This is a genomic window from Yersinia rochesterensis, assembly GCF_003600645.1.
GTDB classification, from domain to species: Bacteria; Pseudomonadota; Gammaproteobacteria; order Enterobacterales; family Enterobacteriaceae; genus Yersinia; species Yersinia rochesterensis.
Genome location: NZ_CP032482.1, coordinates 2361037 through 2418707 on the forward strand (window position 1 = coordinate 2361037; position 57671 = coordinate 2418707).

A 57671-nucleotide genomic window follows, 5' to 3' on the forward strand; every position below is an offset into this window, starting at 1 on the left:
GAAACTCGGTGGCTGGCCGGTACCTGCGGGCGAATCCGAGCAATAGGGTTCCAGCAAAAAATAGAAATTGACCCATTAAAAAAGGTGGCCAGCAAGCCACCTTTTGTTTTTTATACTGACCTGCCAGCATATTACTCTGCTGCGGGTTTTTCTTCTTCAGTACGGTATTTATCTGCCGTTTCTTTCAGCAGTTGTTGCAGTTCGCCACGCTGATACATTTCCATCAGGATGTCACAACCGCCGACCAATTCGCCGTCAACCCAGAGTTGTGGGAAGGTTGGCCAGTTAGCATATTTTGGCAACTCAGCACGGATGTCAGGATTTTGCAAAATATCAACATAAGCAAAACGTTCGCCACACGCGGATAGCGCCTGTACCGCCTGAGCCGAGAAACCGCAGTTTGGCAGCTTAGGCGAGCCTTTCATATAAAGCAGGATTGGGTTTTCTGCTATCTGGCGCTGAATTTTATCAATCGTCGTCATTTCTTGCTTCCTCAAGCCATTTCGTGGCTACAATACTTAGAACCTAACCATTAGGGCTATTTTATTATTGCGTCCTGTCTATTGTAGCGACTGTCACTACTGGAATAAAACGCCATCTTTTGCAGGGGCTTTACTCTGTCAGCAAATGGTTATATTGTCAGCTACAAATATGTGCATTCAGAATAACATTTTTGATCCCATGACTTCATTATTATCTTCATCGTGGGATACCAGAAGTACCGGGCAGCTAACCCGTTGACATATGGTTAATTTAAGGCCATTTACCGGGTGAAAAAGCGACGATTGCGACGCCATTAATGTTTTCTCACAATATCGATTCAAATCCTGTCGCTCTCTGCTTTTTTATATCCTGAGTTTCAGCAATACTGTGACTCTTCATATTCATTTCAGGGCCAAGGTTGGTAGCGTTATTATGCGTTTAATTTTTACGCTGTTTGTGCTGCTGTTTACCCAGCTATTTCTAAACCTTGCGCATGCTTCGCCGCAGGCTCACGTCTCGGCTGAGCAAAAGAAAGGCCAAATCAGTCAGGCCAACTCTGATGACCGTAAAAAACGTAAAGCCGATAAAACAACTAAAAAAGCCAAAGTGACCAGCAATAAAACCGCCAGTAAAAATGTCACAAATAAAACAATCGCCAATAACGATAAAAAGAAAACAGCGGCTACTGCCAGCAAAGCCATTAAGAAGAAAACCCCGGAAGTCAGTAAAACTACCGGAAAAAAATCAAGCAGCAGTAAAACAATTCCGAGTAAAACAATCGCAACTAAAAAACCGCAGATTAAAACCGCAGCCAATAAAAAAGCGGCGGTGAGTAAAACAGAGAAAGTCGCTTATGGCCGCCACCGAAATAAAGCCCAAGGTAAAGCGGATGCCGAATTAGCGGCAAATAATAAGATAAAGCTCAGCCCTGCACATAAAAAGCGCTACCAGCACGCCAAACAGACTGCGATGAGTAAACTGATGAAGCAAGTCGGTAAACCTTATCGCTGGGGCGGTACCTCCCCTAATACAGGTTTTGATTGCAGCGGGCTTATTTATTACGCCTATAAAGATGTCATCAGAATAAAAATGCCGCGTACAGCGAATGAAATGTATCATTTACGCGATGCTGCGCCGGTTAAGCGCGCTGAATTAGAAAGTGGGGATTTAGTCTTCTTTAATATAGCTAATCGTGGTGTTGCTGATCATGTCGGTGTTTATTTAGGCAACGGCAAATTTATTCAGTCGCCGCGTACGGGTGAAGACATTCGTATTAGCATGCTAGATAATGACTACTGGCAAGATCATTATGTTGGCGCTCGCCGCGTCGTAACACCCAAAACTATTCGCTAATCAGAATCTATTCGCTAATAAAAACCATTCACTAATATCGAACCTGGTAGCGCTATCGGGTGCCAATAACCCAATCATCACTCCCCTTAATCGAATAACAGCAGTGAATGGTTTTTACGCAATACCACATCAAACTATATGGTTATCTCTGTCATTTCTGTTGAAAGTTGTTAAGATTAATACCCACAACAAAAATAAAACAATTACGATTTTAACCGCCCCTCACCCTGTTTTAGCGACTGCGAAAGATCGGATTTGAGGAGCAAACACCCTGAGCAACCCCGAAAGGAGAGAGCGATGTCTTTTGAATTACCGGCATTACCTTATGCACAAAATGCACTGGAACCGCACATTTCTGCTGAAACGCTGGAGTACCATTACGGCAAGCACCACAACACTTATGTGGTCAACCTCAATAATCTGATTAAGGATACTGAGTTTGCGGGTAAATCCTTGGAAGAGATTATTAAAACCTCCAGTGGCGGTGTCTTTAATAATGCAGCCCAAGTCTGGAACCACACCTTTTACTGGCACTGTTTATCACCAAATGGTGGTGGCGAACCTACTGGCAAAGTTGCCGATGCCATTAATCAATCCTTTGGTTCTTTCGCTGAATTTAAAGCACAGTTTACTGATGCGGCAGTGAAAAACTTTGGCGCAGGCTGGACGTGGCTGGTCAAAAAAGCGGATGGCACACTGGCGATTGTCAGTACCTCAAATGCGGCAACACCGCTGACGACTGCGGATAAACCACTGCTGACGGTGGATGTATGGGAGCACGCTTATTATATTGATTATCGTAATGCGCGACCAAAATATCTGGAGAACTTCTGGGCTTTAGTGAATTGGTCTTTCGTTGAGAAAAATTTAGCCTGATACCGCGCAAACAGAAAGATACACACGTGGTTATTATCAGTAGAAATAATTAAGGGCGGGTTAACCGCCCTACTAATGGCTTCATACCGGCAAGCGGTTTAATTAATTCATTACCGCCACGAAGCTAAAAACAATAATCATTGCCAGCGCACCAACAGTCGTAATCAGCGACATTTTCAGATTGGTATCCATAAAAACTCCTCAGCCGGTTAATCTTTATACTCGTCATACTTCAAGTATAGTAAGGTAAAGGCACACAATTAGTGCGTTAAATCATTTTCCCACAGTTAAGAAAAAAAATCTTGTGCTCATTACGCACTTTATAACATTGATTAACGCTTTCACTTTTCCTCCAGATCAGCCAAAATTCGCAGTTCATAACTGTATGCCGACTCATAACGTCCAATAAAACCTCTCAGACAGCCTGCTGATTCAACTTACCAGCCTACTATCGTGTTTCTGTCTGAGCGGTGTTCGAGTCATACAGGCAAACGATTAACATAATACTTACCTGCTGTAACAGGTGAGCTTAGGAGTCATTCTTTTTATGGCAACGATTAAAGATGTGGCCAAACACGCGGGTGTGTCCACCACCACCGTTTCGCACGTTATCAATAAAACTCGTTTCGTCGCCGAAAATACCAAAGCCGCTGTGTGGGCGGCCATTAAAGAGCTGCATTATTCGCCCAGTGCTGTGGCCCGCAGCTTGAAAGTTAATCACACTAAATCAATTGGTTTGTTGGCAACATCCAGTGAAGCACCCTATTTTGCTGAGGTGATCGAAGCGGTTGAAAATAGTTGTTATAGCAAAGGTTACACCCTGATTTTATGTAACTCTCATAATAATCTTGATAAACAAAAAGCCTATCTATCCATGCTGGCGCAAAAGCGTGTCGATGGATTATTGGTGATGTGTTCTGAATACCCTGAACAATTGCTGGGGATGTTAGAAGATTATCGCAATATTCCAATGGTGGTGATGGACTGGGGTACCGCCCGTGGCGATTTTACTGACTCGATTATTGATAATGCATTCGAAGGCGGCTATTTAGCTGGCCGTTATCTTATTGAGCGCGGTCATCGTGATATCGGTGCTATTCCCGGTCAGTTATCACGGAATACCGGTGGTGGTCGCCATCAGGGCTTCCTGAAAGCACTGGAAGAGGCCAATATCCCGCTACGTGACGAATGGGTGGTTCAGGGGGATTTTGAGCCAGAATCCGGTTATAAAGCTATGCACCAAATTCTGACGCAAAAACACCGCCCGACCGCCGTATTCTGTGGCGGCGATATTATGGCGATGGGGGCAATATGCGCGGCGGATGAATTGGGCCTGCGGGTGCCACAAGATATTTCGGTGATCGGCTATGATAATGTGCGCAATGCGCGGTATTTCTCACCGGCGCTAACCACTATTCATCAGCCAAAAGAGAGATTAGGTGAAACCGCTTTTGCCATGTTGCTCGACAGAATTGTTAGTAAACGCGAAGACCCACAAACGATTGAAGTACACCCTAAGCTGGTCGAGCGCCGCTCTGTTGCTGATGGCCCCTACCGCGATTACCGCCGTTAATCTTCACCTGCCGGTAGCCCTCATGTTACCGGCAGCTAACGCTGTGCGTTCAGTCCTCAATCACGGCATTATCATCTTTTAGCCATTCATTATTAAGTGTGACACTGTCACCTAAATACGTTAGCATCCATGCTAAAGCTGGCGAATGATTATTCTGCTCCCACGTCAAACAACACGGGCTATCAGGAAGTGGCTCGGCCAAGGTTAATACCACCAGTTTCCCTTGTTCAATCAAGGGCGACACCATATGCGCGGGCACCATTCCGACACATAATCCTGCACACAGGCAATCTATTCCCGTCGCCCAATCGGGTGCCACTAAACGCTGTTGGTTATCCAAGGTCCAGGTGTCTCGTTTCGGCAGATTTCGCGCGGTATCCTCCAAACAGAGTGAGGGATAAGGCCGCAATTGGTCATCAATAAGGGAACCGGTCAAGTGGGCTAAGGGATGATTGACGCTCACCACACAATGCCAGGTCAAAAAACCCATGTCGCGGAAGATAAACCGCCCGCCAACCGGAATGGCGCGAGTCGCCCCAATGGCCATTTCAGCTTGGCCATCCGCCAGTGCATCCCAGACACCATTAAATACCTCATAGCGTACCCGCAGTTCGATATCAGGAAAATGGCGATAAAAATCCAATACTAAGCGGCGACTCCGCTGAGGTTTGACGATTTTATCGATCACGATATTGAGTTGCCCACGCCACCCATTCGCCACTTGCTGGCACTGTCGCCGCGTGCCATTCATTTTTTTGATAACATCTCGAGCTTCTTTGATAAAAACCCTGCCCGCTTCCGTCAATTCTACATCCCGGTGACGCCGTACAAATAACGGCACGGCCAGCCATTCCTCCAACTGGCGCACGGTATAACTTACCGCTGACGGGACGCGGTGCAATTCTTGAGCAGCAGCGCTGAAACTCCCGGTGCGGGCAACTGCATCGACCACATCCAATGAATATTCTGACCACATGATTATGCACTTCCCTTAGACTGAATATTTACTATCAATTTTTTTGATAGCATGGCGCAAATATTACCGTTTCACAACAGAATACCTCGCCGCTAGAATGCCCCCCGCAATGGAATTTCCATGATAAGAGTTTTGCCTGCAAAATTATAATGAGACACAAAAAATGAAAACGACTTCTAGTTTCATGTTCTACCTGGCCGGTTTGAGCATGTTGGGGTACCTGGCCACCGACATGTATTTGCCTGCCTTTGGCGCTATGCAACAAGAGCTGCACACCTCTGCCGGTTCCATCAGTGCCAGCCTCAGTATCTTTCTCGCTGGTTTCGCTATCGCTCAACTTATCTGGGGGCCTGTTTCCGATAAGTTAGGCCGTAAACCTGTGCTATTAGTCGGGTTGGGCTTATTTGCCATCGGCTGTTTGGGGATTTTATGGGTTGAAACAGCGGCACAGTTATTGGTTCTGCGTTTTATTCAGGCGGTGGGAGTCTGTTCTGCAGCCGTGAGCTGGCAAGCATTGGTGGTAGATAGATACCACAGTAGCAAAGTCAATCGGGTGTTTGCGACCATAATGCCTTTAGTGGCGTTATCCCCCGCGTTAGCCCCTTTATTAGGTGCGTGGTTATTAAACCACTTTAGTTGGCGGTCAATTTTTGTCGTTTTATTGGCGATTACATTGCTACTGCTGATCCCGACCGCACTGCTTAAGGAACGGAAAAAAGTGGCCTCGGATGGCGGGCTTAAAAGCAAAAGTGCCATTAGTTTCTGGCAATTGCTGAAATCTCCGGTATTTAGCGGCAACGTAATGATGTTTGCTGCATGCAGCGCCGGTTTTTTCGCCTGGTTAACCGGCTCGCCTTTTATTTTAGGTGATATGGGATATAGCCCGAATGCCATTGGTTTGAGTTATGTTCCACAAACATTAGCCTTTCTGCTAGGGGGTTTTGCTTGTCGCAGTGCATTGAGTCGAATTAAAGGCAACACTCTACTGCCGTGGCTGTTGGCCGGTTATGCCCTCAGTATGATTGCGCTCTACCTGATCGCCACATTGACGACACCAACACTGGTGACCTTACTTATTCCGTTTTGCATAATGGCGCTGGTGAATGGTGCCTGCTACCCTATTATCGTAGCGAATGCATTAATGCCCTTTCCGGCGAATACTGGCAAAGCGGCGGCGCTACAAAACACACTTCAGTTGGGTTTGTGTTTTATTGCCAGCATGGTAGTTTCGCTCTTTATCAGCCAACCTTTACTGGCAACAGTCACGGTGATGCTATCGACGGTCGCTTTAGCCATATTAGGTTATGGCATTCATTGCTACGCGATGAAAAATGAAAAAAGCCATACTAATAATGATGACTATAATTACGCGGAGTCATAATCTCCAATAAAAATAGTCACTAAAGAACATGCAGGCCGGACGCGATTTATTATTGAGAAAGCGCTCCGGCCAGCCTATACTCAATCGAACTGATTAGATTACCATTTAAAAAAAGCATTATCTTAAGCATTTTCTGTGCGCGTGGATTGTGTCACATTTCCTCTTATGGATGAGTTGCCCTAAACCAAAGTGTCATTAGGGTTTCTTCTTAATCTTCCTCTGTCCGTAATGGATACCAGACACCAACTTTATTGGTATGTACCCGCGTATATAAATTTTATCGCGAGTCATAAGTCAGAAGAAAGTGATGGAGAAGCTATGAGTTCATCCTGTATTGAAGACCAAAGTATTCAAGAAAATCCGTGGTTTCGCATTATACAAGAAATGCTGAATCGGGCTGATATTGAAATCAATGGCTCACGCCCTTTCGACATTCAAGTTAATAACCCGAACTTCTTCAAACGGGTATTACAAGAAGGATCTTTGGCATTAGGTGAGAGTTATATGGATGTTTGGTGGGAATGTGACCGTCTGGATATTTTCTTCCAACGCGTTCTCAGATCGGGTCTGGAAAAACAACTTCCACACCATTTCAAAGATACTTTACGCATTGCTGCTGCGCGTATAATCAACTTGCAATCAAAGAAAAGAGCCTGGATTGTCGGTAAAGAACATTACGATCTGGGCAATGACCTGTTTAGCCTCATGCTCGACCCCAATATGCAATATTCTTGCGCTTATTGGAAAGACGCCACAACACTTGAGCAAGCGCAGGAAAACAAATTGCAGATGATTTGTGAGAAACTGCAATTAGCGCCCGGCATGACCTTGCTCGATATTGGTTGTGGTTGGGGCGGGCTTGCTGCTTATGCTGCACGTCATTTCGGGGTGTCCGTCTCCGGCGTGACCATCTCGGCTGAACAGCAAAAATTGGCCCAAAAACGTTGTGAAGGTTTGGATGTCACTATTTTGCTGCAAGATTATCGCGACCTGGATGAACAATTTGACCGCATCGTCTCTGTAGGAATGTTCGAACATGTCGGCCCCAAAAATTATCGCACCTACTTTGAGGTGGTTAACCGAAATCTGAAGCCTGATGGGTTATTTTTACTGCACACCATTGGCGCTAATCGTACTGACTTGAGCGTTGACCCGTGGATTGATAAGTATATTTTCCCTAATGGTTGTCTACCGTCAGTACAACATATAGCCCAAGCCAGCGAACCTTATTTCATCATGGAAGACTGGCATAATTTCGGGGCAGATTACGACCGAACACTGATGGCATGGTATGAACGCTTCCAAGCCGCATGGCCGAATTTAGCGGAGAATTACTCACCGCGATTTGAACGGATGTTTAGCTATTATCTGAATGCTTGTGCGGGTGCATTCCGCGCCAGAGACATTCAATTGTGGCAGGTATTATTCAGTCCAAATGGCGTAGAAGGCGGTATTCGAGTGGCGCGTTAGTCTCTAAAAACGCTGTCAAGGTGGGGGCTCATCAGCCCCCTACTCTTTTAGTATCCTATCCCCGGATAGCTTTATCAGCCGCCGCTGCAGACAGCTGTGCAATATCGCGTTGCGCTAATACCCGCTCAACGGTATCCACCACCGCCTGCGTCTGTGGGTCTATCTCGATATTCACTCTATGCCCCAAACGCTTTTTACCTAATGTGGTGCGCGCCAGTGTCTCTGGGATCAAATGCACACAAAAACGATTGCTTACGACTTCACCGATAGTCAGGCTAATGCCATCAATACCGATAAAACCTTTATGTAATACATATTTCATTAAATCGTCGCTGGGCAGTCGAAACCAGATCTGACGGTTATTTTCTGATGTATATATTTTAGTTATTTCGGCGGTACACATAATATGCCCGGACATAAGATGCCCACCAATTTCATCGCTGAATTTAGCCGCGCGTTCCAAATTAACCACATCACCGACCTTAATATCACCCAAATTGGTGATACGCAGGGTTTCCTTCATTAAATCAAAACTGACCCGATTTCCATTAACTTCGGTCACTGTTAAACAGCAGCCATTATGGGCCACAGAAGCCCCCAAGGCTAACTCAGGCAACATTTCAGTGGGCATTTCAACCACATGAGTACGGAAGTTGGATTTTTCGTCGATGGCTACCACGGGCGCGGTGCCTTGAACAATACCGGTAAACATACGCCATGCCTCTTATCTAGAGAGAAAATTTCTTTGCCGTGATTCTGCCTCAGAAGATAAAGAAAACCAAACCACTTAGACTAAAAATTACTATTGAAGTTATTTCGTTGATATTCAGTTGATATAGCCTAAATAATTCGAGTTGCAGGCAGGCGGCAAGTGAGTGACAAATCGGTCGGGAACCGATTTGAACAGCATTATTTATGCTAGCCCGCAGGGTGAGCCTCAAGGAGGAGGCTCATTCATCCCGATGAGTTTACACAGATAAGTGATTCGGGTTATTCAGCGTAGCCAACGCACATGCAGCTTAAAGTATGACGGGTATATTTAATGACAAGGATTGCTTAAGCACGGTGAGAAGGTACAATCTTTTATACTTTTTATGCTCCAAAGTTTTTCCGCTATTTTATTTATCGCTCATGCGCGATAAATAGTCGTTATTGACATCATAACTAGGTTATACCCAAGTAACTTCGAGATGCAGGTAGGCGGCAACCGAGTAACAAATCTGTCGGGAGCAGGTTTGAACGCTGCTAGCAACGGCCTCGAAGAGGCCTGGCCCATGAAAGGGCCGAGTAATGAGGGCAGCCAACCCCCTTGCATCTTGAAAGTCGACGGGTAGAAAAAGGTGTATGCGTGCAGAAGTATATTGTCGAAGCGCGTAGCTTATTAGCTCTCGCTATTCCTGTTGTTATTGCGCAATTGTCCCAAACAGCCATGGGCGTGGTTGATACTATTATGGCCGGTTCTGTCAGTGCGACCGATATGGCGGCTGTTGCTGTTGGGACTTCTATCTGGTTACCGGCTATTTTATTCGGTCACGGGTTATTATTGGCGCTGACCCCGACGGTCGCCCAACTTAACGGATCAGGGCGGCGCAATCAGATTGCTCATCAGGTCAGACAAGGGTTTTGGTTGGCATCCTGTGTCTCACTATTAATTATGGTGGTCATCTATAACAGCGACCAAATTATTAGACAGATGCATAATATTGACCCGGTGCTGGCCGACAAAGCGGTTGGTTTCCTGCATGCCATTATGTGGGGAGCGCCCGGTTATCTATTTTTCCAAGTGCTGCGAAATCAGTGTGAGGGATTATCCAAAACCAAACCTGGGATGGTGATTGGCTTTATTGGCTTACTGGTCAACATTCCCATTAACTATATTTTTATCTACGGTAAATTTGGTGCCCCGGCGCTCGGCGGGGTGGGTTGCGGGGTAGCAACCGGGACAGTTTACTGGGTGATGTTCTTGATGATGCGCTGGTATGTGACTCGCGCCCGCTCACAGCAAGATATCAAACTAGAGAAAGGTTTTGCCGCCCCTGATTGGAAAGTGATGAAACGCCTCGGTGGCCTTGGATTGCCCGTTGCACTGGCGCTGTTTTTTGAAGTCACATTGTTCGCGGTAGTGGCACTGCTGGTTTCTCCGCTAGGGATTGTCGCCGTTGCAGGGCATCAGATTGCCCTCAACTTTAGCTCACTGATGTTTATGTTACCGATGTCACTGAGTGTCGCCGCGACCATTCGTGTTGGTTTTCGCCTCGGTCAAGGGTTGGTTGATGACGCCAAAGTGGCCGCCTATACCAGTATTGCGGTTGGGTTAATGCTGGCTTGTGTCACCGCAGTGTTTACCGTGGTATTCCGAGAGCATATTGCGCTGCTGTATAACAAAACTCCGGAAGTCGTGGTGATGGCCTCCCACTTAATGTTGCTGGCAGCGCTTTACCAATTATCTGATGCTATTCAAGTGATTGGCAGCGGTGTATTGCGCGGTTACAAAGATACCCGCTCGATCTTCTTTATTACTTTTACCGCGTATTGGCTGGTGGGGTTACCGAGTGGCTATCTGTTAGGGCTGACCGATTATATTGTTCCGGCCATGGGGCCTAGTGGCTTCTGGATTGGGTTTGTTATCGGCCTGACCTTGGCGGCGATCTTAATGGCGCTACGCATCCGTTGGTTACAAAAGCAACCGTCCGCTTTTATTCTGCAAAAAGCGGCACACTAAGCGCTATTATTTTGGAAGCTAATCGTATTGTGGGCGTTAATCACAGCGGCTTATGCCCATGATTAACGCCCCTATAAATCAGAAAAGATGAAGAAAAAAACAGCGTAATGGGTAAAAGCTCAGCAATTACGTGAGTTTGCAGTGAATATTATGTTTTTCCCCTTGCCAGCAGACGGGCAGCTCGTTAATATTCGTCCCCGCTGTCAGCATTGATGGCAGGTAATAAGAGTGAAAATAATATACCCAAGTAATTGGAGCTGTAGCTAGGCAGCAAATGCACGAGTCCCGCAGAGCTGACTCAAGTCAGTGATTCGGGTGAGTAAGTGCAGCTAACAACGCTATGGCTTCAAGATAAGAAGGGTAGTATGTGCGTCCGTAGCTCAGTTGGTTAGAGCACCACCTTGACATGGTGGGGGTCGATGGTTCGAGTCCATTCGGACGCACCACTTTAATTAAATTACCTGAAGTGACCAGAGTATCATGTGCGTCCGTAGCTCAGTTGGTTAGAGCACCACCTTGACATGGTGGGGGTCGATGGTTCGAGTCCATTCGGACGCACCACTTTGGTATTATCTACAAATTTCAAATTGATAGTTTCTCAATGCGTTCTTAGCTCAGTTGGTTAGAGCACCACCTTGACATGGTGGGGGTCGATGGTTCGAGTCCATTAGAACGCACCAATCTGCTGTTTGCTTAATTTCCTGTCTGACTCAATATCCCCTACTCGAATTTCTTAAGTCTGGTTATATTGCTTTCATCAATTTTTCCGCCATCCGCTTGTTAAAATTGTTAAAAACTTTTTTTGTTGCGCAACAAACTAAGTATTATTCTCTCTGTTTGCGCGACTAATGGCCCATTTTTATAAAAAACGACAATGAGTTTCTGTTTTCTATTTCATTTCCCGCGACTTACCGCTTATAATACGAACCGTCGTTTCAGTTGAATGGTTTCAGCATCTTGATCTGCCGATACGCTAAAAAAATACAACTCACATTTACGCCATCGTATACCGATCATGCGTTTAGCCTCGTGCTAAAGTTTTCCATTCTATTTCCGCAACTGTCATCTATTCTTAGTAATGTTTTGCTTCTTGGTAACGTTTCGCTACACCAGACACTAATCAGATCCCACTCCGTTGCTGTATTTAACGGAACATTTGCTTTTTATCCATCACAACTTGTAGAAAAAATCCGTCATGAAAAAGACTAAAATTGTTTGTACCATAGGTCCAAAAACCGAATCCGAAGAAATGCTGACGAACCTGCTGAATGCAGGTATGAACGTTATGCGCTTAAACTTCTCCCACGGTGACTATGAAGAGCATGGTCAACGTATCAAGAATATCCGTGCTGTTATGGCAAAAACTGGCCTGAAAGCCGGTATTCTGCTGGACACCAAAGGCCCTGAAATCCGCACCATGAAACTGGAAGGCGGCAAAGATGCAGCGCTGGTTGCAGGCCAGACTTTCACTTTCACCACAGACCAAAGCGTTATTGGCAACAATAACATCGTTGCTGTGACCTACCCGGGCTTTGCCGCTGACCTAAAAATTGGCAACACCGTACTGGTTGATGATGGTTTGATCGGTATGGAAGTGACTGAAGTCACTGAAAATACTGTAGTTTGTAAAGTGCTGAACAACGGTGACTTGGGCGAAAACAAAGGCGTTAACCTGCCAGGCGTTTCTATCCAACTGCCTGCATTGGCTGAAAAAGATAAAGCTGACCTGATCTTTGGTTGTGAGCAAGGCGTGGACTTCGTTGCCGCTTCCTTTATCCGTAAGCGTTCTGACGTGCTGGAAATCCGCGAACACCTGAAAGCACACGGCGGCGAGCACATCCAGATCATCTCCAAAATTGAAAACCAGGAAGGTCTGAATAACTTCGACGAAATCCTGGAAGCCTCTGACGGTATCATGGTTGCCCGTGGTGACTTGGGTGTTGAGATCCCGGTAGAAGAAGTTATCTTCGCCCAGAAGATGATGATTGAGAAATGTAACCGTGCACGTAAAGTTGTTATCACTGCAACTCAGATGCTCGATTCCATGATCAAAAACCCACGCCCTACTCGTGCAGAAGCCGGCGACGTCGCTAACGCCATTTTGGACGGTACCGACGCCGTGATGCTGTCTGGTGAGAGTGCCAAGGGTAAGTACCCATTAGAGTCTGTCACCATCATGGCAACCATCTGTGAGCGTACAGACCGTATCATGCCAAGCCGCATCGAAACGCTGAACGATAATCGCAAAATGCGTATCACTGAAGCGGTTTGCCGTGGCGCAGTAGAAACTGCAGAAAAACTGGAAGCAAAAGTGATAGTGGTGGCAACTGGCGGCGGTAAATCCGCTAAGTCAGTTCGTAAATACTTCCCAACCGCGACCATTTTAGCCCTGACGACCAATGAAACCACTGCTCGTCAGTTAATTCTGACTAAAGGTGTGATAACTCAATTAGTCGCCGAAATTGCTTCAACAGATGACTTCTACCGCATTGGTAAAGAAGCGGCTCTGGCCAGCGGTCTGGCGCAGAAAGGCGACGTAGTCATTATGGTTTCTGGTGCTTTAGTACCAAGCGGCACCACCAATACCTCTTCCGTACACGTTTTATAATCTCAACGAAAGAGTCAATACTAATTAAAAACGCCGCTTTTCATAGCGGCGTTTTCTTTTTAAACATCTCTAAATAAACTTTCCGAAAAATCCATTTTATCCTAAGCGCCCAAAAGTTTTTTTCTGAGTCGGACTTTTCCGAAAGAATCCGGCTGTTTTCCCTCGTTTTTTTAACTTTTTTTTAAAACAAGATGCTTCTTTGAGCGAACGATCAAAATAAACCCCCCTAATACTAAAAATTTATTCTCTTTCGAAAAAACTTTGTGTAATACTTGTAACGCTACATGGAGATTAACTTAATCTAGAGGGTGTTAATAATGAATCGTACTAAACTTGTACTGGGCGCGGTAATTCTGGCTTCTACTATGCTGGCTGGTTGTTCAAGCAATGCTAAAATCGATCAACTGTCTTCTGACGTTCAAACTCTGAACGCTAAAGTTGACCAACTGAGCAACGACGTGAACGCAATCCGTTCTGACGTTCAAGCAGCTAAAGACGATGCAGCACGTGCTAACCAACGTCTTGACAACCAAGCTCACGCTTACAAGAAGTAATATTACTTCCTGAATGAAAAATGGCGCACATTGTGCGCCATTTTTTTTATCTTGCTAAAACCAGTTTCTGATTGTGACCTTCCCTGCTGACCTCTTCCCTAACGCCCTACTTCATCAACTCGTTTCACAATATGGGTGCACGCTATGCTTTGCCACAGCAAACCGACGGCTGCCATGGCAAAGGTGCGTGTGAGATGAGAACTTAGCTCACAGCTCTTAGTTTGCAGCTGAATAAACCGGGCCTGGTTGAACCAACTTAGGCATCTCTTGCTCCGTAGGTTGCTGCTCTTCGTTCTGTGGTTGTGCCTGTTGCTCGCCCTGAGGCGCTACAGCAACCGGAGCCTGCTCAGTGGCAGTCTCACCTACAGTGACGATGACGGGCATACCAGCACGGCGAACAATCGCTTCCTGAACCACTTGTGCATCAGTCTGGCTGTCGTTGATAAACTTCTGCAGGCTGCTGCTGATAGCAATTGGCATTGTTTGCGGATCATCACTGTCTACACGAGACAACGGCTGATGAACTTCCACATAACGCTTACCATCTGGCTCAACAGAATATTTAACCGGTTCATTGATGATTTGCACGCGAGTACCTTTAGGTACGGATTTGAACAGCGCTTCAATGTCATCCGGACGTAAGCGGATACAGCCGGAGCTGACACGCATACCAATACCAAAGTTCGCGTTGGTGCCGTGGATCAAGTATTCACCTTTCCCCGCAGACAACCGCATAGCAAACAGCCCCATAGGGTTTTCCGGGCCGGCCGGAACCACTGATGGCAAAGTAATACCTTCCGCCAAATAGTTCTTACGGATATTTGCCGTTGGTGTCCAGGTTGGGTTCGGGATCTTTTGGCTGACTGTGGTTGTCATCGTTGGGGTATTACGCCCTAACTGGCCGATACCGATTGGGTACACCACAACTTTGTTTTGACCTTTAGGGTAATAATAAAGGCGCAGTTCAGCCAAGTTGATGACGATACCTTCACGTGGGGTATCTGGCAGCAACATCTGGGTCGGAATAGTGAGCACTGAACCCGGTAATGGCAAATACGGGTCAGCACCTGGGTTTGCTTCCAGCATCCCCAACAAACCGATTTTATAATCGGCAGCAATAGCCTCCAGCGGACGGCCATCATTTGGAACAGTATAAGTAGTATTTTCACCAATCAGACGACTATTGGCTGGCGGCAGAGGATACTCGGTCGCATTGGCAGCAGTGATACTTCCCGCCAGACAAGTTGCGAATAACATACCAATCAAAGTTAATGCACGTTTCATGCTTAGTTCCTACATCACTTCTTAAAATTCGATTTACACGGTTATATCCAATAAATCTCAAATTGCAGGAAAGCGGCAAGCGAGTGACAACTTGGTTGTAAACCATGTTGAACAGCGCCTCAGAGTGAGGCTCATAATCCCGATGAACTTAAACAAGTAAGTGATTCGGGGGAACGAAAAGCCGCCAACGCGCCAGCAGTTTGAAAAATGACGGATATATCTACGTTAATTTTAGCAGCCAATTATAAGGCCACCATATAGTAACAGCCCATATTATAAAGGCAATTTATATCTCTAAAAATCAAGGTGTTACAATGTAATTTATTGTGCTTTTTCTGGCATGGAGGCCGATTTAAGCTGCTGAAATATCACCATTTTAATACTGTGACGCGCGGCGCAAAATGCACACAGCGCGAAGAATAAAGCACAAAATGTTGGCGTAGATCAGCAAACGTTGAGGGCAACAGCCTTAGTGCGAATGGCGCGGATCATGGCTTCAAGACCTTGGGAACGCGAAGGTGTTAAGTGCTGACTGAGGGCTAAATCGGCAAAAAAGGGCCGAACATCTAACTCAATTATCTGCTGTGGAGTCAAACCTTGATACAGGATGAACACCACCGCGACCAAACCTTTGACGATAGCGGCATCACTATCACCGGCAAAAACCACATGCCCAGCTTCAGAGCGAGTCATTGCAATCCACACCTGGCTTTGACAGCCAGAGATAAGATTTTCTGGTTGGCGCTGCTGCTCAGTTAAGGGCGGCAACTGCGCACCTAACTCGATCACATACAGGTATTTTTCTTCCCAATTTAAACAGCGGGAAAAATTACGAATCAATTTATTTTTATCTGGCAAACCAGCCATAACATGCTTCCTAAATAATCCCCCGCGTCCTTGAAGCCGCAGGGATATTAGCTACGTTCACGATTCAGCCCGTCCGTGGGCCTCGCCTCTATGAGGCCGCTGCTGCCTACCGGCAGCGCCAATGACTTTGGGTATAATCGGTTTTAAAGAACACTCAGCCCAGCAATTTTTCGATGCGCTGCAACCCAACCACCAGCCGATCAACTTCCTCACGGGTATTATAAAGCGCCAGCGACGCCCGGCACATGCTTGGCACCTTGTAGAATGCCATCAGCGGCATGGCGCAATGATGCCCGGTACGAATCGCAATACCGTATTGGTCCAGGAAACTGCCGACATCATAAGCATGATGTGGCCCCAGATTGAACGCAATAACCCCAGCCCGGTTTACCGGGCCATACAGTGTCAGGCTGTTAATCTGGCGCAGTTGTTCCCACGCATACTGCATCAGTGATTGCTCATATTGCTGGATATTAGCAAGCCCCAACTGATTCACATAACTGATTGCAGCACCCAGCCCCATAATACCGGCAGTATTGGGAGACCCCGCTTCAAAACGCCATGGCGCATCAGCAAAGGTGGTGCCCTGTGTCAGGCTGACAGTTTTGATCATCGCACCGCCCCCTTCCCATGGCGGCATTTTTTGTAGCCATTCACTTTTGCCGTACAAGATACCAATGCCCGATGGGCCGTACAGTTTATGTCCAGAGAAAACATAAAAATCGCAGCCCAAATCCTGAACATCGACCGGCTGATGTATCACCGCCTGTGCGCCATCCACCAGCACCACCAAACCCGCGGCTTTAGCTTGCGCCACGATCTCTTTAATGGGATTCACTGTCCCCAGCACATTGGAAACTTGAGTGATCGCCAACAGTTTAGTGGTGCCGTCAATCAAACTCGTTAACGCGGTTAATTCAAGTTCACCCGTCGCCATCAGCGGCCAAACACGGATTTCAATGCCAATCTCTTTTGCCAGCATCTGCCACGGTACAATATTGGCGTGATGCTCCATTTCGGTAATGATAATGCTGTCACCGGCTTGCAGAAAATGGCGGCCATAACTGTTCGCCACTAAATTGATAGCTTCCGTCGTGCCTTTGACAAAGACGATTTCTTCCGCAGAAGCGGCATGAATAAAGTCCGCGACCTGTTGACGTACCGCTTCCATTTGCCCAGTCGCTTCGGCACTCAGAGTGTGAATGCCCCGATGAACCGCCGCATAATCTGCACGATAGAAGTTAAGTTCCCGGTCAATAACCACTTGTGGTTTCTGTGCGCTGGCGGCGCTGTCCAGATATGCCAACGGCTGGCCGTTAACCTCACGGCCAAGCAGCGGGAAATCAGCTCTGACTTGCTCAATACTGACTTGCCCAATAGAGAAACTCATAGCGACTCCCCAGCCAACCGCTCGGCAATTCGCGCCAATACAGCTTTGCGAATGGCTTCGTGATGGATGGCTTCGGTCAATTCGGCGGCAAAAGCAAAAATAATCATTTGCTGCGCATCAGCTTGATTGATACCGCGTGATTGCAGATAAAATAGCTGTTCTGCATCAATACGCCCGACGGTAGCCCCGTGACTGCACTTCACATCATCGGCATAAATTTCCAGCTGTGGCTTGGTATCTACCTCAGCTAACTTACTGAGCAGTAAGTTATTATTGGTCATCTGGCCGTCAGTTTTTACTGCATGCTGAGCCACTTTTATTATGCCATTGAAGACAGCTTTACCCCGCTCGCGCACCATGACCTTATGGAGTTGGCGGCTATCGCAATAGCCTTTGTTATGTTCCAGGTAAGTGCGGGTGTCACAAATTTCTCGCCCTATAGGAAGCAGCAAGCTATTCATCGACAAACTGGCACCCTCGCCATTTAACTGGGCGCTGGTGTTATGGCGGGTCAGCCCCGCACCGAGCAAGAAGCTATAACTCTTCGCTCGCGCATCACGGCTTAACACTAAGTCATTATGGGCAAAATGGGTGCTTTGGGGCGCTTCGAACGCCAGTTTGCAGTGGTTCAACTCTGCATTCTCACCCACCGAAACAGTCAGCCGCGCACCGGTAAAATGCGGCTGTTCATTAAGACTGACAAAATGCTCAATGACCTCTGCCTGTGCGCCCGCCTCAATCGCCAGATGGTGACGGTAATGGCTGGTATTCACCACCTCAGAGCTATTGCCTGAACTGATATGCAACAGATACAGCGGTTTATCACTGTGTTGCCCGACAGGCAAACGGATGTGCAAGCTTTCCTGAGCCAGACTTTCGGTCAGATGCAAAAAGACTTCCGACTGAATCGCCGCTGGAAACTGAGTATTTTCAGTTATATGTGCCAGTTGATACGGGCCACATTCACTGTCACTCAATTCCGGGGCATATCGTCCATCAATGAAAACCAAACGATGGGCATCTTGCAACAATGACAAATTATCGCGCTGAGCCGCCGTCACTTTCACCGCCGGAGCAAAGCCGAAGCTATGGGCGAATAAACGCTCCAGCGGTGTGTATTTCCAATCTTCATGCTTGATGCTGGGGAAACCCAATGCCAGCACCTGTTGCCAATGTGCCGTAGCTTCAGCACCCTGACCATTTTGGTGCTGCTTAAGCTTTTGACTCTGTTCAAATAGCTGGCCAAAATTCGCTAAGGCATTACTACGCTGTTCGGCAAGAATGCGTTGTTGATTTGGGGTATTACTGTTGGTCGGTAAGCCAGCCATAGCCTTGCTCCTCCAACTGTTTCACCAGCGTGAAATCACCAGACTTAATGATTCGCCCCTGATACAGCACATGGACAAAGTCTGGTTTGACGTAATCGAGGATGCGCTGATAGTGAGTCACAATAATAAAGGCGCGATTCTCATTGCGCAGCGAGTTCACCCCGTTGGCGACAATTTTCAGCGCATCAATATCCAGACCGGAGTCAGTCTCATCCAAAATGCATAAAGAGGGTTCCAGCGCCGCCATCTGCAAGATATCGTTGCGTTTTTTCTCACCGCCCGAGAAGCCCACATTCACTGAACGGGTCAGTAAGTCTGCCGGCATTTTGAGCAACTCAATTTTCTCTTCAATGAAATCAGCAAAATCAAAACGATCCAGCGGTTCCTGTTGGCGATATTTGCGTACCGCATTGACGGCGGTTTGCAGGAAGAAATGGTTACTGACCCCCGGAATTTCTACCGGATACTGGAAAGCCAGAAAGACGCCCTCACCCGCACGATCTTCTGGGGCCAGCTCCAGCAAATCTTTGCCCTTGAAAGTCACACTGCCTTCAGTGACCTCATATTCTTCCCGCCCGGCCAGCGCCGCAGACAAGGTACTTTTCCCTGAGCCGTTCGGCCCCATAATGGCATGCACTTCGCCGGGTTTGATGTCCAGATTCAAACCATTGAGGATCTCGTTACCTTCGACACTGACTTTTAAGTTCTTGATGCTTAACATAGGTTTCCTTGGTGCGCAGGCGCGCAAAACTCTGCAAATACTTATTCAGCTCAGACTTAACCAACACTGTGTTCCAAGCTGATGGCCAACAATTTCTGTGCTTCGACGGCAAACTCCAGCGGCAATTCGGAGAACACGTCCTTACAGAAGCCGTTAACAATCATTGAGATGGCATCATCTTCACTGATACCGCGCTGCAAGCAATAAAACAGTTGGTCATCACCAATTTTGGAGGTTGTCGCCTCGTGCTCCAATTGCGCCGTATTATTACGCACTTCCACATAAGGGAAAGTATGCGCGCCGGAATCCGGGCCAATCAGCATCGAGTCACATTGAGTGAAATTACGCGCGTTATCCGCGCCCGGCAGGATTTTCACCAACCCACGATAGGTATTTTGGCTGTGTCCGGCGGAGATCCCTTTGGCAATAATGGTTGATTTGGTGTTTTTGCCAATGTGGATCATCTTGGTGCCGGTATCCGCCTGCTGATGGCCGTTAGTCAGCGCGACCGAGAAGAACTCACCGATGGAGTTATCGCCCTGCAAAATCACACTGGGGTATTTCCAGGTAATCGCCGAGCCAGTCTCAGATTGGGTCCACGACATTTTGGAGCCATCACCTTCACACAACGCCCGTTTGGTCACAAAATTGAGAATACCGCCGGTGCTGTCAGCCCCAGCAAACCAGTTCTGCACAGTCGAGTATTTCACTTCGGCATTTTTATGTAAAATGACTTCAACCACCGCCGCATGCAACTGATAACTATCACGAACGGGCGCGGAGCACCCCTCGATATAACTGACATAACTGTCTTCGTCAGCAATCAGAATGGTGCGCTCAAATTGACCGGTTTTGGCAGCATTAATGCGGAAATAGGTTGATAACTCCATCGGGCAGCGCACCCCTTTCGGCACATAAACAAAAGTGCCGTCAGAAGCCACTGCGGCATTGAGCGCGGCAAAAAAGTTATCTTTCGCTGGCACCACTGAGCCGAGATACTTGCGTACTAAATCCGGGTACTCCTGAATAGCTTCACCAAATGAGCAGAAAATAATGCCTTGTTCGGCCAGTTTCCCTCGATAAGTGGTTGCCACCGAAACCGAGTCAAAAATGGCGTCAACCGCCACTTCAGCGCCTTCCCGCACCGGCACCCCTAACTGGGCAAATGCAGACTCGACCTCGGCGGTGAGGTACTCATTCATTGCTTGTTCAGACAAATCGCTAGCGGCAGACGATTGCTGCACCGCTCCGGGCTGCGAATCACAGCTATCATCACAGCTGCCACAGGATGGCGCTGAGTAATAGCTATAATCCTGATAATCCAGACTTTTATAATGTGCTTTCAGCCAGTGCGGTTCTTCCATTTCTAGCCAACTTCGATAAGCCCCCAGGCGAAACTCCAGCATCCAGTCCGGCTCATTACGCTTGGCAGAAATGGCGCGAATGACATCCTCACTGAGGCCTTTCGCCAGCTCATCAGTCGCGAGCTGTGTAAAAAAACCTTCTTTGTAGCGACCATCGCTGACCCAAGCCTGCACTTCATCTGGAACTTCTACATTGCTTCGTGTCATTTCGTTTACATCGCTCAAACGCCAAAACTCTCGCCACACCCGCAGGAATGCTGAGCTTTAGGATTATTAAATTTAAAAATCTGATTCAGCCCTTCGCGGACGTAATCCACCACGGTGCCATCAATAAAAGGCATCGCTTTCAGTGGCACGTAAAGTCTGGCGCCGCCCTGTTCAAACACTAGCGCGTCACTGGCCGGCTCCTTGGTCATATCCATCACATACGCAAATCCGGCACAACCGGATTGCTTCACCCCAAGCTGTAACCCTTTGACTTCAGGGTCCTGTTGCATGAGTCGGGTGATTTGCGCCGCTGCGCTGTCAGTGATTGTAACGCCTTGCCAAACATTATCATCGAGTGAAAATGTCCCGACGGATTCCTGTTGCATATGCCCTACCTTAATACCGGTGAGATTCTCACTTTTCAGGTTAATAATGAGCTGGCTGATTATGGGGAAATCAACACAGCTTATTGACAATGGTAGTGATAATAATTATCACTTCAACCGTTTGTTTTGCAGGGATATTAAGAAAAGTACCGTTTAGACCTCAAATGAGGCGGCAACGAACAAGCATGCTGCGATGGCCGAAGAAGTCTGGATAAACAAGTGCTCTTTTATCGCCATGAAATAAAACAATAATTATCACAGCGATGTTCAAATCCCTTGTTATTTCAGAGGCTAATCGGGTTAATCCCTGAATTTTTAAACATTCATAAAAAATACCTATTTCTCCATTAACTTTAGCTGAAAACTCTCTCAGGGGGAATGAAAATGGATGTACTCTGGCACAGAGCCACATATAGGTATGCATTTCGAGGGAGTATACTCTAAATAATTCGGGTTGCAGGAAGGCGGCAATTGAGCGAGTCCCCAGGAACTTACACAAGTAAGTGACTGGGGTGAACGAAAGCGGCCAACGCACATGCAGCTTGAAGTATGACGAGTATATTATGTGGGGGATAGCACGGCAGTAGTCAAACGGGAGGTACAACACAGGTTGTTTTGTTCATCAAAAACTTCAATTTGCCAAACCTGATGGCTGCGGCCAACATGAATAGCACGACAACAGCCGCGCACTTTCCCAGACCGGGCCGCTTTTAGATGATTGGCATTGATTTCCAACCCCACGACTTGTTGCCCGTCAGTGGTACACAAATACCCCGCCATCGACCCCAACGACTCCGCCAACACCACTGACGCCCCGCCGTGCAGCAGCCCAAAAGGTTGAGTTGTCCGATGGTCTACCGGCATCGTCGCTTCCAATTCGTCATCGCCCAGCCGGGTTATTTCAATACCCAAGTGGGCGACCATACAATCAGCGCCAATTTTGTTCAGTTCAGCTAGCGTCGTTTTGCGTTTCCAAAGCATCCTTTCCCCTTCCCACTTGAAGTTGCATAAATGTTAATGATCTGTAGATATTAAACCAACTCTAGCAGCGCCTGCAATGGGTGCCGCAAGCCATTGCCTTCAATGCGTTTAACCTGACTGCGACAAGAATAACCGGTGGCTAAACAACGTTTACCCGGTAGTTTTTGTAAAGCCTGCTGCCAGGATAATGCATAAATACCTAATGAATTATCGATATTTTTTGCTTCATGACCATAGGTTCCCGCCATGCCGCAACAGCCGACACTGACGTTTTCCAGCTTGGCACCATAACGGGAGAATATCGAGGCCCAATGCTGACTACTGGCTGGCAGCGCCGTGGTTTCAGTGCAATGGCCGAACAGATACCAAGATTCGCCACTGATTGGCTGTTCGGGTTGCTCCGTCAGCGCCACCTGTAGCCACTCATGAACTAACTGCACACTAAACTCACCACGAGAATCACCCAAAATCTCTTTATATTCATCGCGATAACAAAGCACCAAGGCCGGGTCAACCCCCACCATTGGCATACCCAATAGCGCAATGCGATTAAGAAAATCAGCTGTTTTCCGGGCTGTTTTGGCAAAACGTTGCAGGAATCCTTTGATATGCTGCGCTTTACCATTCGGCGAGAATGGCAATAACACCGGATTGAAACCGAGTTTCTCCACCAGCCGAACAAAATCAGCAACAACCTGCGCATCGTAATAACTGGTAAACGGGTCTTGCACGATCAAAACATGTTGGCTGCGCTCAGCTGCGGACAACTTCTCAAGCTGTTCCAGCGTCATGGTGCTGGCGTAATGCCCAGACAATGACTGCTTTAAGCTTGGGCTGGACAATAGCGGTAAATCCACCATGCCGATGCTTTTGCGGCTTAATGCACCCACCCAAGGTTGCTTGAGGAAGAAGTTAAACACTTTCGGCGCTTTCGCCATCAGCGGGGCATAATCTTCCACACCCGCGACGACATAATCACGCAATGGCCGGTGATAGCGGGTGTGATACAACTGTAGGAAGCGGGAGCGGAAGCCCGGTACATCAATCTTTATCGGGCATTGTGTCGAGCAAGCTTTACACGCCAGACAGCCCGACATCGCCTCTTTAACCTCATGAGAGAAATCATAGTCACCCTTGCTGGCATGCCAGGTATTGCGCGTTTTTTCAATCAACCCGCGCAAGCTGGGCCGCTGGGTTGCCAGCCCTTGCTCCAGAGCTACTGGGTCAACCCCTTGCTCGGATAACAGCCGTAGCCATTCTCGTACCAGCGTTGCCCGCCCTTTCGGCGAATGAATCCGGTCACCGGTTATTTTCATTGACGGACACATGGGGCTGCGGGCATCAAAGTTAAAGCAAAGCCCATTACCATTGCACTCCATCGCGCCACGGAATGAGGTTCTGACCGCCAGTGGGATGCGCCGGTCCAGAGTGCCGCGTTTGTCGGGGGTGTCCACTTTCATCATCGGCGCGTCACTGGCCAATGGAGAACAAATTTTCCCCGGATTCAGGCGGTTATCGGGGTCAAATACTGATTTTATCTGCCGCAATTCATGATAAAGCACCTCACCAAAGAACTCTGGGCTGTACTCTGCGCGGAAGCCCTTACCATGCTCCCCCCACAACAAGCCACCATAGCGCGCTGTCAGTTGCACCACTTGATCTGAAATCTGCTTCATCAGCATTTCTTGTCGCGGATCGCACATATCCAGTGCCGGACGAACATGCAATACGCCAGCATCCACATGGCCAAACATGCCGTAAGTCAGGTTGTGGCTATCCAACAACTGACGGAATTCAACAATATAATCGGCTAAATGTTGTGGTGGCACACAGGTGTCTTCGGCGAATGGGATTGGTTTGGCTTGCCCTTTACTGTTGCCGAGCAGCCCCACCGCTTTTTTGCGCATGCCATAAATACGTTCAATCCCGGCTAATTCACTGCAAATCTGGTAGCCAATCACCCCGCCTTCATGGGCCGCCATCAAATCATCCAAACGCTGGCAAAGTGCCTCCATTTGCTTGTCAATCAGGGGTTTATCATCACCAGCGAACTCAACAATATTCAGCCCCAGCATCTCTTTATCAGGGACATCAGTAATCAATTCTTTAACCGAGTGCCAGACAATATCCTCTTTCGCCAGATTGAGGACTTTGGAGTCCACGGTTTCCACTGACAGCGCTTTGGCTTCCACCATAACAGGGGCATTGCGCAGCGCGGAATCAAAAGAGTCATATTTCACATTCACCAAACGGCGAACTTTTGGCAAAGGTGTAATGTCCAGCGTTGCTTCGGCAATAAAGGCCAGAGTGCCTTCAGAGCCGGTTAGAATCCGCGTTAAATCAAACGTTTGTAGGTCATCACTAAACACATGACGTAAATCATAGCCGGTCAGGAAGCGGTTTAATTTAGGGAATTTTTCCAGAATCAGCGCACGTTGATCACGGCAGCGATTCAACACTGTATGGTAAATACGGCCAGTGACGGAATCTTCCTGCGCAATCGTTTCTGCCAGCGACGTCTGCATCGCGCGGGTGTCCAGCATCTCACCCCCCAGTAAAATGGCGCGCAAACCCAGCACATGGTCAGAGGTTTTGCCATAAACCAATGAACCCTGACCAGAGGCGTCGGTGTTAATCATTCCGCCCAAAGTGGCGCGATTGCTGGTAGATAATTCTGGTGAGAAGAAATAGCCGAACGGCCGCAGATATTGATTAAGCTGGTCTTTAATCACGCCCGCTTCAACCCGCACCCAACCTTGCTCGACATTTATCTCCAGAATGCGGTTCATATGGCGCGACATATCCACCACAATACCGGTGTTCAATGCCTGGCCATTGGTGCCCGTTCCGCCACCGCGTGGGGCGAAGACCAACGATTTGAAATTATCCTGCCCCGCCAGGCGGGCAATCAGTGCCACATCCGCAGTCGAGCGCGGGAATATAACGGCATCAGGCAGTAATTGATAAATACTGTTGTCCGTCGCCATGGTCAGGCGATCGGCATAATGAGTGGCAGTATCGCCGGTGAATCCGTGTTGCTTCAAAGCATCCAAAAAATCCAGCACCAACGGAATAACACCCGGTGCTTGAGAAATCTGTGGGATCATTAGTGCGACCCTATCTATATGTGTCATTGTTTTAAGGATTATTCCACTGGAAGATTATCTGTTCGCAATCACCTTTGTCGAACGATTTATATCAATTCAGAATGATGCGAAAGTGATGACTATCAGCCAAGGTCAAATACCGTCATAAACTATTCAGTATCAAAATTTTATATTGCGCAAATAATAGCCATGGCGCAGTAAAAGCGCGTTACTTTGACACTTTTTCTGCCATCAGATTTATATTACGCCAAGCACTTCGCCACTTTTTTGATAAAAATACAGTAGTAAAACTCAAGTGGCCTGTTAAAAACGGGGGAAATACACCATGATTACAGCTAAGACTGAATGAAATTGGTGCAGAACCCTCATTAGTGCAAAATCTAATGGGTACCCAAAAACGGTATGATGGCCATCTTGCCATGAATTGTGAAGTGAGAACCCACTGATGAGTTACCCGCAGCTACGTCGTTTCGATTTACCCAGACTGATGTTTGGGGTGATATTCATTATGATAATGATTATCGCCAGTTTTTGGGTGGTACAGCCCTTTATTATGGGCTTTGCCTGGGCTGGCATGGTGGTTATTGCCACCTGGCCGCTGCTGATCCGGCTGCAAAATCTACTTTGGGGCAAACGCTGGTTGGCTGCGATTATTATGACCATCCTGTTGATTTTACTGTTTGTTATCCCGATTGCATTACTGGTCAGTAGCCTGGTGGAAAACAGTGGCCCGCTTATCCAGTGGGCATCTAGCCCATCCAATTTAAAAATGCCCGATGTCACCTGGTTAAAATCAGTCCCTATGGTGGGTAACAAGCTGTATAGCGGCTGGCATACATTGATTGCCGGTGGCGGGAATGTCCTTATCGCCAAAGTTCAGCCTTATGTCGGTGCCGCCGCAACCTGGTTGGTCGCACAAGCCGCTCATATCGGCTACTTCTTGATTCATCTGGCGCTGATGGTGCTGTTCAGTATTTTGCTCTATTTCCACGGGGAACAAGTGGGCTTAGGCATTCGCCATTTTGCAGTGCGGGCGGCAGATAAACGCGGTGATGCCGTAGTCGTGCTGGCGGCGAAAGCCATTCGCGCTGTCGCGTTAGGTGTTGTGGTCACTGCACTGGTGCAAGCCGTGTTGGGCGGGATTGGTCTCGCCATTGCCGGGATTCAATACGCGACGCTGTTCACCGTCTTAATGTTTATTTGTTGCGTCGCGCAACTGGGGCCACTGCTCATCATGATCCCCGCCGTCATTTGGCTATACTGGACGGGTGATTCGACCTGGGGCACCATCTTACTGGTGTGGAGCTGTATTGTCGGGACCATGGATAACGTCTTACGGCCTTATCTGATCCGCATGGAAGCTGATATGCCGATGATATTAATTCTGTCTGGCGTTATTGGCGGCTTGCTGTCATTCGGCATGATTGGGTTGTTTATCGGCCCGGTAGTATTAGCTATTTCTTACCGATTGACGTCGGCTTGGGTCAGTGAAGCACCAGAACCCGAAGAGAGCATTAACGAAGTCGCCAAACATTTAGAAGAGCTTTGAGCGTTGAAATTTATACTCTAAATAATGCGCGTTGCAGAAAAGCGGCTAACGCATATGCAATTTGAAGTATGACGGATATCATGGGGTTTGGCAGTTATGCTGCCTAACCCCTATTGCCCAGCAATTTACGCTATTATTAATAAACAATGAGGCCTTTAATATCCATATTTATATTCCTCACAACGAATTCTATTTTTGATTAAAAAAAGATGCTCAAATAAATTCATTAAATAATGTTGTTATTAATGACAAGACGAAATTACTTTTATAATAAATATATGTTTAATTAATTTTATTCAGATATTTCTTAATGACTAACTCTCGGAATTTATTTAATATTCTCAATGCTTCCCCTGAGATATTTAAATAAATCATTTCATAATGACATATTTAAATATCTGTAATCGAATACGCGTATTGCTGTGTGTAGTCTTTGCCTGTCACCTAAGACAGGCTTTTTTTTTGCTATTTATTTCTAACGTAAAACTACAAATAACATTCAAATCCGCAGCCATCGCTGCGGATAATGAAAATACTCTTTACGGGTATTGATCAATGCGCCGGTTTATCAATGATGAGTGGCTTGGGCCAGACTTAACCAAGTTTGCACCACGGTATCTGGGTTAAGGGACAAGCTGTCGATTCCTTGCTCCATCAACCATAACGCAAAGTCTTCATGGTCTGACGGCCCCTGCCCGCAAATTCCGACATATTTACCCTGCCGCTTAGCCGCCTGAATCGCCATGGATAACAGGGCTTTTACCGCCTCATTCCGCTCATCAAACAATTCAGACACCACACCAGAGTCCCTATCCAGCCCCAGAGTTAACTGAGTCATATCATTGGAACCGATGGAGAAACCATCGAAATATTCAAGGAACTGATCAGCTAATAAAGCATTAGATGGGATTTCACACATCATAATGATTTTCAAGCCATTTTCCCCGCGTTTAAGCCCTTGTCGGGCGAGTTCTTCCACCACCGCTTTGGCCTGTTCTACAGTGCGGACGAAAGGCACCATTATCTCAACGTTGGTCAATTTCATCTTATTGCGCACGCGCTTAACCGCCTCACATTCGAGTGCGAAGCAGTCGCGGAAACTGTCTGCGACATAACGCCCTGCTCCCCGGAAGCCCAGCATCGGGTTTTCCTCATGGGGTTCATATTTTTCGCCCCCGACCAAATTGGCGTACTCGTTAGATTTAAAATCTGACAAGCGCACAATCACCCGCTTGGGTGAAAATGCCGCCCCCAGAGTGGCAATCCCTTGGGTCAGACGATCGACATAAAACTCAACTGGGCTGTCATAACCGTTCATTAGCGCCTTAATTTCAGCCTGAATTTCCGCTGACTGTAGATCAAACTCCAGCAGCGCTTTCGGATGGACGCCAATCATGCGGTTAATGATAAATTCTAACCGCGCCAGCCCGACCCCCTCATTTGGCAAGCGGGCAAAATCGAAAGCCCGGTCTGGGTTACCCACATTCATCATGATTTTCAATGGCAAATCAGGTAATTCAGTGACTTGTGAACTTTGAATAGAGAAGTCGAGCAACTCATGATAAACATAGCCGGTATCCCCCTCTGCGCAGGAAACCGTCACATTCTGCCCTTCTTTCAACAGATCCGTGGCATTACCGCACCCCACCACCGCAGGGATCCCCAGCTCACGGGCAATAATGGCCGCATGGCAGGTTCGCCCACCACGGTTAGTGACAATGGCTGATGCCTTTTTCATGATAGGTTCCCAATCAGGGTCAGTCATATCTGTCACCAAAACATCACCGGCCTGAATTCTGTCCATCTCGCTGATATCATGAATGACCTTAACCGGCCCCGCGCCAATGCGATGCCCGATAGCGCGGCCCTCCACCAGTACATTACTTTGCGTATTTAACTGGTAGCGCTCCATGACCTGCTGATTGGAACGCACCGTTTCCGGACGCGCTTGCACGATAAACAGCTGGCCGGTATGGCCATCTTTTGCCCACTCGATATCCATCGGGCGACCATAATGCTCTTCAATCAGTAATGCCTGATGGGCCAGTGCTTCCACTTCATCATCACTGAGAGCGAAGCGATTTCGTTGCGCTTCTGGCACATCTTCAATTTGAACTTGTTTGCCATGGTTTTGGTTTTCGGTATAAACCATGCGAATCTTTTTCGACCCCATATTACGGCGCAAAATTGCGGGATTGCCGTCACGTAATGTGGGTTTATGGACATAAAACTCATCAGGGTTGACCGCGCCCTGCACCACCATTTCCCCCAAACCATGGGCGGCGGTGATAAAGACCACTTGATCAAAACCTGATTCAGTATCAATGGTAAACATCACGCCAGAAGAGGCGAGATCTGAGCGCACCATCCGCTGCACCCCCGCCGACAGTGCCACGCCGCGATGGTCATAGCCCTGATGCACGCGATAAGAAATGGCCCGGTCATTGAACAGTGAGGCAAAGACATGCTTGATAGCAATCATCACCGCATCAATTCCCTGCACATTCAGGAAAGTTTCCTGCTGCCCGGCAAAAGAGGCATCCGGCATATCTTCTGCGGTGGCTGACGAACGTACAGCAAAGGACGCATTCGGGTCATCCGCTAACTGCTTATATGCATCGTGAATAGATTGTTCGAATTCAGGATGGAACGGCGTATCAATCACCCATTGACGGATCTGCGCGCCGGCTTTGGCTAACGCCGCAATATCATCAACATTGGTTTTATCCAACAATTGATAAATACGGTTGTTAACGCCGCTTTGCTCCAGAAAGTCGTTAAAAGCCTGAGCTGTGGTAGCAAAACCATTGGGCACCGAGACACCCAGTTCTGAAAGATGGGTTATCATTTCACCTAGAGAGGCATTTTTGCCGCCCACTCTTTCAACATCATGCATGCCAAGCTGGTTGTACCAAAGCACATTACACGGGGTTAGGCCATTGTTGGACATCGAAACAATCCTTTTACAGGTCATTAATTATGGGACGATCAGTAGGGTACGTTTCAGACTAGCACAATCATCCATACCCCATGGACAGGTGAATCGATCAACCCAACAAGAAAAACTATTTTCAGGCTATTCTGACAGCGAACACTTTACCGCTAGGTCGAATAAGGCACACTGATAGCGTTAAACAACGGCAAAGATCGGCCAGGAAACTATTCAGGAGTCAGTGTGGAAAGAAGTGTATTTTATATTTCGGATGGTACGGCAATCACGGCAGAAGTCCTCGGCCATGCTGTTTTGTCTCAGTTTCCGGTCAAAGCGACCACCTTTACGCTGCCATTTGTTGAAAGTGCTACGCGGGCTCAAGAGGTGTGCGAGAAGATTAATGCAATATATCGCGAGACCGGCGTCCGCCCCTTGGTTTTCTATTCAATAATCAGTGCTGAGGTTCGGGAGCTCATTCAGCATAGTGAAGGGTTCTGCCAAGATATTGTGCAAGCGCTGGTGGCCCCACTTCAGGGCGAACTGGGGGTATCACCGCAACCCGTCCTCAACCGCACCCATGGTTTAACTGCCAGTAACCTGGACAAATATGATGCGCGCATTGCCGCTATTGACTATGCACTGGCTCATGATGATGGCATTTCTCTGCGTAATCTCGACCAGGCTCAGGTGATTTTATTGGGTGTTTCCCGCTGCGGCAAAACCCCCACCAGTCTGTATTTGGCCATGCAATTTGGTATTCGTGCCGCTAATTACCCTTTTATCGCCGATGATATGGACAATTTGCAGCTTCCGGCGGCGCTGAAACCTTTCCAGCAGAAGCTGTTTGGCTTAACCATTAACCCTGAGCGGCTGGCAGCCATTCGTGAAGAACGGCGTGAAAACAGCCGTTACGCATCGCTGCGCCAATGCCGGATTGAAGTTGGAGAGGTCGAGGCCCTGTTTCGTAAAAATCAGATTCGCTATCTGAATTCCACCAACTATTCCGTCGAAGAGATCTCAACCAAAATTCTGGATATTTTGGGGATGAGCCGCCGAATGTTCTAATTACCCACTTAGTGCTTGTGGGTATAGCATTCCCGCAAAAAATAGTTTACATCCTATTTAATCAAAATTTGTATAAATCATGATGCTGGCGGTTGAATTCATCTGTTTTTGGTTTATTGTGATCGCCATCACTTCCCGGTATTTCTGCCGCAGAGAAGAATAGATTTAGAGAGTTTTCATGCACAAAACTGATGAACTGCGGACCTCGCGCATCGATAGCTTGGTGACGCCACAACAATTGGCGGAAAAATTACCGATTTCCGAGACGGTTGCTGATAATGTGACGGCGTCACGTAAGCGGATTGAAAAAATACTCACCGGTGAAGACCCACGTTTATTGGTGGTTGTCGGGCCTTGCTCGATTCACGATCTGGATGCTGCAATCGATTATGCAACGCGGCTGAATGTATTACGGACTCGCTATCAAGACCGCCTTGAAATCGTCATGCGCACCTATTTCGAAAAACCACGGACAGTGGTCGGCTGGAAAGGGTTGATTTCAGACCCCGCACTGGATGGCTCATGTCAGGTGAATTTGGGCATTGAAATGGCGCGGCGCTTACTGTTGGCCGTCAATGAGTTAGGTTTGCCGACCGCCACCGAATTCCTGGATATGGTGACCGGTCAATATATTGCCGACTTGATTAGTTGGGGCGCAATTGGGGCCAGGACGACGGAAAGCCAGATCCATCGCGAAATGGCATCAGCCCTCTCCTGCCCGGTAGGCTTCAAAAATGGCACTGACGGTAACACCCGCATCGCCATTGATGCTATCCGTGCAGCACAAGCGAGCCACATGTTTTTATCGCCAGACAAAACCGGGCAAATGACTATCTACCAAACCCGTGGCAACCCCTATGGGCACATCATCATGCGTGGTGGCAAAACGCCCAATTATGGTGCATCTGACCTCGCGGCGGCTTGTGATAGTTTGCGTGAATTTGATTTACCCGAACATTTAGTGGTGGATTTCAGCCACGGCAATTGCCAGAAAATGCATCGCCGCCAGTTAGAAGTTGCAGCAGATATCGGCCAGCAGATCCGTGCCGGTTCTACCGCTATCGTCGGCGTTATGGCGGAAAGCTTCTTGGTTGAAGGTACACAGAAAATTGTGGCTGGCCAACCGCTGACTTACGGGCAATCCATCACTGACCCTTGTCTGAATTGGGCCGATACTGAACAGTTGCTCAGTTTACTGGCGGATGCCGTGAGTAGCCGTTTTAATGAGCAATGAATAGCAAGGTTAATTAGCATTAATTCCCGTTATAACAGTGATGGAATCGCTTTCTCTTCACCGGCATTCCATCACTGTACTAAATATACAAAGCCCCTCCATTGGTATACTCCCCTTTTTTCCCGACCCTAATCAGTCAAAGCGCCAATAACTAATGAAAAAAAATGCATCGGAATAACGACTAATAAACATTAGGATTGAAACAAACCACAAATGGGGATGATAATTATTATCAACTTGATAATAATATGAACTCTGAAGAATTGCCTTATGCACAAAGCCACTTATCACACTCAAAATGCCACTGACCAGACACCCCTCTCAGTGCCATTTGCATGTATTAACAGCCAACAACTGCTTGGGCTACATGATGTTGTCGCCATCAATCACCAAGGCCAGCTTTATTATTTGCGCCAAACTAAAACCGGGAAACTCATATTGACTAAGTAATTCTGAGTCACTTTTTGGTGATAAGTCTTATCGCAATTTACCACGCCAGCCACCGAATAGTTAATACTTAGGCAGCCAGCAATCCATTGATTATATTGAATAATACAAGGAAAGCTGTTTATGCCTCATGTCTTTCGTTTATCTTCATGCAGTCTGATTATTACCCTGGCGTTGTCGTCAGCGGCAAACGCCAGCCCCTCGTCAAAGAATCATAATGACACTCTGAAAGTGACCGGTACGCGCACTATAGCCGACAATTTTAAACATCCCGGTGTCGTGACGGTCATTGATGCTTCGCTGCCGCAGCAGCAAACTGCCACCACCGCCACCGACATGCTAAAAAATGTGCCGGGGGTGAGTATCACCGGGGTTGGCCGCACCAACGGGCAAAACGTGAATATCAGGGGCTATGACCAATACGGCGTGCTGGTGTTAATCGATGGCATTCGTCAGGGAATCAAAGGGACACATTTTAATGGCACATTTCTTGACCCGGCGTTAATCAAGAAAGTCAGTGTGATTCGTAGCCCATCAACCTCGCTATTTGGTAGCGGTGCCATGGGGGGAGTTATTGCTTACCAGACGGTTGATGCTGCGGATTTACTCGCAGAGAGTGAAAAGTTGGGCATGCGAATTAGCCATAATAGCGCCAGCGCCTCCCACAGCCAGGGCCTCACGATGTCTGCTTTTGGTCGAACTGAACATTTCGACGGTATTATTGCCCTGAGTAAACGTATGACAGGAAATATTCGCCAAAGCAATGGTGATGAGGCACCCAACGATGAAGCCATTGATAGCCTGATGCTCAAGGGCACTATTTCCCTTTCTGATAACCAATCATTAAGTACGGCTCTGCGCTATTACAATAACCGCGCGTTGGAACCCCGCATGGCCAACCAGAGCGGGGCAAACTTGAAGCATAATATCAGCCCGATGATGGCGCGCTCGACTATCCAACGCGACGCCGAGCTAACCTACCGCCTACAGCCGCAGCACCTTAATTGGCTGGATGCCACCACGCAAGTTTACACTTCCGAGATTAATGTCAACGATGACGTACGCGGTGAGGGTTACGGCAGCCGCAAGCAGATAACCCGTGGCGTAAAACTGGAGAATCGCAGCTCGCTATTCACTCACAGCCCGGCTGCTCATCTGCTGACTTATGGCGTGGAAACCTACCACCAGCAGCAAATCCCTAACGGCGTTACCCGCAGTTTCCCCCCGGCTGAAATCAAATTTTCTTCCGGTTGGCTACAAAATGAAGTGACCTTACGCGACCTGCCGGTGACCTTGCTGGTGGGCACCCGTTTCGACCGCTATAAAAATAGCCGCGAGGGTTTTGCTGATCGAGAAGCTAAAAACCAGTCCACACGCGGAGCGGTAACCGTCAATCCGACCGATTGGTTAATGCTATTTGGTGCTTACAGTCAGGCGTTTCGCACCCCAACATTGGCTGAACTTTATAATAATTCAAATCATTTCATGTTCAATTTTTGGCGGCCTAATCCTAATTTAGCCCCTGAAAGTAACGTCACACGTGAGGCCGGTTTTGGGTTGCAGTTTGATGACTTGCTGGCCGATAACGATACCGTCAAATTTAAGGCCAGCTATTTCAATATTTACGCCAAAGACCGTATTACTAGTGAAGTTAAGGTTGGATTTGATAAGTTTAAATTTGGTCCTAAAGATAATTATTCCACCTATATCAATATCCTCCGCAGCAAAAGCTGGGGTTGGGATGCTTCGCTGGATTACCAAAACATCTGGTTTGACTGGAATCTGACCTATAACCGCACCCGTGGCATCAACCTCGATACTCGCCAATTTATTCACAGCATCAATCCTGACACCGTTACTAGCCGCCTGCATATCCCGATGGCGAACAGCGGTTTTAGCACCGGCTGGATAGTCACCATGGCGGGAAACACTAAATTTATGAAAAATAATGACGCCCAAACTTCGTCACGTAAACCCTATAAACCGCAAGCGGGTTACGCCGTGCATGACTTTTATCTGAGCTACCGTGGGCAAGGGGCATTCAACGGGGTCACCACGACGGCCGTCCTGGCCAATGCCTTTAATAAAGAATATTACTCGCCACAAGAAATTCCACAGGATGGGCGCAATGCTAAGTTGTTGATCAGCTATCAATGGTGATATTTCATCCCGCTGACCATGATGCGCGGTCAATAAACAACCATAATTAACTGGCTCTATGGAACCCTGTCGCAGCCTCACAAGCTGCGGCACTAGATTATCAAGGAACAAATCAATGGAAATAACACTGTCTCAACGCTATCTCAACACCAAGCAAACTCACGCCGAACTGTCCTCGCGTGATTTAGCCCAAAAACTGAATGTTAGCGAAGCCGAACTGGCCTATGTCCGGGTGGGCGAGGATGCAGAACGATTGGATATCAGCGCCAGCCTGTTGCTTACCGAGTTAAAAAAAGTTGGCGTCACCCGCTCAATCACCCGTAACCCACATGCGACACATGAAATGATCGGCGAGTATCAGAACTTGCGGCTCCATGGCCATCTGGGTTTGCTCCTTAATCCGCGCGCACTGGATTTAAGACTGTTTTTTCGCCACTGGAGCACTATTTTCAGCCTGCGCGAAACCACCGCGTCCGGTGAGCAACTGAGTATCCAATGCTTTGATTTTCAAGGCAATGCCATTCATCAGATCTATTGTACCGAGGAAACAAACCAAGACGCCTGGCACGCGTTGGTCGCTCAGTATCGTACGGCGAATAATTCTCCGCTGACAATAGAGCCTGCTGATGAAGCCTCCACCGTATCTCACATCGACAACGCCATTATTGATGCTGAATGGCGCAAACTGACTGATATCCATCAATTCTTTATGCTGCTGAAGCGCCATAACATTACCCGCCAACAGGCTTTTAACGCGGTTAAAGATGACTTAGCTTGTCGGGTTAACAATCAAGCATTAATACAAATACTTAACGCCGCTCACACTGACCAAAATGAAATAATGATGTTCGTCGGCAACAGTGGATGCATGCAAATATTCACCGGGGTTATTGAACAACTTGAGATTTCGCAACAGGAAAACCCCGCTGACGGCTGGTGGGTAACCGTGAGAGACCCTCAGTTTAATTTGCAGATAAATCAGTTAGCTATCGCCGAAAGTTGGGTGACGCGCAAGCCGACTAAAGAGGGATTTGTCTCAAGTCTGGAATTGCTTGATAAGCAGGGTAAGCATATTTTGCAAATCTTTGGTCAACGCAGCGAAGGTCAACCCGAGCAAAATAAATGGCATGATCAATTAGCTGGATTGATCGCAATAGGTACTCTGGATGAATAAATGGACAGCGGCATTTAAATTGGTCGTTTCATTTAGATTTTTCATTTCACTTATTTATGTTATTTCAATAAATTGCCTTGCAACACAACGTATCGTAACCATTGGCGGCGATGTTTCTGAAATCACCTACGCATTAGGTGCCGGTGAGCACATTGTCGCCCGTGACAGCACCAGTCTGAATCCTGCGCCACTAAAAGCGCTGCCCAACGTGGGTTATATGCGCCTGCTGAATGTGGAGGGCATTCTTGCTTTAAAACCCACATTGGTGTTGAGCACCGCACGCGCCGAGTCTTCAAGGGCATTAAGACAAGTGAAAGATCACGGGATCCAGCTTATCTTTGTTCCGGCAGATAAATCGCCGGAGAGAGTAATAGATAAGATACGGATGATTGCCGCCACTGTGAATCAAGAAGAAAAAGGCCAACAACTGATTCAGCATTACCAACAGCAGCTAGCCACGGTGGTTTCAACCCCGCTGCCAGTGAAAGCATTATTTGCCATGATTCATGCAGGAATTCCGCCCTTAGCGGCGGGAGTAGATACTGCCGCAGAGAGTATGTTCCGGGCGGCAGGGCTGAAAAATGCCATTGAGGAATTTAGCGGATATCGCCCTTTGTCACAGGAGGGGATCATCGCCAGTGCGCCTGATTTGCTGATTGTCACCACCCATGGCGTGGCGGCGCTCAAGGGCGTAGAGAATGTCTGGCGCTTACCGGGGCTGGCCCTCACACCGGCAGGTAAACAAAAACGCCTGCTGGTGCTTGATGACATGGCTCTACTGGGGTTCGGCTTACAAACTCCGGATATGCTCAACCAACTTCGCGCGGCGGCTGAAACTAACTGAGGGGAAAAACTCGGGTGGCGGGAAAGTCCTCCTGCCACCTATTCTGACTAGCTGGAGCAGGAAATGTCCAAATGCTTGCCCCACTCTGGTGGCAATGCCGCTAAGTCGTTGAATTCAGGTTGGTCAGCAAAAGGCTGCTGCAACGCCTGATGTAAACGCTGCAAGAGCTGAATATCATCTTTTTCAGCGTGTTCAATAGCCAACTGCGCCAAATAGTTACGCAATATATAGTGAGGATTCGCTGCTTTCATGATTTGCTGGCGCTGTGCATCATCAATCGGCTCTTGTTGCAAACGCGCGCGATAACGGCTGTACCAACTATCAAAAGCGGCCCTGTCGATAAAATCATCCCGCAATGGCGATTGTGCGGAATGTATTTCAACGTCACTCAGCAAACGGAAAGTCCGGGTATAATCCCGCCCTTCTTTAATCATCAAACTCAATAACCCCGTCAATAAGTCATTATCCTGACTATCGCGCTCGGAAAAGCCTAATTTGGTGCGCATTTGCTGACCGTAAACCACCATTAATTCTGGCTCATAGGCCTCCAGCCCCCGCTGCAACTGCTCCGCGGTCAGTAGACCAGACAGCGCCTGCCCCAGCCGATGCAGGTTCCATAATGCCACCGCAGGCTGATTATCAAAAGCATAGCGCCCTTGATGATCAGAATGATTACATATATAACCGGGGACATAATCATCAAGAAAACCGAATGGGCCATAATCCATGGTGATGCCCAGTATCGACATATTGTCGGTATTCATCACACCATGGGCAAAACCCACCGTCTGCCAGTGGGCCATTAGCCGTGCAGTGCGCTTAACCACGTCAGTAAACCACAGCAAATAGCATTCTTCTTGCCCTACGAACTGCGGCCAGTGTCGCGCGATAACATAATCGGCAAGCTGTTTAACTTGAGCGGGCTGCTGGCGGTAGTAGAAATGCTCGAAATGACCGAAACGCACATGGCTTTCAGCCACTCGTAATAGCATCGCCCCCCGCTCTGTTTGCTCGCGATAAACCGGATGGTCGCTGGTCACGATGGTCAACGCGCGGCTGGTAGGGATCCCTAAGTGGTGCAAAGCTTCAGAGGCCAAAAACTCGCGCACCACGGAGCGCAATACTGCCCGCCCATCCCCCATGCGGGAATAGGGCGTTAGACCGGCGCCTTTCAAATGCCAGTCCATCTGCCTGCCATCACTAAGCTGTTGTTCTCCCAGTAAAATACCGCGCCCATCCCCCAATTGCCCCGCCCACATACCAAATTGGTGGCCGCTATACACTTGTGCCAATGGCTCCATACCGGGTAATAGCGTTTCGCCCGCCCATACCGCCGCTTTCGGGTCGCTAAACCAACTAGCATCAAGCTCCAGTTCGCGCGCGAGCGGCTCACTGTGATAAAGCAGCCGCGCCCCTTTTAAAGGTGTGGGTTGCAAATGAGTATAAAAACCGCTCAATTTCTGCCCATAGCTACTATTAAACTGAGGTGTTTTATCATCCATTCCCATCAGCGCATAACCTCCGCCAACCACTGGCGAACTTGTAACAGTTCAGCTTGTGAGTCAGGAAAATCATCACTTAATTGCAAGCAAATCGCATTAATGGCGTCGGGGCGATAAGTTGTGCCCTGTAATCGTTCGGCGAGGGCTTCCAACGGCGCTGGATTCAAACTGTCAGTAAATATTTGGCAGCGGTCAATTGCACCGTGCAATACATCAAAATGCAGTTCAATTCCGCCCCAGACAAAACGGGTATCGACCAGATGGCTAAATGCCGGGGCCTGACCAAAGTTCCACTCCCAGCTACTCTGTTTGGCAAATTGTTCGGTGAAACCGGGCAGATCGGGCAATGCTTGTGGGGAGATGATTTCTGCTGAGACTTTTTCATCGTAATAATTGAAAAAAGCTTGTTGGATGGCGACACAAACCTTTTCGTGATCAATTCCTGGCAGTAACTCCACCAGATTCGTCACCCGTGACCGCACCGAGGTAATGCCTTTGGCCTGCAATTTTTTCGGGTCAGGATTGAGATAATCAGCCAGACGATTGAGATCAGCGTTGAGCAATAAAGTCCCATGATGAAAACCACGATCTTTAGTTTCTTTATAAGCAGAACCGGAGACTTTGCGCTCACCATCATGCTTGACCACCACCAAATCATTGCGGCCCGATGCCGTAGCCTGGATACCCATAGAGGCCAATGCATTCAGAATAATTTGAGTTGATATCGTTTTATCGTATTCCGGTTTACCGGCCATAAAAGTAAAACAGGTATTACCCAAATCATGAAATACTGCCCCGCCACCGCTGCTACGCCGGGCCAGCTTCACCCCATCTTGTTCCATACGCCGGGTATTACACTCTTTCCATGGGTTCTGCGCGCGGCCTATGACCACGGTATTGGCATTACGCCATAAAAACAGAACCCGCTGATCCGGCGACATTTGGCGAAAAATACACTCTTCTACCGCCAGATTGAACCAGGGATCATAGGAATCAGAAATGAGTAACCGAAGGGATGACATAAACGCGGCTCCGAACCAGAATAAGCAGCCACTAAGATAACATAATCGGCCTAGATATCTTTAGGTTCGGGTGAATGAGTGTGAGCGCAGCTAACACCCCTGCGGCTTCAAAGGTGAAGGAATACCCCAATACCATTGGAGTTGCAGGTAGGCAGCCAGCAAACTCATCCCGATGAGCTTACATCAAGTAAGTGATTCGGGTGCGTGAGCGCAGCTAACACCCCTGCGGCTTCAAGGGTGAAGGGGATGTTTCACATACGGCGCGCTTGCCAATACACCCGTTTCCAGTAAACATTCTCTAGCGATGAACGAATGACACCTTTGCTCGTTGAGGCATGAATGAATTCATCATTAGTATCGTAAATGCCAACGTGTAATCCATTTTGCCCGCTGCCGGTTTTAAAGAACACTAAATCACCTGGCATCAGTTCATCACGGGGGACTTTCGTGCCTAACGTGGTTTGCGCAATAGTCGTGCGAGGCAATTGCATATCAAAACGATCACGGAATGTGCGGTAAACAAAACCAGAACAATCAACGCCGCGTTGGTCTAACCCACCATTACGATAAGGCGTGCCCTCCCACTGGCGCAGTTGTTCATTCAGTTTGGCAACCACCACAATAGAATCAGACAAGTGACCACTTGGTGTCGGGGCATGGCTGCTACAGCCAGCAAGGATAATACTGATCAGAAAGATCCAGAAACGTATCCGCATCAATAATTCACCAAGGTAAAGCTTAGCTTAGCCAATTCACTATACAATCAGCTAGTTGCTAATGAAGGATATCAGTAAGGTAATTTAACTATCGATTTTGGAAAAAACAAGTTATACCCGTCATACTTCAAATTGCATGTGCGTTGGCTGCTTTCCTGCAACTCGAATTATTTAGGGTACATACCCACCATCTTTCAAGTTGCGGGCATGCTGGTGACTCTCATTACTCAGCCTACTTCTGAATCTCATGTCTATAAAACCACTATGATTTGATATTTATCAGTTAAATATCAATTGGATGGAAATTTCAGTCTCTTTTTATTGGTTTTGTATTAATCAACCATATGCCCAGTAAAATAAAGCCCGCACCCAATGTCTTCAGTAAAGTTGCAGACTCACTAAACCATGGGAGTGATACAGCGCCTAAATAAACCAATGCATAACTGAGGCTTAATAGTGGATATGCACGATTGAGCGGTAAATATCTTAGTGCAAAGAACCAACACAACATTGATAAAGCATATCCCGCCAGCCCGCAAATAACGGCGAGTAATTGTGTCAGGTGATTGAATAAGAATTGCCCATTAATATCGGCTAACGACATTAATGGCGTATTCATCATGCCCCATTTCAATATTAATTGTGCAGCCGTCACCAGCAGTACACTTCCGATTCCCCAGCCATACCCTTTCATAACTGCCAACTAATTAAAAGAATACCAAACATAATGGAAGCGACCCCCAACCAATGGCGAGAAGTCGCTTTCTCGCCATAAAACAGTTGAGCGGCCAAGGTGACTAACACGAAATTAAAACTGAGAATTGGATACGCCACACTCAGAGGTAAATGTTGCAGTAAACGTAACCACAGCAACATCCCCAAACCGAGTAAAAACACGGCACTAACCAGCCAGCGCAATACCGGGGCCAGCCGCTTTTCTTGCGGCAAGGCCCAACATTGCGCTGCTTGTTTCTGACACAACTGCCCCGCACAGGTCAATAAACTGACCATTATCAATAACAGGTAGTTGGTCATGGTGTTTTCTTGTACCACAAAAGGACTAAGCGATTCATCAGGTTAACTTTATCCGCTGCAGGTAAAGTATCCGGTATTTTCTCATCGCGGGATAATTGAACCACCAGTGAAACATCACCTAGCTTACGAGCCTCAGCTAGCCAATCGTTGAAATTTCGGCCATTGATATAGTGACTTTCACTGTCAGCATAATTCAGCCCATAAGCCAATTCGCCCTTTTCGCTAAACATCAAAATATCGCTGCGTTTTAGCTCCCAAGCAAGCCCAGCCGCGACACCCACACTGTCAGTGGCCACATAACGGCTACTATTGAGTTCGACAAAATTACTCCGAATGAAGTTCTGCGGCTGTTTGGAATCAATGACCTGTTGTGGGATCAGATAACCTACCAGCACTATAAACAGCAATGGGCAAGCCGCAGCCCAGCGCCAATGGCGCGCATTATTACGCAGAGTAACAAAACCGACTATCCCCCATCCGGCAAAGGCAATTGTCGCCAGTACGACTTTTTGATGTTCATGAGGTTCATATGCCACCAGATGAGCCACCAGCCCCATACCAATAATCAAGATAGCCACTGCACAAATAAGCCCAAAGCCGAGGTTTATCGCAGCATTAATCTTTAATGCCCGCATGCGCATCTTCTCAGCACAATCAGTAGCATAAGCGGCCATCAATAAAGATAATGGTGCCATACAGGGCAAAATATAAGTCGGAAGTTTCCCTTTAGCCACACTGAAAAATAGCAACGGCATTAATACCCAACTGAGTAAAAAGAATAGCTCCGGCCGTGCAACCCGTTCGCGCCACCCTTTCAGTAAGGCTCCAGGTAATAACCCCAACCAAGGCAAAACCCCCAGACACAGAATAGGTAAATAATACCAAATGGGGGCTTTATGCTGAGCGTCTTTCTCTGCAAAGCGCTGAATATGTTCGACCCAGAAAAAATAGCGCCAAAAATCAGGCTCGCGTTGAGCAATAGCTAATGCCCACGGCAAGCTCAATATTATCGCACCCACGATGGCTATCGGACCAAAAACAATCAGCTCTTTTACTCTTTTTTGCTGTATGACAATCGGCAATACCGAGATGACCGGCACTGCCAATGCCAGAAACCCCTTAGTCATGAAGCCCATACCGCAAGTCAAACCAAGGAGGAGATAAGCTCCTGCTTTTTGTTTTGCGGTTTCTGCTCGCAGCGTGAGATAAAAACAAACCATCGATGCAGTGAGCCATAATGAAATCATCGGATCCAGTACGGCATAAGAACCAATACTAAATACCAACAGCATGGAAAGGTAAATTAATGCCGCTAAAAACGATGTGGAGCGGTTACGCCATAATAACGTTGCCAACCAATAAACCAGGACGGCACTCAGGGCAGTACTAAATATTGAACCGAATCGTACGGCAAAATTTGTATCACCAAAGATCCACTGGCTAATATTATTGAACCAATATCCCGCGATAGGTTTTTCAAAATAACGAATTCCCAGTAAATGCGGTACCACCCAGTCGCCACGCTGTAACATTTCGCGGCTTATTTCAGCATAACGTGTTTCATCAGGCTGCCATAATAAACGGCTATTAATCGGCAATAGATAAACCAAAGCAAAAAACAATGCCAGCAGCGCAGCGCCACTTCCTTTTAACAGCCTCATTGCACATCCTTTATATCTGACTGACACCCTAGCCACCCCTCTCGCCCTGGAAAAGCAGCTCGTACAACTTTCCCTACGGGGAGTGAATCCAGATTTTCGGGTAATAGTGAACTCAGAGCACAAAATTGAATACCGCGCTCCTGCGCCGTCATCAATAATTGTTCGAACATCAATGCCTGTGACATCCCTTCGACTTCAGCATGAATGGTGTAAACCGGCACACCGCTATCATGTGAAATGGCATTCATAATGAAATCATTAAAGTCTTCGGCCCGAACCTCACTGCCCACGACTTCATCGTAAGTGGGTAAAGTGACGGGAATTTGTACAGTACCCAAGCGGCCATCAGGCAACAATGGGCGGAAAGGATGAGTACCACGGCAATCACTGTTGTAGCTGAATGAGAACAACTGTTTTACTGCCAAAACACGTTCATCGGCACGCCAACCCGCCGCCGCAGAACAGGTGACCGGTTGCTGAATGCTTTCTTGTAATGCATCAACGCCCCATTGCACCTGCGCAGTTAATTGCTGTTCTGACCAAGAGGCGACTTTAGCTTGCCAACCTTGATGGTCCCAAGCATGTAAGCCAACTTCGTGCCCCGCCTGTAAAGTCTCTTTCATCAACGGGCCGAAATCTTTAGCGATTTGCTTACCCGGCCAGGCCGTTCCGGCCAGCAAGATATCCCAGCCATAAAGCGAGGCAGCATTAGAACGCAGCATTTTCCACAGGAAACGGGGGCGGAAAAGGCGCCATAAATGGCGCCCCATATTATCCGGCCCAACACTGAAAAAAAAGCTGGCACTAATATCATATTTTTCCAGTACAGCAAGTAATGATGGCACACCTTCCTTCGTCCCACGGTAGGTATCTACATCAATCCTCAGGCCAACTTGCTTCATACCTGATGTTCATCCTTCGAGGTTTTGTTTTGCTCAATGGCATTTTTCTCATTAACACTCTGCTCAATAACACTCTGCTCAATAACAACACCACGCAGGAAGAAGTCCAAAGTTTCCGTGACGGTTTGTTGCAAAGTAATTTCTGGTTGCCATTGTAATATACGCCGCGCATTACGAATACTTGGCGTGCGATGTTCTACGTCCTGATAGCCTTTCCCATAATATGCGCTGCTTTCGATATCTTTAAAGCCCGCAAACGGCGGGAATTTATCGCGTAATTCGTGTTGTTCGAAACTGCTTAATAACATTTCCGCCAATTCACGAATACTGGCTTCATTGGTTGGGTTCCCGATATTGATTATCTGTCCATCACAGGCACCATCACGATTCTCAATAATACGGAATAATGCTTCAATACCATCATGAATATCTGTAAAGCAACGCTTTTGCTCCCCACCATCGACAAGTTTAATTGGCGAGCCTTCGACCAGATTTAAAATAAGCTGCGTAATGGCGCGGGAACTGCCAATGCGGGCGGCATCAAGATTATCCAAACGCGGCCCCATCCAGTTGAATGGACGGAACAGGGTAAATTTCAAATTTTCTTTCGCGCCGTAAGCCCAGATAACACGGTCTAACAGTTGTTTGGAAACCGAGTAAATCCAACGCTGTTTATTAATCGGCCCAACAATCAGTCGTGAACTGTCTTCATCGAATTCTTTATCATCACACATGCCATACACTTCGGAGGTGGATGGGAAGACAATACGTTTATTGTATTTAACACAATCACGAACGATTTTTAGGTTTTCTTCAAAATCTAATTCGAAAACACGCAACGGATTACGGGTATATTCAATAGGGGTCGCAATCGCTACCAAAGGCAAAATAACGTCACATTTTTTAATGTGATATTCAATCCATTCGGAATGAATACTAATGTCACCCTCAACAAAATGGAAATTCGGGTTGTCCAGGAAACGACTGATGGCATCAGAACCAATATCTAAGCCATAAACTTCGTAGCGGTCATCACGCAACAAACGCTCAGTTAGATGGTTACCAATGAAGCCATTGACGCCCAATATCAATACGCGGGTACGTCTTTTCAGGATTTTACTTGGCTTGTTACCGAGACGGACGTCAGTGACAATCCCCATCTCTTGGGCCAAACGGTGCCCCTGAACATATAACCCGTCCTCCCCCTGACCCGTCATAATTTCCAGCGCGCCTTCACCACAAGCGACAACTAATGGAGAGGTTGACAGCACGGTACCAGCTTGCTTGCCATGAACAATATTGAGTGGACGTGCGCGCCAGACGATCAATTTGCGTTGCCCAAGATAACTGAACGCACCGGGGTAAGGTTCGGTCACTGCGCGCACCAGATTATTGATTTCTGATGCTGATTTTTGCCAATAAATTTCGCCATCATCTGCCGTACGGCGGCCAAAATAGCTGGCTCCGGCTTCTTTTTGGGGTACCAGAGGTAATGACGCACTTTTCATTTTAGGCAATAGGTCATGCAGCAATTCTTGGGCGGCATCACGTATTTTTGCATGTAGCGTTAAGGCAGTATCTGTCTCACTAATGATGACTTTATGCTGACCGACAATCGGGCCTGCATCGGCTTTATTCACCATCTGGTGTAAAGTCACACCGGTTTCTGTCTCACCATTGACCAACACCCAGTTAATCGGCGCTCGCCCACGGTATTTCGGTAATAAAGAGCCATGTAAATTAAAACCACCACGTGGTGCCGATGACAAAATGTCATCACTGAGCATATTGCGGTAGTAGAAAGAGAAAATGATATCAGGCTGTAATTGCTTAATACGTTCAACCCACAGCGGATGGTTAACATCTTCTGGTGCAAATACCGGTAGCTCTAGATCTGCGGCCACTTTGGCGACAGAAGAGAAAAAGCGATTCTCGCCAGGAGAGTCAGTATGGGTAAAGACCGCCTGAATATCGTAACCGGCTTCAACAAGGGCTTTCAGGCCGACACAGCCAATATCATGATAGGCAAAGACAATCGCTTTCATTTTTCTACTTCCTGATTATTTTCGGTCTGCTCAGCGCTGACCACTTTCTGTATGAAATAACGCGGGCGCGCACGCACATCGTTATAAATACGACCGATATATTCACCGAGTAATCCCATACCAACAAATTGGGCACCAATGAACATAAACAACACGGCAAACAGCGTAAATACGCCGCCGCCTGCCCATTCAGGGCCAAATACCAAACGTAAAACCACTAACAACACGGCGAGAGTGAAACCAGAAAGTGCAATAACACTGCCTACCAGACTTAATAAGCGTAATGGCGTTGTTGTCAGGCAAGTAATCAAGTCATACATCAGATTAATGAGTTTCATCAGGCTATATTTAGAATCGCCAAACTCACGTTCTGCATGATGCACAGTAATCTCAGTCGTGCGGCGGGCAAATGTGTTTGCCAGAATAGGAATGAAGGTACTGCGTTCGTGACAGTGTAACATTGCTTCAATGATATGACGGCGATAAGCACGTAACATGCAGCCATAATCACCCATGGATTTCCCCGTGGCGCGTTGAATCATCATATTAATCATGCGGGAAGCCGTCTTGCGAAACAAAGAATCCTGACGGTTCGCACGCACAGTGCCCACGACGTCATAACCCTCTTCAGCGACACTCACCAGCCGAGGGATCTCTTCCGGCGGATTTTGCAAGTCAGCATCAAGTGTAATGACCAAGTCGCCGCTGACCTGATTGAACCCCGCCATAATGGCGGAATGTTGTCCATAATTACGATTGAGTAAAACGGCAATGATATGGCTCTCTGGCTCATTCGCCGCTGCCGTCAAAAGCTCGGCGGAATTGTCACTACTGCCATCATCAACCAGAATAATTTCATAGGGTTGCGTTAGTAACTTACAGGCAGCCAACGTCCTTTCTATTAATGCTGGTAGACTCTCTTGCTCGTTATAAACAGGGATAACGATTGAGACTTTCTTGATTTCTTTACATTCAGACACGGTGCGGCCCTATAATTGTTGCCAATGCATCAACCACCCGATCAACATCGCTGTCTAGCATGTCGGGGAAAAGGGGCAATGTGCATAATCTGGCAGAATTCCACTCAGTATTTGGTAAGTTAAGGCGCGGATAACGCTCGCGATAATATTTCTGGGTATGCGCCGCACGAAAATGCAACCCTGTGCCTATCCCTGCATCTTTCAGACGCGCCATCAGTAAATCCCGGTCAATGCCACAACGTTCCTCATCAACTCGCACCATAAAAAGATGCCAGGCATGTTGATGGGCATAATGCGGAACAGCTAAAGGTTGCAAAGGAGAATTAGCTAATGCCGCATGATAACGAGCGACTAGCTCTTGCCGGCGGGCGTTGATTTCAGGTAAACGCCCAAGTTGAACCACTGCAATAGCGGCGTGAATATCCGATAAGTTGTATTTATATCCCGGCTCAACAACCTCAGCCTGCGGACTGCGGCCTTGGATTTGGCGGTCAAAGGCATCAACTCCTAAGCCATGAAACTTGAGTCGGCGCACTCTGGCTGCCAATTCATCATCGTCAGTGGCAATTAAACCACCCTCAGCACAAGTGATATTTTTGATAGCGTGGAAAGAAAAGATAGCGGTACCTTTCTCACCAACCCATTGATCTTTATAACGCGTACCAACAGCATGAGCCGCATCTTCAATTAATGGGATTCCGTATTGCTGGGCTATCAGACGCAAAGCATCAAGATCACAAGGTGCCCCTGCATAATGAACGGGAATAATGGCTTTGGTTTTCGGTGTGATCGCGGCTTCAATATCCGCAGCATTCACCATTAAGGTGTCGCGGTCGATATCAACCATTACCGGTTCAGCGCCCAGCAGCACAATCATATTAAGGGTTGAGACCCACGTCTGAGATGGCGTAATGACCTCATCACCAGGGCCAATCCCTAGCGCCATTAGCGTAATATGCATACCTGCCGTAGCAGAACAGACAGCAACTGCATGTTTGCAACCCAATGCGCTACAAAAATCAGTTTCCAACTGTTGGTTCTGAGGGCCTGTGGTTATCCAACCGGAGCCTAGCACTTTTACTACCGCATTAATTTCGTCCGAACCAATCGCCGGACGAGAAAAAGGCAAAAAATTCTGCATTGAGAAATCCCTAGGATACTTGGCACTTTGGGGAACTATATGCCCCTATAAGTTAACGGAAACTAAACACTACTCAGATAGATACATGCTTGGCTGAACATGAAGTTTAGTTTATTAACCTTAAATAAACCTTAAGATAGGATTTTTTTGCGGTAGTATTTGACGTGATTATTTTAAGTTGAATTATTCATTTTTTCAGAAAAATCAATCTAATGAAAAAGATATCCTGACGCGGTTGAGACCCGATTAATTATCTTTATCAGAAAGGAAGTATCGAAATCGAAACGACAGATACCGGCCGGTTGTTGGCGGATATAATCTAATAATAATCAACAAATTTTACGATTGAAAACTTTTGGTAATGATCCAACTCTGTTGATTAAAACTGTGTATTTGGAAATCGACCTCAAATACTTCAGAGAGAATATGAGTTTCCATCACCTGATGAGTCCCACCTTGGGCCAGCACATGACCACGTGCCATTAACCAAACCTGGTCAGCCTGTTGTAAGGTGTGATTAAGATCATGGGCGCTGATTATTGCGCTGCGGCCAGCAGAACAGAACTCGCGTAGCAAACTATCCAATGCCACTTTTTGCGCGACATCAAGACCGGTGTACGGCTCATCAAGTAACAGCAATTTACTATCAGGATTAATATCTGGCCAAGCTTGCAAAAAAACCGCCGCTAAACGAACCCGCTGCCACTCTCCGCCAGAAAGTTGTGACAACATGCGAGATAACTTGTCGGTTAATCGTAATTTCTCACAGAGATAACCAATAGTAGCCGCAATGGCATCCTGAGGAACACCTGCCGGTTGATAAAGAGAAAGGTATTGAAAAACCGGCATCATTGTCAGAGCCGATTGTTGTTGAGATAAATAAGCCCGAAAACGAGCCAAGTCATGCCCTAAATAACGGGATAATGATTTCCCCGCGAGGGTAATATCCCCTTCCGAGGGCAATAATCCCGCTAAAGCAGTGAGTAACGTACTTTTCCCTGCCCCATTCGGGCCTATCACATGAATTTGCAACCCAGCAGCGACTTGCGTAGAAAAAGGAGCAAGACGGGTATCTACACTGACATTACTGAGTTGCAATAACATAAAAATAACTTTTTCATCCGTAAATTAGTGAGCCGCTAAGGCCCGAGTAATAGCATTGATCAAAATCGGGTCTTCTGGTGTCATATCGGGAGCAAAACGCTCAAGAACCACACCCTCTCGGCTAATCAGGAATTTTTCAAAATTCCATAAAATATCGCCAACCTGCTTTGGTTCACGCCCTTTACTCGCTAAGCGCTGATAGAATTCACTGCCTTCAGGTTTTACAGCAACAGGTTTAGCTGCGATCAATTGCTGGTATAAAGGATGGCGTTGTGAGCCATTGACTTCAATTTTGCTAAACATCGGGAAATCAACACCAAAAGTACCGCGGCAGAATGCCTGAATTTCCTCGTTGCTGCCCGGCTCTTGCCCCGCAAACTCATTACTAGGAAATCCTAATACCTCAAAACCCTGCTGCTGATAAGTTTTGTACAGATTTTCCAAACCTTCATACTGCTTGGTTAAACCGCATTGGGAAGCGACATTGACCACCAGCAAAACCGAACCTTTATACTTTTCCAGCTTAACTGATTGGTTTTCAATTGTTTTTACTGGGATGGAATAAATTGAATCATTCATCAGGAGGAATCCTTATTCAGCGATGATAAACCTACCGGAACATAAGCCCATGTAAGGCTGATCACTTTACACGGTTCACTCGTGTCAGCAACCAGATAAATAATGGCGCGCCTAAGGTTGCCGTTACCACACCAATCGGCAATTCTGCCGAGAATAAGGCGATTCGCGCCACGACATCGGCTAATAACAATATTCCGCCCCCCGCCAAGGCACATCCAGCCAATAACCGGCGCTGATCCGTTAACCCCGTCAGCCGTAAGATATGTGGAATGACCAGGCCAATAAAGCTGATCACTCCCGCCAGGGCAACACTAATACCCACCAGTAGACCAATCGCGAGAACCAATAAGTTCCGCCATAGATGGAGAGAAACCCCCAATTGTCGGGCTTGTTGTTCACCGAGAGACATAAAATTAAGTACATGACCTTGGCAACAGAGCCAAATAACAACAGGTAGCAATGCGAGCACTAGCCCTTGTTGCCGCCAGTCAATACCGCTAAATCCGCCCATCATCCAATACATTAATTGGCGTAAATCCAAGCTGGTGCTGAAATAAACTGCCCACGTCATAATGGCGCTACAAACAATTCCCAAAGCAACCCCAACCAATAACAATCGGGCATTGGTTAATAAGCGTCGGCGGGCAAAAGCCAGCAGAAGCACCGTCATCAATAAGGCTCCCGCAATAGCACAAGCACTTAAAAACCAGATAGGCAGCAACCCATGCCCCAATAAAACAGCCATTACCAGCGCAACACCAGCGCCGTTTGCCACCCCTAATAAGCCCGGTTCTGCTAATGGATTCTCAAACAATGCCTGCATGACGGCGCCAGATACGGCAAGACTCGCCCCTACCATCATCACTGCCAATGCTCGAGGCAAACGTAACTGCCAGACGAATAATTGCCCGGTTTCGCTGAACCACTGAGTGGGCCAAATCCAAATATCACCGACACATAAACTAATGAAAAACGCCAAAAACACTATGACAACCAGCACGTTGAGATAAAGGTGATCACGTTGTTGTTGTCGTTGTTGAAGTGCGGTAAATAACTGACTGGTCTGCATGACATCCTCGGCCATTGCCTCAGGATCTACCTGAAGATATCTGATAAGTATCAGGGGCTATTATTGATTGCTAAGTAATGATAGTAAGAGGTTCAGGGGATAAGAGGAAGTTTTGCATGAAGAAGTTGATTTTTTATTGAGAGAAAACGCCAGCGTTGCCCCTAATATCAGAGGCAACGTGAGCGCTATCTGTTATTTATTATCCGCGATAACCATTACTTTGCGGGGGCTTGACCTGCTGACCGCCATGACGACCATTATTATTCTGACTCCCTGGGCTATTTGACTCTCCCGATTTGCCGGGGTTGCCCACACTATGATTATTACCCAGTTGACCAGGCCCATTATTTTCATTGTGCTGTGATTGATTACCACGAGAATCACGCCCACTGTTCCTTTCACTAGGTTCCGGCCCACGGAATGGATTATGACCATCATGTTCAGAGGGGCGCTGCCAACGCCCACCATCCCAATAATAACCGCGTTCACTACGGTCACCGATATGTCCATCACGGTGCTCGTGCCACCATTGTGGTGGACGCCAATCATAACCATCCCAGTAATAGCCTCGGTTATCTTGGTCACCTAAATGTAAGCTGACTCCGGGTATATTGATGTCCAGCGACACATCAGCCTGCGCGATCAATGGCATTAATGATAGGATGCCTAGTAACAGCAGATATCTTTTCATATTAATCCGAATGTATTATTTAACATTGATAATTTTATATCAGTGAAAATAATGTCTATCTATCGGATAACTTCCCATTTTCAATTTCATTGCATATTGCTAACGGAATCCATACACTCATTTCAGATTATCTATTTTAATCTACTACTATTCTCGGCATCATTTAACATGCCGTTTATAGTTACTGGTTTGATATTTAATCATCATTGTAAATATTTTCAATCACCAGTTTAAATAGTGGCTATTTTGCTATTTACACATTGTAAATCTAAGCCAAAAGATGTAATTCAGTCGGGCTGGTAGCAACGGTGTTGGCAACTATCCAGAATAATCCTGTGTGTGCCATGAACTGACTGAATATAAAATATTAATGAAAAGCCTTGGGAGACTTTTCATTAATAAGCATCTGCAAAAACGTTAATTACCACATCAAATCATCTGGTACTTTAAAGTCAGCATACGGATCTTCTCCATCTTGCTCTTCCTGACTCAGCGCACTATTTAATACAATACTGCTCGCATCTCGCTGCGCAATTTTATCGGCTACGCTCGCAGGGATAATAGCGTATTCACTCTCTCCACTGTTATCAACAACCAAACGAGCAATGGCGAGACGGCCACTAATCAACTGAGTTTGAGTAAGCTTATCCACAACTATTTTTTTAATTAAATTATTATCTGTGAAGTTAAAACCAATATTGCCTTTTGAAAGACTGATTTTGTTCATTTCAATCAACTGCTTCACTTGAGCTTTATATTCTTTAGATAAAGCAGCTTGTTTTTGTTGTTCGCTTAGCTGTTTATCGCGCTCCAGTTGTGCTTTCTTATTTTCTTCCACAATCTCTCTTGCCTCACGCGCTTGAACTCGTGATTTTTTAGCCGTCCTTTGGACTTTAGCCATTTTTTTGCTGGTTACTAATCCAGCCTTTAACATCTGTTCTTGTAAGGTTAGTTTTGTCATCTTCGCTTCTAAACCAGTTGAATAATTTGTGGGATTATACCTGTAATTTTTGAGTCTGTACCAGGTTGCTAGACCTGATCACTGTGTCGCCTGAGTTTAAGGGGCTATAAAGGCTGGGGTTTTGCAGTGTCAGAATGTTGCTGTCGTTCATCCAATGTCATTTCAAATCAACTTTATTGGTTTTTGAGCTTCTACCTCAATTAAAGCAGACACTCGCATTAGGGAAGATAGCCCTAATTTGCGATTAGGATGTGGCTATTTTTAAAAAGTTAATGAATTTCAATAATTTACTGATAAGAAAAAGGCCGCTTGCGCGGCCTTTTGTTTCGGGAAAAAAATTCACTCTTTCGGAGTGGCACTCTCTACCCGGCTTTTTAACTTTTGCCCTGGACGGAAAGTCACCACACGGCGCGCCGTAATAGGGATATCCTCACCCGTCTTCGGATTACGGCCCGGACGTTGGTTCTTGTCTCGCAGATCAAAATTGCCAAAGCCAGACAGTTTGACCTGTTCGCCATTCTCAAGAGCACGACGTACTTCTTCAAAGAATAACTCAACTAGATCTTTTGCATCACGTTTGCTAAGCCCTAGCTTCTCAAACAGATGTTCTGACATTTCAGCTTTAGTAAGCGCCATAGGTTCAATCCCTCAAGGATGCTTGGAATCGCTGTTTTAACGCCTCTACACATCTTGCGACAGTAGCGGCGATCTCCTCTTCTTCCAGTGTACGGGCGGTATCCTGCAACACCAGACTAATAGCCAGACTCTTATAACCTTCTGCTACGCCCTTGCCACGGTACACATCAAACAAGTTTACGCCAACTACCTGATTTGCGCCAACTTTCTTACACTCCGCCAAAATATCTTCTGCGGGAACGTTTTCAGCCACGACAACAGCGATATCACGACGGTTTGCTGGGAAGCGCGAAATCTCGCTGGCGTGAGGCACAGCGCGGTCTGCAAGCTTGTTCCACTGCACTTCAAACACCACAGTGCGGCCATTTAAATCCAGCTTACGTTCCAGTTCAGGATGAACTACACCAATGAAACCAATGTGTTCCCCTGATAAATAAATTGCAGCGCTCTGCCCTGGATGCAGTGCAGAATGCGTTTCGGCACGGAACTGAACATCCGATAATTTGCCAGTAAGTTCCAGAATTGCTTCCAAATCGCCCTTCAAATCATAGAAGTCGATTGGCTGACGTGCCAAATCCCAGTGTTCATCATAACGGTGACCGGTAATGACAGCAGCCAGCATTACCTCCTGCCGAACACCAAGATCTGCTTTACTATCAGGCACAAAGCGCAAACCGCTTTCAAATAAACGCAAACGAGATTGCTGGCGATTCTGGTTATATACCACCGCTGACAGTAAACCTGTCAACAATGACAACCGCATTGCAGACATCTCAATGGATATTGGGCTGGGTAAGATGAGTGCATCTTGCTGTGGGTGCAGCAATGCCTGTATTTTGGGGTCAACAAAACTGTAAGTAATTGCTTCTTGATAGCCGCGATCGACTAAAGCGGTCTTAACTCGCTTCAGTGACAAGTTGGCTTCGCGGTGTTTCGTCATCACCAAATCAGCCTTAATAGGCACGTCTGGAATATTGTTATACCCGTAGATACGCGCAACTTCTTCCACTAAATCTTCTTCGATTTCCATATCGAAACGCCAGCTTGGTGCGACTGCCTGCCAGTCAGAACCTACTTCAGTCACCTGACAGCCGAGACGGCGCAGAATATCGCTGACCTGTTCAGAAGGCACATGGTGACCAATCAGGCGATCCAGTTTCTCGCGGCGCAAGGTGATAGTGGCGCGTTTGGGTAATTCTGCCGGAGCAGTCACATCAATCACCGGGCCTGCTTCACCACCGCAGATATCAATCAGCAGCCGTGTAGCTCGTTCAATCGCTTTATGTTGCAGCGCCGGATCCACACCACGCTCATAACGATGAGAAGCATCTGTGTGTAAACCATGACGACGCGCGCGACCCGTAATTGAAAGTGGGTTGAAAAAAGCAGATTCCAACAGCACGTTGCGCGTTTCTTCATTAACCCCTGAATGCTCTCCGCCAAAAATGCCCGCCATCGCCAACGGCTTCTGTTGATCAGCAATAACCAGAGTGTCTGCATTCAGTTTGACTGCGGTGCCATCTAATAAGGTTAATTCTTCACCTTCAGCCGCCAGGCGAACAATAATCTCAGCGTCGATACGGTCTAAGTCAAACGCATGCATCGGTTGGCCTAACTCTAACAAGACAAAGTTAGTAATATCGACAACAGGATCAATTGAACGAATACCGCAGCGGCGTAATTTCTCGCGCATCCACAATGGGGTGGCGGCCTTAATATTTATGCCTTTCACCACGCGGCCCAAATAGCGTGGGCAAGCTTGTGGGGCATCAACGCGGATCGGGAAGCTGTCATTAATAGACGGCGCAACCGGGCTGATATCTGGCTCAGTGAGTGACAATTGATTCAACACCGCCACATCACGTGCTACACCGATAATACCCAGGCAATCTGCACGGTTAGGTGTGACACTGATTTCGATAGTTTTATCATCAAGTTTCAGATATTCACGCAGGTCAACGCCAATCGGTGCATCAGCAGGTAGCTCAATAATACCGTCATGATCTTCTGAAATAGCCAGTTCAGAGAAAGAGCACAACATACCTTCAGATGGCTCACCGCGTAATTTAGCCGCTTTAATCTTAAAATCACCCGGCAGTACAGCACCGACCGTTGCAACCGCAACTTTCAAACCCTGCCGGCAGTTAGGTGCACCACAAACGATGTCCAACAAGCGCTCACCGCCAACATCAATTTTGGTTACACGTAATTTATCTGCATTTGGATGCTGACCGCATTCCACAACGTGGCCGATAACAACACCATTGAATTCGCCTGCTACCGCATCTACGCCATCAACTTCCAAACCTGCCATGGTAATTTGATGGGCTAAATCATCACTGCTAATGGCTGGGTTTACCCATTCGCGTAACCAAAGTTCACTGAATTTCATGAGATATTCCCGCCTTACTTAAACTGTTTGAGGAAACGTAGATCATTTTCGAAGAATGCCCGCAAATCGGTGACACCGTAACGCAGCATCGTTAAGCGCTCCATTCCCATGCCAAATGCAAAGCCCGAATAAATTTCAGGATCAATACCTACGTTTCGTAATACATTGGGATGCACCATGCCGCAGCCCAATACTTCGAGCCATTTACCATTTTTCCCCATAACATCGACCTCAGCAGAAGGTTCAGTAAACGGGAAATAAGAGGGACGGAAGCGAATTTGCAAATCTTCTTCGAAGAAATTACGCAGGAAATCGTGCAGAGTGCCTTTCAGATTGGTGAAGCTGATATCACGGTCAACAATCAACCCTTCCATTTGATGGAACATCGGCGTGTGTGTTTGGTCGTAATCATTACGATAAACACGACCAGGCACGATAATCCGAATCGGGGGTTGCTGGCCTTGCATGGTACGAATCTGCACACCTGACGTCTGCGTGCGCAGCAATCGAGTGGCATCGAACCAAAACGTATCATGATCAGCACGAGCTGGGTGATGAGCCGGAATATTCAATGCATCGAAGTTATGATAGTCATCTTCGATTTCTGGGCCAGACTCTACAGAAAAACCCAACTCACCAAAGAAAGTTTCAATACGATCAATAGTACGAGTCACCGGATGCAACCCACCATTTTCCATACGACGCCCCGGTAAGGAGACATCAATGGTTTCGGCCGCCAATCGGGCATTCAGAACCGCTGATTCCAGCTTCTCCTTGCGAGCATTAAGCGCTTCTTGTACTTCTTGTTTAGCCTGATTAATGACGGCACCTGCTGCTGGACGTTCTTCAGCTGGTAGCTCGCGCAGCGATGTCATTTGAAGGGTCAAATGGCCTTTCTTGCCTAAATATTCGACGCGCACCAAATCCAACGCGGCAACATCCTGGGCATCTTCTACGGCTGCTTTAGCTTTGGCAACCAGCTCTGCGAGATGTGGCATTGTTTTCTCTTCCTCTGGCCGTATGGCCCGCTTGTAGTTATATCCTTTGTTCTTGAAGCTGCTGGGGTGTTAGCTACGCTCACTCACCCGAATCACTTACTTGTGTAAGCTCATCGGGATTCACTCGCTTGCTGCCTACCAGCAACGCCAATAACCTTGGCTATAGGTAATGAGTTAAAATCCGATAATTAAAATAAATTTTCACACAAAATCAGTAAGGTATCCCATCAGTGACACCTTTACTCACGTCACCATAAGTGCTGTAGAGTAAAAAAACAAAAAAGCCTCCACGATGGGAGGCTTCGGCGCTATTTTTCGTTTCTATTCTTACGCGCAAGCCTCCTGAAATCAGGCGCTAAAGTAAAAAAAGAAGCGAAAAGTAACAGCATGCATCATAACGATGACCTTCTTACTAATAAGCTAAAGATTAAAAGAGGGAGACCAGCTCCCTCTTCAATTCTGACTTACGCCAGAGCTACTTTCGCTTTTTCGACCAGTGCAGAGAATGCCACTTTATCGAATACTGCGATGTCAGCCAGGATCTTACGGTCGATTTCAACAGAAGCCTTTTTCAGACCATTGATGAAACGGCTGTAAGACAGACCATTCTGACGTGCAGCTGCGTTGATACGTGCAATCCACAATTGACGGAATTGACGCTTCCGTTGACGGCGGTCACGGTAGGCGTATTGGCCTGCCTTGATTACTGCCTGGAAAGCAACACGATAAACGCGCGAACGGGCACCGTAGTAACCTTTCGCCTGCTTTAAGATTTTTTTGTGACGTGCACGAGCTACCACACCACGTTTTACGCGAGCCATTTACTTCTCCTATCGTCTTAATTCAAACCAAAATTACTTATGCGTATGGCAGACATGCTACGACCAAACCTAGATCGTTCTTAGATACCATGCCTTTTGGACGTAAATGACGTTTACGCTTAGTAGCTTTTTTGGTCAAAATATGACGCAGGTTGGCATGCTTACGCTTAAAACCACCGGCACCGGTTTTTTTGAAGCGCTTAGCGGCGCCGCGTACTGTCTTAATTTTTGGCATTGAATATATCCACTTCGCATTGTTAATTACAACGAGCTAGCTAGGCGAACAGACCTCTTGCTATGCAAGCATAGAGAAGCCTGTTACTTGAGTGCCTTACTGTCTCTTCTTAGGTGCGAGCACCATGATCATCTGACGACCTTCG

The 57671-nt window shown here is 47.1% G+C and carries 52 protein-coding genes, 3 tRNA genes, 1 other RNA gene and 1 other annotated feature (2 of these 57 only partly in view); of the genes, 20 read left to right on the forward strand and 36 right to left on the reverse strand.

Annotated elements, in window-relative coordinates; all coding sequences use genetic code 11:
• On the forward strand, window positions 1-46 hold the final stretch of the coding sequence (gene rnt, locus DXZ79_RS11050; protein ID WP_072089114.1) for a ribonuclease T. Its footprint begins 605 nt before the window's first position; only the last 46 of its 651 coding nucleotides appear in the window; its start codon lies beyond the left edge, outside the window; its stop codon occupies window positions 44-46.
• 85 nt (window positions 47-131) lie between these two features.
• On the opposite strand, the gene DXZ79_RS11055 is transcribed toward rnt, so the two are convergent.
• Window positions 132-482 carry a Grx4 family monothiol glutaredoxin gene (locus DXZ79_RS11055; protein ID WP_004390185.1) on the reverse strand — a complete coding sequence of 117 codons (351 nt, stop codon included), beginning with the start codon at window positions 480-482 and terminating at the stop codon, window positions 132-134.
• A gap of 433 nt (window positions 483-915) precedes the next feature.
• Here DXZ79_RS11055 and DXZ79_RS11060 point away from each other — a divergent pair, with 433 nt between their 5' ends.
• The gene (locus tag DXZ79_RS11060) at window positions 916-1836 is read left to right on the forward strand and encodes a C40 family peptidase (protein WP_038632654.1); all 921 of its coding nucleotides are present in this window, start codon (window positions 916-918) and stop codon (window positions 1834-1836) included.
• 297 nt (window positions 1837-2133) lie between these two features.
• The gene (gene sodB, locus DXZ79_RS11065) at window positions 2134-2712 is read left to right on the forward strand and encodes a superoxide dismutase [Fe] (protein ID WP_038632652.1); all 579 of its coding nucleotides are present in this window, start codon (window positions 2134-2136) and stop codon (window positions 2710-2712) included.
• Between the two features lie 102 nt (window positions 2713-2814).
• On the opposite strand, the gene cydH is transcribed toward sodB, so the two are convergent.
• Window positions 2815-2904, reverse strand: coding sequence for a cytochrome bd-I oxidase subunit CydH (gene cydH, locus DXZ79_RS11070; protein ID WP_019079325.1), 90 nt, complete (start codon window positions 2902-2904; stop codon window positions 2815-2817).
• Window positions 2905-3259: 355 nt separating this feature from the next.
• On the opposite strand from cydH, the gene purR reads away from it, so the two are divergent.
• Window positions 3260-4285 (forward strand): HTH-type transcriptional repressor PurR, encoded by a 1026-nt coding sequence (gene purR, locus DXZ79_RS11075; RefSeq protein WP_038632650.1) that lies wholly within the window; start codon window positions 3260-3262, stop codon window positions 4283-4285.
• Window positions 4286-4334: 49 nt separating this feature from the next.
• Here the strand turns inward: purR and punR are convergent, their stop codons facing one another.
• Window positions 4335-5261 (reverse strand): DNA-binding transcriptional activator PunR, encoded by a 927-nt coding sequence (gene punR, locus DXZ79_RS11080; protein ID WP_038632648.1) that lies wholly within the window; start codon window positions 5259-5261, stop codon window positions 4335-4337.
• A gap of 163 nt (window positions 5262-5424) precedes the next feature.
• On the opposite strand from punR, the gene punC reads away from it, so the two are divergent.
• Both punC and cfa read left to right on the forward strand, forming a co-directional pair.
• On the forward strand, window positions 5425-6642 hold the full coding sequence (gene punC, locus DXZ79_RS11085; protein ID WP_038632646.1) for a purine nucleoside transporter PunC: 1218 nt from the start codon (window positions 5425-5427) through the stop codon (window positions 6640-6642).
• A 318-nt stretch (window positions 6643-6960) separates the two neighbouring features.
• On the forward strand, window positions 6961-8112 hold the full coding sequence (gene cfa / locus DXZ79_RS11090) for a cyclopropane fatty acyl phospholipid synthase (protein WP_120011277.1): 1152 nt from the start codon (window positions 6961-6963) through the stop codon (window positions 8110-8112).
• Window positions 8113-8167: 55 nt separating this feature from the next.
• Here the strand turns inward: cfa and DXZ79_RS11095 are convergent, their stop codons facing one another.
• Window positions 8168-8824: a riboflavin synthase gene (locus tag DXZ79_RS11095; RefSeq protein ID WP_038632642.1), complete on the reverse strand. Its 657-nt coding sequence runs from the start codon at window positions 8822-8824 to the stop codon at window positions 8168-8170.
• A 636-nt stretch (window positions 8825-9460) separates the two neighbouring features.
• On the opposite strand from DXZ79_RS11095, the gene DXZ79_RS11105 reads away from it, so the two are divergent.
• The 6 genes from DXZ79_RS11105 (at window position 9461) to DXZ79_RS11130 (ending at window position 13996) form a co-directional block, all read left to right on the forward strand.
• Complete coding sequence (locus DXZ79_RS11105) at window positions 9461-10834, forward strand: MATE family efflux transporter (RefSeq protein WP_038632640.1); 1374 nt, start codon at window positions 9461-9463, stop codon at window positions 10832-10834.
• A 369-nt stretch (window positions 10835-11203) separates the two neighbouring features.
• Window positions 11204-11280, forward strand: a tRNA-Val gene (locus tag DXZ79_RS11110).
• A 38-nt stretch (window positions 11281-11318) separates the two neighbouring features.
• Window positions 11319-11395 (forward strand) — tRNA-Val (locus tag DXZ79_RS11115).
• Window positions 11396-11437: 42 nt separating this feature from the next.
• Window positions 11438-11514 (forward strand) — tRNA-Val (locus DXZ79_RS11120).
• 515 nt (window positions 11515-12029) lie between these two features.
• Complete coding sequence (gene pykF / locus DXZ79_RS11125) at window positions 12030-13442, forward strand: pyruvate kinase PykF (RefSeq protein WP_038632638.1); 1413 nt, start codon at window positions 12030-12032, stop codon at window positions 13440-13442.
• Between the two features lie 317 nt (window positions 13443-13759).
• Window positions 13760-13996, forward strand: a complete 237-nt coding sequence (locus DXZ79_RS11130) for a major outer membrane lipoprotein (protein WP_005165631.1) — start codon at window positions 13760-13762, stop codon at window positions 13994-13996.
• Window positions 13997-14212: 216 nt separating this feature from the next.
• Here DXZ79_RS11130 and DXZ79_RS11135 read toward each other — a convergent pair whose 3' ends face one another.
• The 9 genes from DXZ79_RS11135 to ydiJ form a co-directional block, all read right to left on the reverse strand.
• The gene (locus DXZ79_RS11135) at window positions 14213-15280 is read right to left on the reverse strand and encodes a L,D-transpeptidase family protein (protein ID WP_038632636.1); all 1068 of its coding nucleotides are present in this window, start codon (window positions 15278-15280) and stop codon (window positions 14213-14215) included.
• A gap of 444 nt (window positions 15281-15724) precedes the next feature.
• Window positions 15725-16147: a cysteine desulfuration protein SufE gene (gene sufE, locus DXZ79_RS11140; protein WP_038632634.1), complete on the reverse strand. Its 423-nt coding sequence runs from the start codon at window positions 16145-16147 to the stop codon at window positions 15725-15727.
• Between the two features lie 154 nt (window positions 16148-16301).
• The gene (gene sufS / locus DXZ79_RS11145; RefSeq protein WP_050291678.1) at window positions 16302-17537 is read right to left on the reverse strand and encodes a cysteine desulfurase SufS; all 1236 of its coding nucleotides are present in this window, start codon (window positions 17535-17537) and stop codon (window positions 16302-16304) included.
• Window positions 17534-18865, reverse strand: a complete 1332-nt coding sequence (gene sufD, locus DXZ79_RS11150; RefSeq protein ID WP_050291677.1) for a Fe-S cluster assembly protein SufD — start codon at window positions 18863-18865, stop codon at window positions 17534-17536. The genes sufS and sufD overlap by 4 nt, the downstream gene beginning before the upstream one ends.
• Window positions 18840-19586, reverse strand: coding sequence for a Fe-S cluster assembly ATPase SufC (sufC, locus tag DXZ79_RS11155; protein ID WP_038632628.1), 747 nt, complete (start codon window positions 19584-19586; stop codon window positions 18840-18842). The genes sufD and sufC overlap by 26 nt, the downstream gene beginning before the upstream one ends.
• 56 nt (window positions 19587-19642) lie before the next feature.
• Entirely contained in the window at window positions 19643-21157 is a 1515-nt protein-coding gene (gene sufB / locus DXZ79_RS11160) for a Fe-S cluster assembly protein SufB (protein WP_038632626.1), read from the reverse strand.
• Between the two features lie 14 nt (window positions 21158-21171).
• Complete coding sequence (sufA, locus tag DXZ79_RS11165) at window positions 21172-21543, reverse strand: Fe-S cluster assembly scaffold SufA (protein WP_038632624.1); 372 nt, start codon at window positions 21541-21543, stop codon at window positions 21172-21174.
• Window positions 21544-22104: 561 nt separating this feature from the next.
• A complete protein-coding gene (locus tag DXZ79_RS11175) occupies window positions 22105-22524 on the reverse strand; it encodes a hotdog fold thioesterase (protein WP_038632620.1) in 420 nt (139 codons plus the stop codon).
• A gap of 50 nt (window positions 22525-22574) precedes the next feature.
• A complete protein-coding gene (ydiJ, locus tag DXZ79_RS11180; protein WP_038632619.1) occupies window positions 22575-25631 on the reverse strand; it encodes a D-2-hydroxyglutarate dehydrogenase YdiJ in 3057 nt (1018 codons plus the stop codon).
• A gap of 445 nt (window positions 25632-26076) precedes the next feature.
• Here ydiJ and ydiK point away from each other — a divergent pair, with 445 nt between their 5' ends.
• Together ydiK and rprA are read left to right on the forward strand one after the other, a co-directional pair.
• Entirely contained in the window at window positions 26077-27180 is a 1104-nt protein-coding gene (ydiK, locus tag DXZ79_RS11185; protein WP_038632617.1) for an AI-2E family transporter YdiK, read from the forward strand.
• Window positions 27181-27536: 356 nt separating this feature from the next.
• Window positions 27537-27645, forward strand: an RNA gene (gene rprA / locus DXZ79_RS11190) — antisense sRNA RprA.
• Between the two features lie 103 nt (window positions 27646-27748).
• Here the strand turns inward: rprA and ppsA are convergent.
• Window positions 27749-30130, reverse strand: a complete 2382-nt coding sequence (gene ppsA, locus DXZ79_RS11195; RefSeq protein WP_038632616.1) for a phosphoenolpyruvate synthase — start codon at window positions 30128-30130, stop codon at window positions 27749-27751.
• 225 nt (window positions 30131-30355) lie between these two features.
• Here ppsA and ppsR point away from each other — a divergent pair, with 225 nt between their 5' ends.
• From ppsR to DXZ79_RS11230, 6 genes are all read left to right on the forward strand, one after another.
• Window positions 30356-31177 (forward strand): posphoenolpyruvate synthetase regulatory kinase/phosphorylase PpsR, encoded by an 822-nt coding sequence (gene ppsR, locus DXZ79_RS11205; RefSeq protein WP_038632614.1) that lies wholly within the window; start codon window positions 30356-30358, stop codon window positions 31175-31177.
• Between the two features lie 178 nt (window positions 31178-31355).
• Window positions 31356-32411 (forward strand): 3-deoxy-7-phosphoheptulonate synthase, encoded by a 1056-nt coding sequence (locus DXZ79_RS11210; protein ID WP_038632612.1) that lies wholly within the window; start codon window positions 31356-31358, stop codon window positions 32409-32411.
• Between the two features lie 270 nt (window positions 32412-32681).
• The gene (hemP, locus tag DXZ79_RS11215; protein ID WP_038632610.1) at window positions 32682-32861 is read left to right on the forward strand and encodes a hemin uptake protein HemP; all 180 of its coding nucleotides are present in this window, start codon (window positions 32682-32684) and stop codon (window positions 32859-32861) included.
• A 120-nt stretch (window positions 32862-32981) separates the two neighbouring features.
• Window positions 32982-35018: a TonB-dependent hemoglobin/transferrin/lactoferrin family receptor gene (locus tag DXZ79_RS11220; protein WP_038632609.1), complete on the forward strand. Its 2037-nt coding sequence runs from the start codon at window positions 32982-32984 to the stop codon at window positions 35016-35018.
• A 115-nt stretch (window positions 35019-35133) separates the two neighbouring features.
• Window positions 35134-36192: a hemin-degrading factor gene (locus DXZ79_RS11225; protein WP_038632607.1), complete on the forward strand. Its 1059-nt coding sequence runs from the start codon at window positions 35134-35136 to the stop codon at window positions 36190-36192.
• Window positions 36185-37036: a heme/hemin ABC transporter substrate-binding protein gene (locus DXZ79_RS11230; RefSeq protein WP_120011278.1), complete on the forward strand. Its 852-nt coding sequence runs from the start codon at window positions 36185-36187 to the stop codon at window positions 37034-37036. The genes DXZ79_RS11225 and DXZ79_RS11230 overlap by 8 nt, the downstream gene beginning before the upstream one ends.
• 47 nt (window positions 37037-37083) lie before the next feature.
• On the opposite strand, the gene DXZ79_RS11235 is transcribed toward DXZ79_RS11230, so the two are convergent.
• The 22 genes from DXZ79_RS11235 to infC form a co-directional block, all read right to left on the reverse strand.
• Window positions 37084-38544: a protein adenylyltransferase SelO gene (locus DXZ79_RS11235; RefSeq protein ID WP_050291674.1), complete on the reverse strand. Its 1461-nt coding sequence runs from the start codon at window positions 38542-38544 to the stop codon at window positions 37084-37086.
• Window positions 38544-39560 carry a lipoate--protein ligase gene (lplA, locus tag DXZ79_RS11240; RefSeq protein WP_038632601.1) on the reverse strand — a complete coding sequence of 339 codons (1017 nt, stop codon included), beginning with the start codon at window positions 39558-39560 and terminating at the stop codon, window positions 38544-38546. The genes DXZ79_RS11235 and lplA overlap by 1 nt, the downstream gene beginning before the upstream one ends.
• Before the next feature lie 251 nt (window positions 39561-39811).
• Window positions 39812-40276 carry an NlpC/P60 family protein gene (locus DXZ79_RS11245; protein ID WP_038632599.1) on the reverse strand — a complete coding sequence of 155 codons (465 nt, stop codon included), beginning with the start codon at window positions 40274-40276 and terminating at the stop codon, window positions 39812-39814.
• A gap of 307 nt (window positions 40277-40583) precedes the next feature.
• A complete protein-coding gene (gene arnF / locus DXZ79_RS11250) occupies window positions 40584-40970 on the reverse strand; it encodes a 4-amino-4-deoxy-L-arabinose-phosphoundecaprenol flippase subunit ArnF (protein WP_038632597.1) in 387 nt (128 codons plus the stop codon).
• The gene (gene arnE, locus DXZ79_RS11255; protein WP_038632595.1) at window positions 40967-41311 is read right to left on the reverse strand and encodes a 4-amino-4-deoxy-L-arabinose-phosphoundecaprenol flippase subunit ArnE; all 345 of its coding nucleotides are present in this window, start codon (window positions 41309-41311) and stop codon (window positions 40967-40969) included. Before arnE ends, arnF begins: the two co-directional genes overlap by 4 nt.
• Entirely contained in the window at window positions 41308-42972 is a 1665-nt protein-coding gene (gene arnT / locus DXZ79_RS11260) for a lipid IV(A) 4-amino-4-deoxy-L-arabinosyltransferase (protein WP_120011279.1), read from the reverse strand. The genes arnE and arnT overlap by 4 nt, the downstream gene beginning before the upstream one ends.
• The gene (gene arnD / locus DXZ79_RS11265; RefSeq protein ID WP_038632591.1) at window positions 42969-43874 is read right to left on the reverse strand and encodes a 4-deoxy-4-formamido-L-arabinose-phosphoundecaprenol deformylase; all 906 of its coding nucleotides are present in this window, start codon (window positions 43872-43874) and stop codon (window positions 42969-42971) included. Before arnD ends, arnT begins: the two co-directional genes overlap by 4 nt.
• Window positions 43871-45919: a bifunctional UDP-4-amino-4-deoxy-L-arabinose formyltransferase/UDP-glucuronic acid oxidase ArnA gene (gene arnA, locus DXZ79_RS11270; RefSeq protein ID WP_050291671.1), complete on the reverse strand. Its 2049-nt coding sequence runs from the start codon at window positions 45917-45919 to the stop codon at window positions 43871-43873. The genes arnD and arnA overlap by 4 nt, the downstream gene beginning before the upstream one ends.
• Window positions 45916-46899, reverse strand: coding sequence for an undecaprenyl-phosphate 4-deoxy-4-formamido-L-arabinose transferase (arnC, locus tag DXZ79_RS11275; RefSeq protein WP_038632587.1), 984 nt, complete (start codon window positions 46897-46899; stop codon window positions 45916-45918). The genes arnA and arnC overlap by 4 nt, the downstream gene beginning before the upstream one ends.
• Complete coding sequence (gene arnB / locus DXZ79_RS11280; RefSeq protein ID WP_038632585.1) at window positions 46892-48040, reverse strand: UDP-4-amino-4-deoxy-L-arabinose aminotransferase; 1149 nt, start codon at window positions 48038-48040, stop codon at window positions 46892-46894. Before arnB ends, arnC begins: the two co-directional genes overlap by 8 nt.
• Window positions 48041-48379: 339 nt before the next feature.
• Window positions 48380-49144, reverse strand: a complete 765-nt coding sequence (gene btuD, locus DXZ79_RS11285) for a vitamin B12 ABC transporter ATP-binding protein BtuD (RefSeq protein ID WP_038632583.1) — start codon at window positions 49142-49144, stop codon at window positions 48380-48382.
• Window positions 49145-49168: 24 nt separating this feature from the next.
• Window positions 49169-49723, reverse strand: a complete 555-nt coding sequence (locus DXZ79_RS11290; RefSeq protein WP_038632581.1) for a glutathione peroxidase — start codon at window positions 49721-49723, stop codon at window positions 49169-49171.
• A gap of 61 nt (window positions 49724-49784) precedes the next feature.
• The gene (gene btuC / locus DXZ79_RS11295; protein ID WP_038639479.1) at window positions 49785-50792 is read right to left on the reverse strand and encodes a vitamin B12 ABC transporter permease BtuC; all 1008 of its coding nucleotides are present in this window, start codon (window positions 50790-50792) and stop codon (window positions 49785-49787) included.
• A gap of 199 nt (window positions 50793-50991) precedes the next feature.
• A complete protein-coding gene (locus DXZ79_RS11300; RefSeq protein ID WP_050291670.1) occupies window positions 50992-51483 on the reverse strand; it encodes a DUF2502 domain-containing protein in 492 nt (163 codons plus the stop codon).
• Window positions 51484-51904: 421 nt separating this feature from the next.
• Window positions 51905-52444, reverse strand: coding sequence for a DUF2058 domain-containing protein (locus tag DXZ79_RS11305; protein ID WP_038632579.1), 540 nt, complete (start codon window positions 52442-52444; stop codon window positions 51905-51907).
• 339 nt (window positions 52445-52783) lie between these two features.
• Window positions 52784-53080: an integration host factor subunit alpha gene (ihfA, locus tag DXZ79_RS11310; RefSeq protein WP_002211830.1), complete on the reverse strand. Its 297-nt coding sequence runs from the start codon at window positions 53078-53080 to the stop codon at window positions 52784-52786.
• A gap of 4 nt (window positions 53081-53084) precedes the next feature.
• On the reverse strand, window positions 53085-55472 hold the full coding sequence (gene pheT, locus DXZ79_RS11315; protein ID WP_050291669.1) for a phenylalanine--tRNA ligase subunit beta: 2388 nt from the start codon (window positions 55470-55472) through the stop codon (window positions 53085-53087).
• Between the two features lie 14 nt (window positions 55473-55486).
• Window positions 55487-56470 carry a phenylalanine--tRNA ligase subunit alpha gene (gene pheS / locus DXZ79_RS11320; protein ID WP_004393358.1) on the reverse strand — a complete coding sequence of 328 codons (984 nt, stop codon included), beginning with the start codon at window positions 56468-56470 and terminating at the stop codon, window positions 55487-55489.
• 274 nt (window positions 56471-56744) lie between these two features.
• Window positions 56745-56867, reverse strand: a sequence feature (Phe leader region).
• Entirely contained in the window at window positions 56819-56866 is a 48-nt protein-coding gene (gene pheM, locus DXZ79_RS21315) for a pheST operon leader peptide PheM (protein ID WP_152414234.1), read from the reverse strand. It overlaps the preceding feature by 48 nt.
• A 67-nt stretch (window positions 56868-56934) precedes the next feature.
• The gene (rplT, locus tag DXZ79_RS11330; RefSeq protein WP_004706556.1) at window positions 56935-57291 is read right to left on the reverse strand and encodes a 50S ribosomal protein L20; all 357 of its coding nucleotides are present in this window, start codon (window positions 57289-57291) and stop codon (window positions 56935-56937) included.
• A 37-nt stretch (window positions 57292-57328) separates the two neighbouring features.
• Window positions 57329-57526 (reverse strand): 50S ribosomal protein L35, encoded by a 198-nt coding sequence (gene rpmI / locus DXZ79_RS11335; protein WP_004713020.1) that lies wholly within the window; start codon window positions 57524-57526, stop codon window positions 57329-57331.
• Window positions 57527-57622: 96 nt separating this feature from the next.
• Window positions 57623-57671, reverse strand: the final stretch of a protein-coding gene (gene infC / locus DXZ79_RS11340; RefSeq protein WP_011816226.1) for a translation initiation factor IF-3. The gene runs 503 nt beyond the window's last position; 49 of the gene's 552 nt are visible here — the last part of the coding sequence; its start codon lies off the right edge, out of view; its stop codon occupies window positions 57623-57625.

Coding starts and splice junctions, on each gene's coding strand:
- DXZ79_RS11055 (WP_004390185.1), bottom strand. CDS start 482: ATGACGACGATTGATAAAATTCAGCGCCAGATAGCAGAAAACCCAATC.
- DXZ79_RS11060 (WP_038632654.1), top strand. CDS start 916: ATGCGTTTAATTTTTACGCTGTTTGTGCTGCTGTTTACCCAGCTATTT.
- sodB (WP_038632652.1), top strand. CDS start 2,134: ATGTCTTTTGAATTACCGGCATTACCTTATGCACAAAATGCACTGGAA.
- cydH (WP_019079325.1), bottom strand. CDS start 2,904: ATGGATACCAATCTGAAAATGTCGCTGATTACGACTGTTGGTGCGCTG.
- purR (WP_038632650.1), top strand. CDS start 3,260: ATGGCAACGATTAAAGATGTGGCCAAACACGCGGGTGTGTCCACCACC.
- punR (WP_038632648.1), bottom strand. CDS start 5,261: ATGTGGTCAGAATATTCATTGGATGTGGTCGATGCAGTTGCCCGCACC.
- punC (WP_038632646.1), top strand. CDS start 5,425: ATGAAAACGACTTCTAGTTTCATGTTCTACCTGGCCGGTTTGAGCATG.
- cfa (WP_120011277.1), top strand. CDS start 6,961: ATGAGTTCATCCTGTATTGAAGACCAAAGTATTCAAGAAAATCCGTGG.
- DXZ79_RS11095 (WP_038632642.1), bottom strand. CDS start 8,824: ATGTTTACCGGTATTGTTCAAGGCACCGCGCCCGTGGTAGCCATCGAC.
- pykF (WP_038632638.1), top strand. CDS start 12,030: ATGAAAAAGACTAAAATTGTTTGTACCATAGGTCCAAAAACCGAATCC.
- DXZ79_RS11130 (WP_005165631.1), top strand. CDS start 13,760: ATGAATCGTACTAAACTTGTACTGGGCGCGGTAATTCTGGCTTCTACT.
- DXZ79_RS11135 (WP_038632636.1), bottom strand. CDS start 15,280: ATGAAACGTGCATTAACTTTGATTGGTATGTTATTCGCAACTTGTCTG.
- sufE (WP_038632634.1), bottom strand. CDS start 16,147: ATGGCTGGTTTGCCAGATAAAAATAAATTGATTCGTAATTTTTCCCGC.
- sufS (WP_050291678.1), bottom strand. CDS start 17,537: ATGAGTTTCTCTATTGGGCAAGTCAGTATTGAGCAAGTCAGAGCTGAT.
- sufD (WP_050291677.1), bottom strand. CDS start 18,865: ATGGCTGGCTTACCGACCAACAGTAATACCCCAAATCAACAACGCATT.
- sufC (WP_038632628.1), bottom strand. CDS start 19,586: ATGTTAAGCATCAAGAACTTAAAAGTCAGTGTCGAAGGTAACGAGATC.
- sufB (WP_038632626.1), bottom strand. CDS start 21,157: ATGACACGAAGCAATGTAGAAGTTCCAGATGAAGTGCAGGCTTGGGTC.
- sufA (WP_038632624.1), bottom strand. CDS start 21,543: ATGCAACAGGAATCCGTCGGGACATTTTCACTCGATGATAATGTTTGG.
- DXZ79_RS11175 (WP_038632620.1), bottom strand. CDS start 22,524: ATGCTTTGGAAACGCAAAACGACGCTAGCTGAACTGAACAAAATTGGC.
- ydiJ (WP_038632619.1), bottom strand. CDS start 25,631: ATGATCCCACAGATTTCTCAAGCACCGGGTGTTATTCCGTTGGTGCTG.
- ydiK (WP_038632617.1), top strand. CDS start 26,077: ATGAGTTACCCGCAGCTACGTCGTTTCGATTTACCCAGACTGATGTTT.
- ppsA (WP_038632616.1), bottom strand. CDS start 30,130: ATGTCCAACAATGGCCTAACCCCGTGTAATGTGCTTTGGTACAACCAG.
- DXZ79_RS11210 (WP_038632612.1), top strand. CDS start 31,356: ATGCACAAAACTGATGAACTGCGGACCTCGCGCATCGATAGCTTGGTG.
- hemP (WP_038632610.1), top strand. CDS start 32,682: ATGCACAAAGCCACTTATCACACTCAAAATGCCACTGACCAGACACCC.
- DXZ79_RS11220 (WP_038632609.1), top strand. CDS start 32,982: ATGCCTCATGTCTTTCGTTTATCTTCATGCAGTCTGATTATTACCCTG.
- DXZ79_RS11225 (WP_038632607.1), top strand. CDS start 35,134: ATGGAAATAACACTGTCTCAACGCTATCTCAACACCAAGCAAACTCAC.
- DXZ79_RS11230 (WP_120011278.1), top strand. CDS start 36,185: ATGAATAAATGGACAGCGGCATTTAAATTGGTCGTTTCATTTAGATTT.
- DXZ79_RS11235 (WP_050291674.1), bottom strand. CDS start 38,544: ATGGGAATGGATGATAAAACACCTCAGTTTAATAGTAGCTATGGGCAG.
- lplA (WP_038632601.1), bottom strand. CDS start 39,560: ATGTCATCCCTTCGGTTACTCATTTCTGATTCCTATGATCCCTGGTTC.
- DXZ79_RS11245 (WP_038632599.1), bottom strand. CDS start 40,276: ATGCGGATACGTTTCTGGATCTTTCTGATCAGTATTATCCTTGCTGGC.
- arnF (WP_038632597.1), bottom strand. CDS start 40,970: ATGAAAGGGTATGGCTGGGGAATCGGAAGTGTACTGCTGGTGACGGCT.
- arnE (WP_038632595.1), bottom strand. CDS start 41,311: ATGACCAACTACCTGTTATTGATAATGGTCAGTTTATTGACCTGTGCG.
- arnT (WP_120011279.1), bottom strand. CDS start 42,972: ATGAGGCTGTTAAAAGGAAGTGGCGCTGCGCTGCTGGCATTGTTTTTT.
- arnD (WP_038632591.1), bottom strand. CDS start 43,874: ATGAAGCAAGTTGGCCTGAGGATTGATGTAGATACCTACCGTGGGACG.
- arnA (WP_050291671.1), bottom strand. CDS start 45,919: ATGAAAGCGATTGTCTTTGCCTATCATGATATTGGCTGTGTCGGCCTG.
- arnB (WP_038632585.1), bottom strand. CDS start 48,040: ATGCAGAATTTTTTGCCTTTTTCTCGTCCGGCGATTGGTTCGGACGAA.
- btuD (WP_038632583.1), bottom strand. CDS start 49,144: ATGTTATTGCAACTCAGTAATGTCAGTGTAGATACCCGTCTTGCTCCT.
- DXZ79_RS11290 (WP_038632581.1), bottom strand. CDS start 49,723: ATGAATGATTCAATTTATTCCATCCCAGTAAAAACAATTGAAAACCAA.
- btuC (WP_038639479.1), bottom strand. CDS start 50,792: ATGCAGACCAGTCAGTTATTTACCGCACTTCAACAACGACAACAACAA.
- DXZ79_RS11300 (WP_050291670.1), bottom strand. CDS start 51,483: ATGAAAAGATATCTGCTGTTACTAGGCATCCTATCATTAATGCCATTG.
- DXZ79_RS11305 (WP_038632579.1), bottom strand. CDS start 52,444: ATGACAAAACTAACCTTACAAGAACAGATGTTAAAGGCTGGATTAGTA.
- ihfA (WP_002211830.1), bottom strand. CDS start 53,080: ATGGCGCTTACTAAAGCTGAAATGTCAGAACATCTGTTTGAGAAGCTA.
- pheT (WP_050291669.1), bottom strand. CDS start 55,472: ATGAAATTCAGTGAACTTTGGTTACGCGAATGGGTAAACCCAGCCATT.
- pheS (WP_004393358.1), bottom strand. CDS start 56,470: ATGCCACATCTCGCAGAGCTGGTTGCCAAAGCTAAAGCAGCCGTAGAA.
- rplT (WP_004706556.1), bottom strand. CDS start 57,291: ATGGCTCGCGTAAAACGTGGTGTGGTAGCTCGTGCACGTCACAAAAAA.
- rpmI (WP_004713020.1), bottom strand. CDS start 57,526: ATGCCAAAAATTAAGACAGTACGCGGCGCCGCTAAGCGCTTCAAAAAA.